The organism is Actinomyces acetigenes, assembly GCF_031296635.1.
Taxonomy (GTDB): Bacteria; Actinomycetota; Actinomycetes; order Actinomycetales; family Actinomycetaceae; genus Actinomyces; species Actinomyces acetigenes.
Window position 1 is genome coordinate 1 of record NZ_JASPFC010000009.1, and the last position, 57,671, is coordinate 57,671.

Consider the following 57,671-nt stretch of genomic DNA (forward strand, 5'->3'; position numbering starts at 1 on the left):
TTGCTCCGGGCGAGCCCGCTGCCAGCTATTTCGCGCGTCGGCAGCAAGTTGCCCTTATCCCATACATTCCACGAACACTCACATGTTACAAGGCTTCCCAATTCAGATTGCGAAGCGACGCGACACGCGCTGTTCTTGAGCCGTTTCTGTGGTGCCACCCCAGGAAACAAAATGGACACACGCGCCATTTAGTGGCCACGAAAGTCGGTGCTGTAGTTTTTGCAACAAGCGGGCGAAAACGATGCAGCATATGGATGAGGAATGGAGCCGAACGCTCACGGCTGCCGCACGTTCCAGACTCGTCAACGCGACCAGCCAGGGCGACCTGCGGACGTCTTGTCGTGCCGCGCACTCAGTCCGACGGGTGGGTAGTGCAGGCCGCCAGAGCCCGCTCAATCCCGACGCTCACGACTGCCGCTCGTCCGCCCGAGCCGGTCGCTGCTGCGTGCACCGCCTGGGACGCGGCCGCGGCGGGCGACGCGAGGGCGCGTGAGCCGGCCAGGTAGGACGGGCCATACCCTCTGCCGTGCCGTTGCTGTCACCACTGTCCGTCACGCCAGCTCTCGCATCAGGCGACACGCCGCCACCACTAGCGTTGTTGCCGCTGCTCTCGTCAGTGACACCGCCACCGCTGCTGGCACCACTCCCGCCATTGCTGGCGTCGCTCCCCCCACTGGCCCCGTCCCGCACCGCCTGCTCGTTGTCCTGCAGCACCTGGGCCATTGCTGCCTGCATGGCTCGGCCGGCCTCTTGACGCTGCTGGCTCAGCTCACTGCCCAAGGCCAGGGCGGCTGCCCAGGATGAGCTGGCCGGTGCGCCTGCTGCTCCAGCCGCTCTGGCCGCCTGGTGTGCGGAGCGCCAGCTGGCTGCGACCTCACCGGCCAGCTGACCAGCCTGGTAGCTGCTCGGCAGCGCGGCAGAGAGCGAGAGCGGCGGCTCGCCGACGGGCACCGGCTGGCTCGTCCCGCCAGGTAGTGCCTCCCGCCACACTGCCAATCCGTCACGCACCCCATGGCCGAACGCCCAGCCAATTGCGCCCACCACCGCCAGACCAATGAGGGCCAGGATCCCAACTATTACCGTCATGATGAAACCTCCGGAGATGAGAAGAAGAGAAAGAAATGAGAGAAGGAAAGAAGGTGCGAAGGTAGGAACTCACCACCGGGCGACCAGTGCGGGTATGTCTGCCGTCCGGTAGCTCAGGAGTGCTTCCGCACCACCTGTCACCTGCGGGCTCGCGCTATGAACGGCGCTCCTCATCGTGTTGACACGGCCCCAGTAGTGGCCTCACTGCACACAGAGCGAGCGCGCTCCACCGTCGTCCTTGGCTACAACTGCCCGATCCGTTGCCCAGCCCCCAGGGCATACCCCGTGATGATCGCTTCGTAGAACTGAGCACCGCCCGGGGCGATGCGGGTCTGGGCCTCGGCCTGGGTGACCAGCGTGGCGATATTGGTCAGTACCTGGGAGGTCAGGAAGGCCCGGGCCTGCTCGGCCTGGGCCGCTACTTCTGCCTGGGCGGCGACCTGCTCGATCTCCCGCCTGGTCACCCGGGCCTGGCCATTGCCCAGCACCACCCCCATCCGGGTGCGCTGGGGTGAGAAGAGACTGAGATTGGTAGAAGCCATGAGAGGAGTCCTTTCGAGAAGAGAAGAGAGAAGACGGCCAGCCGGGCTGGTCATCTCGTGCCGACGGCCCGTGCTACCGCTCTGGGGAGAGCGGGCCATACCACCTGCCACGAGCCGCGCCAGACCAGCGTTTTCTGCCGGTCTGGCCCTGGGCTCGTGGCGTTGGTGAGAACGGTAGGCAGGCCGCGCCGCAGTGCCGTCAAAGTTGGAAGAAAGTTGGAAAAGCGGGCTTCACGCGCCGCCACTGATACGGACAGGCCGCTACGAGCCAGCCCTACTGCGGTCGGTAGTGCGGCGACGGCGGCAAGGAGCCAGTCCGCCAAGCCAGGCACAGACACCTCGCCTCTGTTCTTCGGCTCCCCGGCTCTATCTCCTGGTTTGTTCTGGCCGCTCGGTCTAGGCTGGATTGCGGCCCGTCCCGTCTGCCGACGCCCAAGTCGCCGCTCTCGGCAGGCCCGTCGCAGCAGGCGTCTCAGCCAGCACCGGTACTGGCACCTCGGTCACCTCGTCGCTGCCCTGCCCCAGCGACGTCATCTCTGCCCATCCTCTCGCCACGTCCTGCCCCTACTCCCCCAGGAGGCTTGCTCATGTCCCGCGCTCGTCTCGATGCCGATGATGCAGCTTCATTGCTGCGTGAGCTGGCATGGTTGCGTAAGCGCGGTGGGTTTACGGCGGCGCGGCTGGTACGCGCCCCGATCGTCGATGAGGTGCTCCGGGGCAGTTTGGAGGACTCCTTTGAGCGGCTACGCCATCGCTTCGTCTCGGCCATCCACAGCCTGAGTGAGAGCGGGAGTGAGCAGGACGAGCCGCTGGTGGGTGTGCTGCTGGCGGCCTTTGCGCTTAGTCCTGAGACGGTGGGTAGTGGCAGCTTGCTGGAGCGGCGGCGGGCGATGGCGAGCCGCTTGGGGTGCAGCATGGAGACGATCGCCTCGCGGGAGGACGTCGGGCTGCGCCTGCTGCACAGTCGCCTGGTGGCCGGGCGCTATGCTCAGGCACCCTTGGTGCTGGATGTGCCGGAGATGCACGGTGGGATTGTCTATGAGGAGACCACCACGCTCATCGTGGTCGAGCACCGTCAGTGGCGCGGCACGGTGGAGCACTACCGGCTGGCCAACATGGCTGGCGAGCTGGACTTCGTCACCATCTCCCGCTCCTACCCAGCTCATGTCACGGCGCAGCCGGGCGGGGAGTTCAGCGTCAACAGCCGTCCCGTCGAAGGGGCTGGGTGGAATGACCACTTCTGGCACATCGATCCGGCCACCGGCAAGCGCACGCCGATGCACGACGCGACGCGCTACGACCTCGCCTTCCGAGCCGAGCCGGTGCCAGGAGAGGCGCCCACCACGCCGATCTCCTTGGCCAGCCGGGCCTTCCACGCCCGCTCACTGCTGGCCACCATCCAGGTGCGCTTCGTCGGGGAGGTGCCGTCCAGCATCTGGCAGTTCACCGGGGCAAGCCCCTTTGCCCGCCCCCAGGCAGCCAACCAGTACAACCGCACCAGCCTGGACGCCCAGCAGCGCGCTACCCTCACCCAGCGCGACGTGCACGGCGGGCTGTTTGGTGGGTTTGGGTGGGAGTGGTGAGGAGAGCATTCACGAGGTTGCGCCCCATCTTCATCGTTACCATTGCGTGACAATCGGTTGTGCACTCCTACAACGCGAAGTACCTCAAAACTGCCGATGACCTGCGAAGTTGCGACATCACCAGCCCCTTCCGCCTGATAATGTCACAGACTCAGTGTGGCCTACTGTTTCTACCGACCCACAGCGGTATATTGTCTGCATCACCCCCAAGGTTCACACATAGCCGCGGCAGAACGGCGTTGAACGCTACGCCGCATCGGGGCACCATCCATCAGCAGTAGCGCAAAGGCGGAAGGATATGGGCACCAAGGTCACCACACACCAGACAGGGGCACTGCTTGCCTACTGGAGGCTCTTGACCGCCATACTCCGCTTCCGCCGAATGCCTACTATAACCACGTCAGCCTGCACTACAAGGCCACAGTCGCTGCCATTTGATCATCGTCGCAAAAGCATCGATTGCAGAGTGATTTGGCAGGACGACATAAATACCGCTCCACGGCGTTGGGGGATGAAGGTGTTACCTATCCCTTAATTTATCGCCTGAGTTGATTAATCGTTCGGCAAACATAGCCAATCTATGGTATGATAGATGGGTTATGTGTGAACGATTTCCTCAACAATCAAGCCAGTTTGGCTCCACTGGCGAAACACATCCTTCGAGCCAAGAAGTAAGTACGTACACTTTGCGTGAACGTGTAAAACACACTATTGGAGCACTAGCTTCACGAATAACGGGATCAAAAGTTATGTCACTTTTTACCGAGGCTCGCGAGCGTAGAACAGCACAAAAGTTAGAGAAATATCGGAAAGCAACCGAACCTAATCGCTATTGGGCTATAGGACGAGTAGCCCACGATGTGGCATATGGGCTTTCAAATAGTAGCTCAGACTTGGTTGTCAACGTGCCATCCGTGTACCCCATATCACCAGCATTACTAGACGATCATCGTCAGGTGCTGAAGGAAATGAATGATCCGGGATACCATGACCGGATACAAAGAATGCTTGACGCGATTGACGACAACGATGAGTCTCAATCCGAAGAGGTGACTCCACTAGCAAGTTAGAACCATCGCCAAGGAAGCCTCTCCTTCATTAGCGCCCCTAAACTCGCATTCGAAGGGGCGCTATTGTTTTATCATTCTAAAACAACAAACAAAACGATTTCTGGATCCACGAGCAAGTTTGCGAGAATTGCAGCACAACCAATGGACTCTATTTCTTTGCAGATACTTACCTCCGACCTTCTAGGAGAAGGTAAGGATACCATAAAATCTTGCCTTTACTATCACTACCTCTACGAGCAAAGGTCGTGGATACGTCGCCAAATTGAGACCATCGAATTTGAAAGCGAAAGGACAGCGAAACGCTCTCTAGCTATGGATATTGATTACTCCACAGTTAATCAAATTCGCCTACGCTACGATCAAGTCGGTAGGATATGTTATCTCCCTTGCATAAAATTCTTCGCTAAAACGCCTACACTTAATGCCAGTGCATCTAGTACCGGAAGCCACCATATCACCATTGCTCGTCGGCATGAGAACAGTATCCTTGGCGCAGCAATCCTCGTCGGGCGCCTTCTGCATGGCATTTCGGAATACGAGGTAGACTTTAATGAAGCCAGACTATGGGTACCCAAGTTGCTTGACTGGCTCGTAGAATCTATGCAGAAACATGAGTTCGAAAGTAATATAGATCCAACCCGTCTCCAGTTATCTATAGCATTACAACTTCCGACCGAGATCCACAAAAAAATAGTTGCACAACCTGGTTCTAAATTACTTTCTAATCTTACTCAATCATATATCCGATCACTAAGCACGTTTCCCTTATTTGTGGCAATACCCTGTTGTGAGGATGAATCAAACTCTACTACCACTACTCGGTACAGAAAAACAGTTTGCAACACTGTCGAAACCATTACACTCACTCGACATGATCGCCTCAAAGGAGGAGACAACTCACATCGAAAGATCTGGCAAATGTCAAATCTGTTTACTGGGACAGAGTATATGCTCGCCCTGCCACAATTTGGCCTTGAGGACGAAGGAACTCACGCTCGAATTATCTGTCCCAAGGGTATGGTCGTGGATAGTATAGCAATATTCTCAGGCGAAAATAACTTTCCGATTTATCGGTCATCAATTGAAAATAATCCGTCAAAATACTGGTCAACACACTACGGTTACGTGAAACATGATGACAAGCTCAGGCAAAAGAGCGGTAAAGGATCACTGATCAATCTGAATGAAACAACTCCGAAATTGGAAGTCCTCTATAACCGGAGGAATGTTGATCTACGCGATTGTGGCTTACCCGCAACCTGGCCCGTTGGCAGTGAAGCCATGTCAGCAAGTGGAGACAAGGGAGCCTCAACCTCTTGGCAAGTACGCCTTAGTATGAGTAGTAGACGGTCACGATTTTTGGTGCCGACATTAGGTTTGCTAATATGTAGCATATATGCTCTCACTGTCAATATACTTAAGGCACAGGAATCCGACCACGGGATTAGTTTATCATCCGTCAGCACCCTCGGATTACCTCTGCTGCTTGGTTTCTTGGTGGTTGGTGAAGAGCACCTCGTTCTGTCTCAAGCACTATTTAGAGTACGCAAAGCGGTCGCCACAGCGACTATTATGTTTGTTATCACGGCGTGTACTCTGGCAGTAGCGGGAAGAAATCATTACTCGATTGTACTGTATATCGCCGCAATGCTTTTCGGGTTGAACGCAGTATTCCACACATTCATCCAAATTGTGAGAATCGGATACTTTAGAGCGGATGCATTCGAAGAAGCACGCATGCGACTAGCCGACAACTATCACGAGCTCATTGACGACGAACTAGCAAAAATAGATGAGACTGAACCTGACCCAAGCAAGCGAATCAAATTGAAAAAGCGAGTTATACGCCGAGCGAAATGGGGAACATTTGATGCCGCAATCTTTAACGGCAAGAATCGCACCTACATCCTTAAAGACATCCACTCAGAAATTCTGCCAAGATGGGCCCTCAAACTCTATCCTACGACACGACGGAAACTATTGTTGGAACTCCTGTTCTTGTTAGCGCTCGTTAAAGCCACTGCTATTACGTACCCGTTTGTTATTCAGTTCCTAGGCATAGTCGGTAAGGCGCTTTGGCCGATAGTTAGACAGGTACTTTCTTGGCTGTCATTAATCTAGGTGTACTGATCGGGGAGGTTGGTTAGGCGGGTGATGGGTGGGTTGCCTTGGGTGGCGGTGTGGGGTCGGTGGTGATTGTAGAGGTGCAGCCATGCGGGTAGGGCCTGGCGGCGTTGGGTCTCGCAGGTGTAGTGGCGGGCGTAGGCCCAGCCGTCGGCCAGGGTGCGGTGGAAGCGCTCGATCTTGCCGTTGGCCTGGGAGCGGTAGGCAGAACCGTTGTCGGACAGGACTCGCTCCACCTTGACTCCTCGGGCGCTGAACCATGACACCGCGCGCTGGAGCACTCCGACGGCGGTATCGGCCTTCTCATCGTCGTGGATCTCGCTGTAGACCACGCGGGAGTAGTCATCAATGACCGAGTGCACGCAGGCGTAGCCCATCACCGGTCTGCGGCTGGCCGGGCTACGGGCCTTGCCGGGGGTGGAGGCGCGGTTGCGCGCGCCCTGGCGCGCACCGACGTAGCGCCATCCACCACCGTCGGGGATGTTGCCGATCTTCTTGACGTCGACGTGGACAAGGGAGTGGACAAGGGATCCGGGGTAGGGGTGCTCGTAGCGGCGCACGACCTGACCGGTGGCCCGGTCGGTGTACGACAGGCGGTTGAGGTGGGCGGCCCGCAGGATGCGGTGGACGGTCGAGGCCGCGACCCCGGTGCGGGCAGCGAGCTGGACGGGGCCCTCACGCAGGCGCATGCGCAGCGAGACGATCCGTTTGACCACTGCCTTGGGTGTGCGGTGAGGGCACGAGCGTGGGCGGCTGGAGCGGGTCGGTCATGGGCTGGGCCGGCCCTGTACCTGTCGGCCCAGCGCTTGACGGTGGGCCATGAGCACTGGAACCGGGCAGCAACCTCGCTGACGGGCCAGCCCTCCTCAACCACCAGGCGGGCGACCTTCAGACGAGCACGCGGGGTCAGGGCTGCGTTAGCGTGGGACATGAGGAGAGCACCTTTCGTGTCTGGCTGACGGGGAACTGCAACACCCCCACTCAACCAGCCCAAGGCGCTCTCCTCACCTCAAAGACTCAGATCACACCCCCTCAACCAACCCTCCCGATCAGTACATCTAGGGGACATCGCTAGTCCTCGAATCGCAGTGACAGACCAACTGAGCAAACTGATAGGAACTCAACGTGATGACGAGTACAGTCATGATTGTGGGTTTCGATTCGGTGCGGAACTCCTTTAAAGATGAGACCTCGTCCGACAGGAGCATTCACTAGATTCACAAGAATAGTTCCGCCACAATGATAATGTCACCAAACACCCAGATTCCCGTTTCGTTGTTCATCTGATCAACGAGCTCATTTTAGAGTATTACATCAGAGGAGTAAACTGTGAACATCGATCTCCCAAAAATTTCTACGATTCCTGTAATAAACAGGGTCGTCTGGATTGCTATAATTGGAGTCATTTGTGTTCTGGTCTCATTTCTACTGCTCACAGTATTCTCTTATCTGTGGGGAAAAAGGCGAGAAAATCTAGGTAGGCTTCCAGACGATCTAAAGCGCAGCGTTCAGAGCGAACTAATTGAAGCCGTTTATATCGCGTCACAACAAAAGCATACCATAGTCAAACTATCCGGATTCTGGAAACCTAAAGACTACAATACTTCGCAAAGATACGTTATCCTCAAAGATTTGCTCGACAAGCAATTATTTTTCAAAGCTTACGATCCGGACAGAATAGGCTGGTTTCTCCAGTTCTTATCCTGGGATGTGTTCAAGCGTCCGCCAACAAAGGTTTATCTTAGCGAACAACAGTGGCAAAAACTGTCTTCTGGCGCTAGTATCATCAATGGAGATGTGCAGATAGTTAATAATCCAACTGGAACAATCCAGATAGCCGGACGTGGTGCTATGCAGACTCAGATGAATACGGGATTGAATAGTCAGGACATCTTTAGGCTCATCGATGCTCTTCGTCAGGATTGCCGATCATTGCAATCAGACCCCCGGTGGAAAGAGAAAGTGGAGGAAGCGCAGTCTCTAGCAGACCATCTGGAATCGGATGCAAATGCCGGCCGATGGAAGCAAGCACAGAAAACAGCCAAGACGGCACTGGAGTTCGCGGCCAATCTAACCACAGTCTTCGCAAATACTGCGCAATTCCTTAACTGACCACAGAAGCAGTAATGTCGGATGTTTCGCTATCTGCACTGGCACGCTCAAGTGCGACCCCAGTCCCCCGATGTCACATAGTTGCTGCCCATGGGCGCGCCTCTCGATGATCAGGGGTAGTAGTTAACACACAGCCGCAAACCGATACGTTCCACCATCTGGTAGGTATTGTGCGACACATGCAGTACCTGTGTGGAACCGTCAATCACTGTTCAGGTAACATTCAGCCATGGTGACGGTGAAGCTTGAGCAGCACGTTTGGGAAGTCGGCGACAAACTCGGCGCTGGTGGGTATGGATCGGTGCGAGAGGCGTGGAGGGACGGCGTCGAGCGCGCAGTGGCGAAGTTCGTCTCGATCAAGCCTGGCGCTCAGCGCGAGCTCCTGATCGGAGCCTCAACGAACTTGCCCCATGTGGTGCCCGTACTGGACAGTGGTGAGCATGAGGGCATGTACGTCCTGATCATGCCGCGCGCTGAGTATTCTCTCCGCCAGTACATTACGGACAATGTTCTGAGCCTCGAGGAGAAGATTGCCATCCTCTCTGATGTTGCGCACGGGCTGAAAGAGATTCAACAAGCAGACCTGGTTCATCGTGACCTGAAGCCAGATAATGTGCTCTACACGGACGGTGTCTGGCAACTATGCGACTTTGGCATCGCCCGCTATCGAGACGCCTCAACATCTGTTGCAACGCGTAAGTTTAGCTTCACCGCGCCGTACGCTTCCCCTGAGCAGTGGCGGAATGAACGGGCAACGCCATCCACCGACATATATGCCTTTGGGGTGATGGCCTACGAACTCCTAGAAGGCCACCTGCCGTTCCAGGGACAGACCGCCGAAGCGCTACGAGAGCAGCACCTTCACACCACTCCACCGGATATGAGCATCGAGGTGCCGCGACTACAGGTCATGGTCGAACAGTGCCTCTACAAAGCGGCCGAAGCACGCCCCACCGCCGATTGGGTTCTGCAGCAACTCGCCCACGCCGCAGACGCTCCTGCAAGTCCTGGCGTACAACAGCTACAGCAAGTCTCGCAACAGTATTCGGCACTGCGTTCGCAAGCGTTCGCCGAAGATGAGCAGCGCAAGACGTTGTTGGAACGGCGCAAAGAACTATTCCAATACGCATGCCAGTCATTCGAGCATCTCCGCGCGACGGTACAGAACACGATCGTCGATAACGCACCTCTCGCAAAGACTGAGCAACGGGACGAGCAGACGAATCTTGGTGACAAGATCACGATCTCAAGCGTGACGTTGGCCGCGGCGCGTCTCGAGTTTGTGGGCCCGCGAATAATCCAGCCGGAGCGATGGAACGGGCCATTTGAGGTGATCGCTTGTGCCAGTATCGAACTGCAGCAAATCTCGACTCACAATGACTATCCTGGCCGTTCACATTCCCTATGGTACTGCGATGCGCTGCAGGAGGGACGGTTTGAATGGTTTGAACTTGCGTTTATGAATTGGCGTAACCATCAACGAATGGTGCCATACGCCGCACAGCCAGAGGAGATCTCGATTGCGTTCGAGGGAATGTTTGGCAGCACGCAACTTGCTTGGCCCCTCGAGCAGCTTGACCGAGCAGACCCGCAAGAGTTTGTTGACCGCTGGATTGGCTGGTTTGCGGAGGCGAGTGACTCCAAGCTGTTTAGGCCATCGACCATGCCCGAGAAGCCTGTTAAGCGCAATTGGCGGGGAGCCTAAATCCTGGCAGGTTGGTGTCATAACCAACGAAGTTGCCAGCCCACGCTCTACACAACGCAAGGAGTTCCTTTAACCTCCCAGCGTCCAGTATACGTTAAAAAGTTGATCCTCTTGTTTCGAGTGTGATTAACCACGAACGACTGTTACAATGAGGCCAACAATCGTGATAGCAAGAGTCCACGCTCCGATACAGATTGTCCAAGCGGACGCCTTTCCTGCACTTTTGTTGCTCTCATCGATTCTCCGATCCACACTTTCCATTTTCTGGTTGAGTTGTTGTAGATTAGCGGCCATCGTCTGCAGTACATCCAACTGGGCAGCAGCCATTTCGACCTGCCTCTCGGCCCGCTCATCGCGCTCCTGAACAGCGTCTGCGATGCCATCTAGTGCCACCTCAAAGTTATGCCTATGTTGAAACTCAATAGGTGGTGAAACGATGGCCGACTTTGGGGACACTGATGCATCGTCTCTATAAATTTTTGGAATTATATCTGTCACCAGAGACGCTGATTCAACGATTTTCTTGAATGATTCGGTTTGTGTGGTTACTTTAGGATCAAAACTTACTGGCACTCTAATTCGTGAAATTTGCTCTGCCACACGTTTATTGAGTGCTTGCATAGCAGGCTTCAGGGCATCAGCAAGTTTCTTGCTTTGTCTCAACGCTTCTTCATGTTGAGGATGAGATTCGTCATTGATTGCTTCTTGCATCTCTCGCAATGCCATTCGAACACCATCACCCCTTTCCACTTCTATGGCATCCATCGTCGAATCGACGGATTCACCGTCTTCGCGAGAGGCTTCATTGTCCGTCTCGCCATCACCCAGTGGGGTTGTTTCTTTGCTCACGTCATTCATTTTTACTACTAATTTCTTAGTAACGATGCTTGTATTGCTCAGTTTACTACGTCCTGCGTCAACCTCAGTTCTGCGGTTTCTCTGTTCTCAAATACGCCAAAATAGCCGCATCACGACGTGCCTGCCGTTCTTTATCTTCAGATACCTCTAGGTCATGCTTTAGTTGCCCATGAAGTTGGTGCTCCGCCAAGCGCAACCGCTCCGGATAGTCACTGGGCGACGCATAGAACCTGCCGTTTCCAAGCAACTTCTCGGCCGAGCGAGCACTGACACCCATTGCTTCACCCACTTCGGCAACAGACATGCCTGATGATTGAAGCGACAACGCGGTGCGGCACCGCTCGACTATCTGAGAGGCGTTAGTAGCATTGCGGGTGCTTTTGATTCCATGTTTCTTTGCTATCTTCGAGACCGTTGGCGGGCTGACGCCCAAAGCTCTAGCCGTGGCCGTATAGCTCATGCCTGCACGAACTCTTTCCACAACATCCGCCTCGAACTGCTGTCGTTCCAAGGCTCGTTTTGCTGCCTTCTCTTCGTAGCGCATGCTGCGAATTTCGGCCAGCGCCCAGTCGACAACCAAGGGCGAAGGCCCCTCAGCTGCTCCCTCTAAGGGTACGTGTGGAATGAGATGATGGTTATCGACGAGATGACGATGAACCTTGTGAGACAGATGGAAGTAAGATTTTTCAAGGTCATCGCGTATATCTTGCGGGGCATTCTTCCACCATGAGACAAGTTCTTGGATAATGAGATCCACCGGAATGTGATTTTTAACCTCTTGAACCGTCGGAAGCGCTACCCAGGAGTTTAGATCAAATCCTCGACATCCTTTATATGCGTCTGTCCAAAATATTCCAGGAAGTAGACACTTCTTCCCTAGCATTTGCCAGTATCGTGCTATGGAATATACTTTTGGCGCAGCACCGGCGTTCACATATCCCGCCTTCCTACCATTAAGCTCTAGCCGCACCGCGCAGGGGTCAAACGGATTATCGGGTTCAGGTAGCGCCTCGAATGCGACAGGCCGTTTCCCAAATGTTTTAAGACTTCTTCGGGAACCAATTATTGGCGTGTATGCGGCTTTGCAGTAGCCTGCACCCGAGACGCGGCGCCAGTAGTAAGGAATCGAATTATAATCGGGAGGCCCTTCGGTCAATACAAAAGGAACGTTGAGATCAATCGGACAGTAGTATCCATCATCGTTCAACTGTTTTACAACTCCTCGTTTGACAGATAGATCGGCTATTGCCAACTGTGTTGGCGATTTACGTTAGCGCTTTGCTTGTAGGAGCGATGAGCATCTTCTCGACTTCAGAGCACCCTTCTCACGCTTCCAAGTCAGTATAACTTGTCCAGTATCCAGGAAGTCCAACCTAAAGGAAATTATGTTCCAGTATATTTTATCCGGATTATAAAAGTGCTAAAATTAATAATGTAATGTCCGATAGCATTCCTTCTCTCCACCACCGCCTCCGTCGGCTCAAAGCTGCCTTGCTGGCCGTCTCCCTGACGCTTGCCGGCATCCTCCTCATGATGCTCAACGCCTGGCTGTCCCCACTACAGTTGAGAAGTTGGCAGTGGCTGCATGCCCTGCCGCTGGGCGAGCTGGGTGGGACGCTGTTTGGTGCAGGGCTGCTGTCGACGTTCTTCGAGTACACCTTCCGGCGCGATCAAGAGGCGCATACGCTGGCCCGCTTCCGCCAGATCATCCGCGAGGAGGCTCCGGCAATGCGTGATGCGGTGGTGGAGGGCTTCGCCATCCACCCTGAGGACTTGAAGCGTGTGGCCACGCCGGAGCTGCTGGACGACATCGCAGCCAACGTGATGGCCCTACGCCTGGACGACGAGCAGTTCGCCCGCGAGATCTACCGCGACATCCGCGACCAAGCCATCCGCGCCGCCGAGCGGTGATACGACGTGGCAGTGCGCGTTCGGCTCTCTACTGCAGTAGAGAGGAGTACCGCAGGTACTCCTCTGCTGGACGTCACCGTGGAGTGGGAGTACACCACCGTGCCCAGCAGTGCTACCCGGCGCTTCGCGTGTGTGTCCGACCAGGCTGAGTACAACGAGCTGCGCCAGGACGTCCCAGCCACTTCCACGTGGTTCATGGCACCGCGCCCTGGCATGGACGCTCGCAGTCGGGAGGCATACGAACTGCTGGAGCTGACCGTCGATGGCCGGCCACAGCCGATCCGCCGCAGTACCCGTGCTACCGGCCAGACCTACAGCGTCGACCTGGACGAAGAAGCCAGGAGCGGTGAGCCAGTCCGTATCCGCCAGGTTTTCCGCACCATCACCCCGCAGTGGAGTCACCGGCTGTACTTCGCCGTCGCGCAGCCGACACGGGGCTGGTCACTGCGCCTGGACTACACAGACACCAATATTGCTGAAGTCCAGGTCAGTGACACCATCTCGCCGACACCACCCGCTCGTATCACTCGCTCACCTGAAGCAGTACCGGGCAAGGTCATCGCAGTCGAGGCCTCTAGCTGGCTCCTCCCCCGGTCTGGCGTGGCCTTCACTTGGGCAACCAACGACGAGCTGCCCCAGACCAAGCAGCCTGAGGCAGTCGCCTCCTCGAGAGAGGGATAGTTGCTAGGGATAGTCAGCTTCCACCGTCCATCAGGCTCACCTCCTTACCTACTCGACCGCCACGGACAGACACAGGATACATCGTCCTGAGATACATAGTCTCTGGATTGGGAGTCTTCGGCCGGTTGAGATGGAGCCGTGCCCACAGACCGCAAGCCGCCGCTCTCACCAGCCACTGGTGAGTTCGGTCGGCGTGTGCGCGCCCGCCGCGAGCAGTTGGGTCTGTCGCAGGAGAAGCTGGCCGAGCGCACCACCCTGCACTGGTCGTACATCGGCCAGGTCGAACGCGGCCAACGCAACCTCAGCCTCCACAACATCCTCCGCATCGCCACCGCCCTCGACACCGACGCCGGTGGGTTGGTGAGTGGGTTGGAGGTGTAGGGAGAAGGACGGGACGCTTCCCCCAAGGTACGGCGGATGACGATGGATGTGCCTCGCACCGTTACTAGAGTGCGACCTATGTCAGCCGCGGAGGCGCAGGGATGTCACCACCAGGCAACGTACGATGATGGGGTCGCCGTATGAGATCAGACAGACGCGATGACGCCAGGCTGGTCAGCGACGGCAACTCTTCCCACGCAGGCCACCAGCACCACCACTGGTCTGTGCTCCCCCAAAGCAGACAGGACGGTCATGCTGAATACAGCCGCCAACTGGGCCACGATTGTCAGCACGATCTTTGGACTATCATCCATCTACTATGGAATATGGAGAGCTGTAAAAGGATATTTCTCACCAAAAGGGCTACGTCTTCTCCTTGAACCAACGACGGACAATGAAGGCTTTTGTGTTCATGTCACCAACTTCGGGTCTATCGACCACCACATCGCCACAATCGGCTCCATGCCAGCAAGAATACGGCCGCTGCGATCTATACTTACTAAACGCTTTAGTTCAAAAAGAAATCTAAGAGAGTCACTATCTACCCGCACTGCATCGGCTGTAGTCAATAAAAACTGCGAACCTGGCCGAAATCTATACTTCGTCGTTCCACAGCCACTTCCATCGTGCAACAGACTTCCTGCCTACAAACTTGAAGGTCAAGATGCAATCAGGAAAAGATACTATGAATGGGTGGACAAGAGCAGGCCAGGCGGGCCATTACCGCTCGTACCATATGCTCTCCTCGGCGATGGGAGTGTCGTGCTCGGCAAGAAAACACGGATCAACCGCAGAAAACAGCTCTTGACCGTAGAGCCAGTTTGCAAATGCAGTCATAACATCACACAACACGTCGCACATCAACGCAAACGTCTCGCACCGACGATGACGACTTATCGGCACTGCGAAAAGTGCTGGTGCCTCTGGTTCAGGCAGTCAGACAAACAGTCGGACGCGAACAAGATCGTTTCCAGCACAACAGCCCTGAAGACCGCTACACTTCCTCACGAATCTCGCATAATAGAAGAATCAGTAATTGGCGAAGCAGTTGAAGATATTGCAAAGACAGACAGTCCTCCCGCACACAACGCGCCATCCGGGCAAAGCGCAACTGATTTAAAGGAATCACGATGACAAAGCACAGCGAACTGGACGACGACGAACGTGAACAGATACGGGATCGGCTCAAGCAAGAGCGGATGATCGAATCCGCTTTCATCAATGGCGATGGCCCGTGGACAGTCGTGTACGACTACTGGCACCTCGACAATGATAACAACGGCGGTCGCTACATGGCGTTTGCTCAGTCAAGAATGCGCAACAAAATTCTTTCAGACGCTGGCTGGGACTTCACGAGGGGCGACGGAATTCCTGGATTTTCAACTAGCGGAGATGAAATCTCGTATACGAGAAGCAATAAACTGCCAGACTTCGAACCATTGATTATCTTTCACCAATTTCACGGCGTTGTACCAGACGCTTGGATAGTGTCCGAAGAATTCAGACTCCTGATGAACCTGTGGCAGGATCCAAAGTCCGGCAATTACTACGAAGTCAAAAATGACGGATCAAAAAATCTTGCTATCAGATTTCAGGAAGAAAGAATAGAAGTACGGACACCCATACTAAAGCGCTACATGGCTGCGCGGCAACTCGACGCAGTTCTATTCGTCGATTCCGTTACTTTCATGCCATGCAACGAAAACTCAACTAAGTTCTCCGATCTCGAGTTTGAGCACTACAGCAACATCGACCTACTTTTTGCCTCGTTGAATGTTGGTCAGATGTCAGGAGAAGAGAGACGAGTCTTCTCTCGAGTGTTAGCAAAACGAATTATTCCCGCTCCGCCCCAAGACACCTGCGGAATCTGGCCCTGGGACAAGGCCGATCCGGCGGACTACCCAGAGTTCATCATTGGCGAAGACGAGTACGGCAAGCCAGTCAAGTACACATGCGATCCAGATTGTCTTGCCAACTACTTCGGCAAAAATCCAGACGCACCTCATTACCTCACGCCAGTGTTCTTCAAACCGGAGGTGCTCCAGCGATACTATGACGATTCCGAGCTGTACACGGTGAGTGACGGGTACCTATCGTGTTCCCAGCTGTGGGGCGTTAAAATAGACAACGAGTTATTTGACATCATATCGGTGTTTCTTGGAGACATTGGACGAGATATCCCATCAGAGCACTGGACTCATTGGCTTGCCTATAATGTTCCTCCGACACAGAAAATGAGTGAAGTAGCTATTCGTCGGGCATTCCTTAACCAGCCAACCAACAGCAAAAACCCAGAACACTGCTTTAAACTGGCGTACAACCAGCTACAGAGTTCTTGGGACGAGCACTGGGGATGGCGGCTCCATCGCAAAGCAGAGGGGCCGGACGCTGGCGTACTTCAGCGCCTGCGTATCCCCGTCAATGACACCGATGCAGAACTTCGCACGCAGTCGATAAACCTTGCACTCGTCTTGGTAGATTGTCTCAACGAGAAAAAGTTGGCCTCGTACCTTTCGGACACGAAGAACGATAAAGGGATCGCGAAACTCAGAAAATTCCTCGAGGCTCAGTCATACCAACATACCGAACGCGACGTCCGTCTTCTGCAAAGAATCCAGAGGATGCGTTCCCGCATTGCGGCACATTCGTCAGGCAGCAGTGGACAGGCCTATCTCGAGGAAGAACTCGGGAAGGACACTCCGCAGGAGTACATCGCACGCCTCATGACCGAAGGAACGCAAATGCTGGACGACCTCAGGGCGTTTGCGGAGAAGCGACCGTTGCAAGATTCAGACTCATAACCATCGAATTTATCTTCTTTGGAAAATGGTGTTGTTGGCGGCCTTCTCATAGGCATGTAATCATTGTATACTGATTGGAGTAATGCATGTATATAATACAAAATACCCACAACTCTCAGGATCGTCATACAACGAAGTGCTGAAGTGTGCTCGCCAGGAATACAACGTCATCGCGCACTCAACCAAACGACAGCCGTACATCAAGTCGAAGTACTTCAGCGGCGAGAAAGTATTTCTCTCCGTGTTTTGGACACATTTGATGGATAAGAACCAGAAGGATCGCACCAAGCGACTTCGCTTCTATAAGGCAGCGCTTGACCTGCTTCGTAATTCTCAGATCAATCCAGATACGATCGCTAGCACCGAAGATCAGCGGATGCTGCTCTATCGGTTCTATGGTGTAACGAAAGACGGCAGCTATTTCTGCGTTCAAGTCAAGGAAGACATACGAACAAAGCGCAAAGACTTCATGTCTGTCTTCGACAGAAAACCGCACTAAATCAGTCTAAAATAAAAATCTCCCGCGGTGTAGCCTAGAAACTACCTGCCGGAGATTTCTTGGTGACACGGCGATCAACTGTGTCTATCTATGATTATATGCTTTTCAGTCTAAATGTCAATAGTTTTAAGCAATTTTGGCACACTAGGAGGATAAAATAAATGGGCACGTGCTGCGTCGGCGTTCCAGCAACGAGTTCTCAAGCACTGTCCTGACAACCGGTATTGTTTTTCCGGCCGTGATGGGATGCCCACGACGGCACACCAGTCTTAAGCTGGTCGGTGGCAAAGACTATTCGGCGCCCCAGCTGGCTCTGGGCGCTCTTCGACGATGGCGGCACCACGCTCACCGCCGCTCTCGTCAGTCCTCGCGAGCAGCCGCCAGGTGACGCCCGATGGTCATGCTGCTGAAGCCCAGCCGCTTGGCAATCTCAGCGATGGTCAGGCCTTGCTGGCGAAGGTGGATCGCCTGGGCACGGTCGTCGTCGGTGAAGTGGTGGTTGCGTTCCAGTCCTGCCTGCCCACGCAGCCGGTAGACCGTTGAGCGGTTGACACCCGTCTGCCGGACGATCTCCTTGACGGGGACGCCGGCGCGGTACAGGTCGACCACCTGCTGGCGCTGCTCGGGCGTGAGCGGCCGGAACTTCGTCTGCTTGATGCGGCCAACCTTGCGCGGCGACCGTGACGCTGTGTCGGGCGCATCACTCTCACCGTTCGGCCGCTCCCCCACGCTAGTGGCCGGTGCGGTGCATCGTCGTTGCAGGGGCTCACCTTCTGACTCTGCCGCATCTAGCTCGGGAGAGGTTCCAGACTCGTCGGCATCGCCCACCGTGCCATCCGACCCGTCAGTAGCCGGCGGATGCGCTACATTGGGGCCGGTACACACCTGGCCGCCCTCACCGGCGGCCAGCTTCCTTCGGAAGTCCAGCAGCACCATCAGGTTGTTAGAGTCAATGGTGCGGAGTTGTACTGACGCCCCAGTTACTCAAACATCGGGGCACGTCTTGCCTCCGTGGTGGAATCGGTAGACACCGCGACCTTAAAAGTCGCTGCCTACGGGCGTGCGGGTTCGAGTCCCGCCGGAGGCACCACAGCATCGCTATACAAACCATCACCTCTGGTTCTCGAAACGTCGCCGTTCCCTCACGAAACCTTTGCCCTCCCGCTATGGGAAGGGGGACACTGGGCCTGTCCTGCCTCGAGTCAAGGAGCCGTCATGAAGATCGCCGCCCGGGCCAAAGCCGCTCAGCCCTTCTATGCGATGAGCATTGGTGAACGCGCTGGAGTCCTCCAGGCGGAAGGCCACTCGATCGCCAAGCTCAGCCTGGGTGAGCCCGACTTCGGCGCCCCTCCCGCGGTTCGCGAGGAGATGTGCCGCGTCATGGACGGCCGACCACTGCCCTACTCCCCCGCCCTGGGCCTGCTCGCACTGCGTGAGGCCATTGCCGGCTTCTACCGGGACAGGCACGGCGTCGAAGTCGATCCTGCCCGGATCGTCGTGACCACGGGTGCGTCGTCGGCGCTCCTGCTGGTGGCCGCCGCCACCACACAAGCCGGTGACGACGTCGTCATCGCCGATCCGTCCTATCCCTGCAACCGGCAGCTGGTGGAGACCTACGGTGGCCGGATCGTTCTGGCGCCCACCAGTCCTGCCAGCCGTTACCAGATGGACCGGGCCGCAGCCGAGGCGGCGTGGACTCCTCAGACGAGCGCGGTGATCCTGGCGACCCCGTCCAACCCCACGGGCACGTCCATCCCCTTCGAGGAGCTGGCGTCGATCTGCGCGCTGGCCCGTGAACGCAGCGCCTGGAGGATCGTCGACGAGATCTACCTGGGGTTGGCTGATCCAGGCGAGGACGGCACACCAGCGCGCACCGTCCTGGAGGCCGATCCTGAGGCGATCGTCATCAACTCCTTCTCCAAGTACTTCGGGATGACGGGATGGCGCCTGGGTTGGGCGATCCTTCCCGAGGAGCTGGTGACCCCCGCCGAGAACCTGGCGGTCAACTACTTCCTGTGCGCCTCGACGCCTATTCAGCAGGCCGCGCTGGCAGCGTTCTCCCCCGAATCCATCGCGGTGTGCGAGCAGCGCCGGCAAGAGCTCCTCGCCCGCAGGAGCATCGTGCTCGACGGGCTGCAACGCATCGGCCTCCCGGTTCCGGTCCTGCCTGACGGCGCCTTCTACGTCTACTTCGACGTCTCCTCCACGGGGCTTGATGCCCAGACCTTCTGCCACCGCGCCCTGGAGGAGGCTCATGTGGCACTCACTCCGGGGCAGGACTTCTCCACGACCACGGCCCACTCCCACGTGCGACTGTCCTACGCTGCCTCCCGCGACGAGCTGCACGAGGGAATGAAGCGTCTCGAAACTTTCATTAACAGTTTGTAAATAAACAGGCATTCAACTCAATAATCCGATATCGAGTCGCGTGCATCAATGTGGCACTCACCTGTTCACATGTTGCACAATTCTCGTCATGTCCCTGCAGACCCTGCTCCTCTCCGCCGCGCTGATAGCTTTTGGAGTGATCGCCGCCGTCGAGATCTCCAAATCAATCCATCAGAAAATACGCTTGCGCCGCGATACGGCATCCTCCGCCCCACACCGGGGTGAGGAATCCACATGGAATGAGCTCACTGAGCATCATCGGCCCGTCAGACACTCCGAGCCCCAGAAGTTCACCGCCGGTCCCCATGAGCGGCTCCTGGCGATCTGCGCGCCGTACTCCCTGTGCCGCCGGGACCCGTGGGACCGGCTCACCTGCTCCGATCTCGACGGCACGCGCACCATGCTCTCCCTCGACTGGGGAGTGTGCTCCCGCGCCGATCTCCTCTCCCGGGTCCATTGGCTCATCACCTCCGGCCACCGCAGCGGCTTCGATGCGGAGCGGGCTCGCTGGGTCGACACCTCCCTGGCGGAGGCTGAGCGCCACGAGCTGCGAGAGTCTGCCGAGTCATCCTCAGACGCGGCCGAGACATTGTGGCGTCTCGAGCGCATGCTCAACAACGATCGGGACATCCGAAACGTGGACTTCTCCGCCTGGGACCTGGTCCGTGCCGGCATGCTGACGCGTTGCGGGTTCGCGCTGGGCTGGCTGACCGAGGAGGAGACCTGGGACACGCTTGCGATCCTGGATCGGGGGCTGCGGGAGCGCTATCGGAGCTGGACGCAGGTGTCGGAGTCGTTCCGACTGGCACGCTGGTACTGGAGCTCCAAGAGCGGCAAGGACGAGCACTTCAACGATCTGCACGACCTCAACCGCTCGCTGGTTCTCCTCAGTCCCGAAGGACCGTGGGGGATCATCGGCTGGGACGTTGAGACTCCCGAGCCCTCGTTCCTGATCCTCGATGACCTCCTCAACACCGGCGCGGCCGCGCCACTGACTGCAGGCGAGAGGAAGCGTGCCACGCGCTGGGAGCGTTGGGTCGACGACCAGGTCATCGCCCGCGGCCAGCATCGTCCCCAGCACTTCGGCCCCCACGTCGAGCAGCACCACCGCTTCGCCAAGCGCGCCTGAGGAAGCGCGTCAACGGCGATCCGCGGATAACGCCGAGCCGGGCCTACCCGTGCTTATCCACCATCATCTCTGCTGCTTTGGTGGCCCGACGACGACGGGTCTCGGCGCGCTTCGCCTCACCGATCCATCGCAGGTACTCGTTGCGGTGCGATGCAGGCAGAGCCTCGAGTATCCTCCCCGCCGCCTCGTTCTCCGACAGCGCCTCGGACAGCTCCGCCGGGATACCTGTCTGCTCGTCACTCATTGCCTCTCCTCTGACCGATTGACAGAACTATCGCGCGGATAAGGAAGTCAAGGAAGGGAGATTGTGGTGGCCCTCATCAACGCCGACACGGAGGGTGTCAGATTGTTTGTGTGAGGGGTGTGATCTGAGCCTTGAGGAGATGAGACTGTGAGCATGGATGTGAGTAGTAGGGATGAGCGCGAGGAGGAGCGTGCTCGTCAGCGGCGGGTCGCTGAGGAGCTGAAGGCTTCAGGGGCCCTGGAGGGGATCTTCGCTCAGGTTGATGCCGGAGCGCCGTTGACCGGGTCTGATGGTGTGCTGGCCGGTGTGGTCAAGGCGGCTCTGGAGCGGGGGTTGGCTGCTGAGCTCACTGAGCACCTGGGTTATGACCGGGGGGATCCGGACGCGGCGGCGTTTCCCAACTCGCGTAACGGGACCAGTTCTAAGACGGTCTCCACCGAGGTTGGGGATGTGGATCTGGACGTTCCACGAGACCGGGCCGGGACGTTTACGCCGATGCTGGTGCCCAAGGGGCAGCGCCGGCTCGATGGGCTCGATGCGATGATCATCAGCCTGTACGCCGGGGGGGATGACGGTGCGGGACATCCAGCACCATCTGGCCTCTACGTTGGGCACTGATCTGAGTCATGAGACGATCAGCAAGATCACCGACCAGATCAGCCAGGAGGTACTGGCCTGGCAGCACCGGCCACTGGATGGCCTCTACCCGGTGATCTACCTCGACGCCATCATGATCAAGGTCCGCGACGGGGCTCACGTGACCAACAAGGCCGCGCATATCGCGGTAGGCGTGGACATGGACGGGATCAAGCACGTCCTGGGCATCTGGGTCCAGGCCAGCGAGGGGGCCAGGTTCTGGGCCCAGGTGTGCGCCGAGCTGGCCAACCGCGGCATCAAGGACGTGCTGATCGTAGAGGGGGCACCTCCCGCACGGGAGCGAAGCGCGCGGGGGGAATGTGACGGGCTGACGGGGCTGCCCGAGGCGATTGAGGCGACCTGGCCCCAGGCGACGGTCCAGACATGCGTAGTCCACCTGATCCGGGCCGCCACGAGGTTCGTGTCCTACAGCGACCGCAAGGCCGTGGCAGCGGCTCTCAGGCCGATCTACCAGGCCCCCAGCGAGGAGGCCGCGTGGGAGGCCCTGGAGACCTTCGAGGCCAGTGAGCTCGGACAGCGCTACCCGGCCGCGGTCAGGACCTTCACCGACTCCTGGGAGCGATTCGCGGGCCTGATGCTCCTACCTGCCGGGACTGTCGATGCGCCGCATCGCAGACTTGAGCCCAGGAAACGCCAAAACCGACGCCCGTGACGCAGCCGTGATCGCTCAAGCTGCCGCCACGATGCCTCACACCCTGCGCGATGTCACCGCGGCCGACGAAGAGGCCGTAGCACTGACCATGCTCACTGGTTTTGACCTGGACCTGGCACGTCAGGTCAACCAGACGGCTAACCGCATTCGAGGCTTGTACACCCAGACCCCGCCCCGTCTTCGAGGCCGTCCTGGGATCCCTCTTGGCCCGCGACGCCATCTTGGAGGCCATAGCGGCCCGACACCGCCCCCACCGCGCTGAAGAAGGCAGGCAAAGCACGCATCGATGCCAGGCTGAAGAAGCACGGAGCCCGCCGCCATGCCGCCTGGGCCCAGCAGATCTGCGATGCCCTGGACAAGCAGACCGTGACGGTGGCAGGCACCGAGGCCGCCGGGGCGGTCCTGCCCCACCTGGCCCACCCGGCTCATCGCCTTGCACTCCCAAAGGGCTGATATCGCCGGCCGTGTCGAGGCTCTGGCGAGTGTCCCACCCTCTCTTGCCCGGCCCCTGACCACCCGTGCCCGGCATCAGGGGTCCCGGCCGCCGCCGTCTTCCTGGCCGAGACCCTGGGCAAGACCTTCACCACCGGGGCCCAACCTGGCCTCCCACATTCGGCCTGGCACCGGTGACCAGGAGGTCGGGATCCTCGATCAGGGGCGAGAGGCGTCTCCCACGCCGGCAACAAGAGACTCAAACGCGCCATGTTCGGCTCCGCCTTCGCCTCCCTCAGATCCGACCCCATCAGCCGCGCCTACTACCAGCGCAAACGAGACCAAGGCAAACGCCCGGGCCGATGCCGTCCTCGCCCGGGCCCACCGCCGCATCCTGCCCCTGACTGAACGCCATGATCCCAGACGCAGCCCTCTACGACCCCCAACCAGCAGCACAGCTACCCACCGCCGCTTGACACACCACATAGGGGCACCCAATCGCCACTCACGCCGTTCCAACGAAAACCCCGCACCGATCACCGAGAACCCGAAAAGTGGCACGAGTCACGACATAGGGATCGCGGGAGTTACTGGCTGGCCCCAGCGGGCTGCTATTGTCGCGAGTGTTCGGGACGCCTCAGCAGGGGGACAGACCATGGCATCTACACCAAATGGGTTGCGCAAGGCCAGCTCGGCAATCACCTCGTATCGAGCGCAGAGCCCAGGGACGGAAGGTGTGGGTTTCCGGACCCATCAGTTCCGATGCGACAACACCGATGGACCGGGCCTGTCCAGCGTGGCAGCCGACTTCCTTCTGGCTTCCCGGATCGGTCGGGGCGACATGGAGTTCAACGTCTCGGTCAGTGACTACTTCGTTGATCCCATGATCGTCACGTACGGCGAAATGGATCGCGACTCACTGATCGATGATGGGATCGACCTTCCCAAGTCCAGCAGGCTGCGTGTCCCGCTGGAGCAAGTGATTGCTCGCCGCCGCAGTGGCCGTGACTACACCGGGGAACCTCTAGATCTGCGTGATGTGGCCACTTTCTTGCGGGGGGCTGCCGGTGTGACCGGTCATCTGAATGTCCCGCGGTCCAATGGTGACACCGTGCGGTACAATCTGCGCGCTGTTCCCTCGGGGGGTGGCCTGTACCCCGTGTCGGTGTTCATGTCCGCCCAGCATGTCTCCGGCCTGGACCGCGGCGTCTACCGGTACTCGCCGATCGTCGACAAGCTGGTTCCCGTGGTCGGCCCGGAAGGCTGTCTGGGGGTTCGCAACGCGTTGGCCGGTGAGCCTGCTATCGAACAGTCCGATGCGGCCGGGGTGCAGTTGATCTTCGTCATCTCCCCATGGCGGTCGATGCGCAAGTACGGGCCCAGAGGGCTCAGGTTCGCCTTTCAGGAAGCCGGGGCGATCGCCCAGCAGATCAACCTGATCTGCACCGCTCTCGGGCTAGCGTCGGTGGAATCGTCCAGTTTTTACGAGAACGAGCTCAACGAGGCGTTGAAGCTCGATGGGATCTTTGAAACCGCTACCCACACGATGACCGTGGGCGTCCAAGCCTAGGTTGGTACAGGAGCCAAAGTGAGCAACCAATTCTCTCCGGGCCTGATGATGGTTCCCTACTCGATGGACCGGGTGGAGCTACGTCGGGGAGTCTGGAACACAGAGAGCACCATTCTGGAAGACGACGAAGCCACGGGAACCCTGTGGCCCACTCTGGACCTGCTGAGTCAAGGAGCGGAGCACTCCGAGATCCTCTCCCGGGTTCCGGGGCTGACGCGGACGGCGCTGGAGGACGTGGTCACGCAGCTGACGGCGCTCGGCGCGCTGATCTCCCCCGACCAGGACACGAGCGATGGCTGGCAGCCACGGCCGGTGTGGGTCGTCAGTGACGACACCGACCTCGCGGACCTGACGCGACAGTTCCTGGTGGACGAGGGTCTCGACGTCACCGTGGTGAGCGACGATACCAAGCCGCCGGCATCCTTCTTCACCGGCCTGCGCCTTGACCAGTCGGCCGATGAGCTGCTGATGGAAGAACAGGCACTCGAGATTGTGTCAACGATGCACCCCGCCGCGCAGCCGCAGCCCGTGCTGGTCGTAGTGCTGGCGCAGAACAACCCTGCAATGCTTCGGGCGCTGGATCTCCTCGCGCGCCGCGCGGGTCTGGCCTGGCTCCACGCGGTCATCGATGGGCCCGCGTTGTACGTCGGGCCCTTCATCATTCCCGGACTGACGGCGTCCTACCGGACCTTCGAGCAGCGGGTCTCGATGAACCTGCGTGAACGGCAGGGTTACCTATCCTGGATGCGGTCCGCGGCTGACCAGGTGCAGGCCGGACGTCCCGAGGTGGCGGTGTCTACCAGAGCGCTGCTCGCCGCACACGTCGCCCATGAGACCACCAGCATCGCCCGGCGAGGCCTCAGCACCACGCGGAACAAGGTCCTGTCGATCTACCTCCCGACAATGGAGATCGCCTTCAACGATGTTCTGCCGATGGCCAAGTTCGATGGCACATCGCAGTTCGCTGCCGCGTCTGACCTCTACTACGACATTCGTGAGTGGATTTCGGAGGGCGGCCGATGAAGCTAAGCCAAGACAGTGATCCCGTCGAGAGCGCAGCACGTCTAAAGCGGCAGACCTACAGCCCACTGTGCGGTCTCGTGACTTCGGTGGGCTACTCCCTCCACCCTGCGCGGGGGCCTCACGTGCGGGTCAACGGAGGAGAACTCACGGGAATGCACGCGCTCCTCGACCGTCCAGACCCGAAGCCTGGCAGCTACCACATTGGCGGGGTTGGCCTAAACGAGTTCGAGGCCGAGATCAAGGTCTACGCCGAGGCGGCCGAGCGGTACTGCGCCGGAACCGGGATCCTCAACAGTTCCTTCGAGCGGCGCTGGGCCACCCGGCAGGACCTGGCTGCCCAAACAGGTGACGAGGTCCTCGACCTGAGCGCCTTTGGGTTCGCGGAACCAACCCTCGGCGGCCCGTTCGACTCCTACAGCGACACGGCGCCCCTGACCTGGGTCAAGGTGCCGCGCGTGGGAACGGCTGGACCGGAGTGGGTTCCGGCGCAGTTCTTCTACTTGGGCTACAACCCTCGCAGACACGACGGCGAACCGTGGCTGGGTACGGCCGTGACCACCGGCACAGCCGTCCACACCACCCGCATGGCCGCCACCCTGGCAGCATCCTTCGAACTCATCCAGGTCGATGCCGCCATGGGCCTTTGGCACGGCTCGTCGGCCCCGGTGCGCATTGCCTTGGACGGCCACCGGCTCGACCGCATCCGACGACTCCTCGAGCGGTCAGCTGGCAGTAGCCATGAGTTGCGCTTCTACTGGCTCCCCTCACCAAGCCTGCAGAACTTCACCATCGCATGCCTGATGGTGGGCAGGGGCAGCCAAGTCCCCCTCGTCGCGGTGGGCCTCGGCGCCGACGCCACCCTCGAGGGAGCCATGTACAAGGCCTTCCTGGAGTGCAGCGGAGTCCGGATGCTCGCTGTCTGGGCATCCTTCGACTCTGAGGATTCCTCCACCATGTCCACCGACGCCATGCTCGATCTCGACTCGAACGTCTCCTACTACGCACGCAACAGCCGGGCCGCCCAGTCCGTCGTGACCAGGTTTGAGACGGGGGCCTCCGCACACGCCGACGACCTCCCGCCCGACAACACCCATACCGGTGCTGATCTGATTCGTGATGTCGTCACGAGCATCACCTCCGTCTCCCCCCTATACGTCGAAGACTTCACCACACCGGAGATCCGGGGCTTGGGATTGTACTGTGTCAGACTCTGGGCGCCGGGCCTGCTCGCGCTGTCGCTGCCGAGCGCACCCATGCGGCAACACCCTCGCTACCGTGCCTACGGTGACTTCGGCAATCCCGCGCCCCATCCTTACCCCTAGCAGAAGCTAGACCGGGATGCCCTTTTTGTCCTGCTTCGCCCTCGTCGCGGTTGGTTTGGTTAGCTGGTCGCCAGCGACCCTGACGAAGATGGTCGGCAACCTCAACAGTAAGGCTCGCTACGCGACCATTTACGTCATCGTTCTGGGCCTTCTCGCGATCACATGCCTGGCGCTGAGCCCCATCCGGAACCTCCAAACGGCGCACGGATGGGGCATGGTCCTGTGCGGAATCGCCGTCTCCCTCCTCGCCCCCCCGGCAGCCGCGTGGCTTGACGCAAGAATTCTCCGGGACGTCACGGGACGCCTGGTAGCAGGCCGGGAACGGCCCCAGAACACCGCCCCCACCTATCGCAGCGGTGATGCGAGTGCTCAGCAACCGGTGTGGGTGACCCGGGCACAGGTGGCCCGATCAATCCAGAACATGCCCCTGTGGCAGCTACTGGTGATCGGGGCCGGGGAAGAGGTCGGATTCCGTCTTGGGGTGCCGATCGTGGCTCTGCGAGCGACCCCGCAGTGGCTGACGCTAACCCTTCTCGGAGCTGCCCTGTTCGCCTACGGCCATTCAGTCTTCGGCCGGGGACAGATCTTGGCCAAGGTGCCGCTGGCAGTGCTGGGAACGGTCCTGTTCATCTACTGGGGGATCTGGGCTTGTGTCGTTGCCCACCTTGTCTACAACGCCCAGTACTGGTGGAACAGGAACGCGACTCATCGGCGCAGGATACCGAACACATGATCATCACCGCCATAGCCTTGACTCTTTACGTCGGCTACTACTTCGTTTCCAAGCCGTTCCTCCGCAAGCTGTCGAATGCTGCAGCCCGGTCCGGTCTCCCAATCCTCGCAAACGCGACCATCGCCGAACGACAAGCAACAATCCAGATGTCCTTGGTGGTGGCTGCCCACCTCATCATGGTGTGTTTTCTGTCCCTCTTGGTCCTGCCCCGGCAATGGTGGCTCTATCAAGCCAGCCATCTGGGAATTCAGAGCATCGCCGTCCTGCTCGCCGTGCTCCTAGGGGTCGGGGAATCCGTTGCTTCGGGAGTCCTCGCGGAGATGCTCTACACCGTGCTCGGATGGATAGACCAGCGTCGTGAGCAACTAGGCCACCCGTCACATCTGGCAGTCGAGATGGTCGAAGCCAGTGCCGGTGGCTGGATGAAGACGATCCGGGTGTCCGTGGAGGCCAACCTGATCGTGGGGGCAGCGTTGCTGACGCTTCAGCTGGCTTGCGAAGAGATTATCTTCCGGTTCATCTTTCCGCGTTGTCTGCCGGGGCACATGTGGACTGCCGGGGCGCTATTCATCATCATGCAGTTCAGCGGTTTGAAACGGCGTATCGGAGGAGTTTTCGCAGCGGTCGGGGCCACAGTGATGGCAGTCAGCCAGGGATATCTCGCCACACGGGCGGACTTCCTAGCCCCACTGGTTGTGGCCCATCTCGTTATGTTCCTCAGCTCACGCACCCTGTCCAACAAGTGAGGGAGCGGCGCAAGCGCCACCCCCTCAGCGGGCCGATCGAAGAATCAGTCTTGTCAGCCGTGCGGTTGTGCCACCACGGCACAGGTCGAGCAGGAGCAGCACGACCCAGCGCTCGAACTGGTGGATCCGCCAGGAGCGAGCATGTCCACCTGGGCACCGAACCCCAGGGCGTTGCTCATGGCGGTCTGGACGGTGCGAACCCGATGGTCGCTGACGGTCTTGACAGTGACCTGCATGATCGCCATCCCTTCTTCGTTGGAAATCCGACGATGCCAGCGTAACAGTTGACAGTTGACTGCGTCTAGTCCCAGAGGCTGATCCGGCTCTTCCGGTTTGAGGGTGTAGGAGGGGGTGGTGGGCGCGCGGGAGTAGACAGGGGGCGTCGAGGTCCTGGCGGGCTTGATGGGTGTCGCTGAACTATCCATCGTCTGCCGGAGGATCCCGACGCTATGTTGAAGGCTACCGCGCGCACCCTTGCCAGGGCGCGCTTCGAGCCGATCGATCCCGACGCCCTGCTGGGCCTGGAGCCCCTGGGCCTTCGCGCCACAGGCCAGCGTGTCATCGAGCCTGCCGATGGCCGATGTGAGCTGGTTGTCGAGGCCCGCCCCGTCTTGGACATCGTTGACGAGCGCTTGTTCTGCGCCTCCTGCGGGGCGCAGGGCCGGCGGGCCGGCACGGTGGCGCGCCTACATTGGCCCACGCCCCGACCTGCGGGAGGATCACCCGCCTGCTGGTGCGAGTCCCCAGGATCGCCTGCCAGCACTGCCAGCGCGTGTGGCGCCTCGACATGGCCCAGGCGGCGCGGCCTCGGGGCGCGCTGAGCCGGGCCGCCGCCTGGTGGGCCCTTCAGGCGGTCGCGATCGACAATATGGCCGTCTCCAGGGTCCGGCCGCACCTGGGGGTCTCGTGGGACGCCGCCAACGACGCCGTACTGAAGGAGGGCAAGGAGGCCCTGGGCCTCTGAAGGACCGCCTCAAGGGGGCGCGCGTGATCGGGATCGATGAGCATGTGTGGCGCCATACCCGGCGCGGCGACAAGTACGTCACCGTCATCATCGACCTGACCCCCGTCAGGGAGGGCGCTGGTCCGGCCAGGCTGCTGGACATGATTCCCGGCAGGTCGAAGAAGGCCCTGGCGTCCTGGCTGACCGACCAAGACCCCACCTGGCGGGCGGGTGTGGAGATTGTGGCGATGGACGGGTTCACCGGCTACAAGACCGCCACCACCGAGCAGCTGCCAGGTGCGACCACGGTGATGGACCCCTTCCACGTCGTGAGCCTGGCCGGTGACGCCCTGGACGCCACCCGGCGTCGGGTCCAGCAGGAGATCGCTGGGCGGCGCGGCACCGCCAAGGACCTGCTCTACAAGGCGCGCCGCACCCTACTGACCGGGCTCGGCCTGATCACCGTGCATCAGGGATAGCGCCTCGACGCGCTGTTCGCTAACGAGCGCCATGCGCCCGTGGAGGTGGCCTGGTCGGTCTACCAGAAGATGATCAGCGCCTACCGCCACACCGACCTCGCCAAGGGCAAACGCCTGATGAGCCGCCTGATCGGCAAGATCGCCACCGGCGTGCCAGCCGGGATCGAGGAGATCGCCCGCCTGGGCAGGACCCTGAAGCGCAGGCGCGAGGACGTTCTGGCCTACTTCGACCACCCGGGCTCGTCCAACGGGCCCACCGAAGCCCTCAACGGTCGCTTGGAGCACCTACGCGGCATCGCCCAAGGCTCCCGCAACCTCACCCACTACACAGCCCGCAGCCTCATCCACACAGGAGGCCTCAGACACCAACTGGCCACCTGACTACACCCTCAAACCGGAAGAGGCGCGATGAGGTCGAGCGGGCGACCGCCGACTGGGTGTCCTGGTACAACACCGAGCGCCCCCACCGCTCCAACGCCAACGACATGCCCCCGGCCACCGCCGAGGCCCTCTACTATGACAACCACCGCGCCGACCAACCAGCCGCCGCATGACAACAACCCCTCCACAAAACCCGGGACGATCCAACCCCACCCAATGACCCACAAACCCATAGCCATGACATGGACAGCCCTCCCAACTCGACCCACGCGGGTGCTAGCATTACAACTGGATATATCCCTTCTACCACTTCCAAGGAGTCAGTCATGAAGCTCACCACCACCTCCTCGCTCGAGCACCGCGTCCGCACAACGCAGTTCGCCGTCACGTCCACCTTCGGCGGCGCCAGCGTCAACGTCGATCTGCTCGCCCCGGGCGGCTCGACCTGCAGCAGCGCCGGCAGTTCGAGCTCGTGCTCGACCTGCGCCGTCACCGCTCCGGTGCGCTGACCAGACCAACCACTCAATCGAATAAACACGCCTGTGCCGGGAACCTTCGGGTTCCCGGCACAGCTGCGTCAACGCCTCCGGTCGAACTCGCGGGTTGCCCATCCGAACGCGATACCTGACATCAACAATGTGATGACCCAGCTCCGCGCGCCTGCCGCCACCAGACCATTGCTGCTGAACTGTTCCCGGGCGCCCTGGACCAGGTGCCACAGCGGGTTGAAGTGGGCAGCGGCGACGATCCAGTGCGGGGCGAATGACATGGGCAGCATGATCCCGGACAGGAGGAGGATCGGCAGCAGGATGAGGTTGAAGATCGCGGACAGTGCTCCCTCGCTCTTGGTCTTGAGCGCCACGGCATAAGAGATTCCCGCAAACGTCGTCCCTGTTCCGAGAACCGTCACGAGGTAGGTCATCAGTCCCCATGCGCTGGGCCTGGCCCCAAGGACGAGGCCGACGAGAAAGACGACCAGTATGGGGGCAGACATCAACAAAACGTCACGTGTGATCCTGCCGGCCATCACGGTGCTTCCCTTGGCTGGAGTGCTCCAGATACGTTCGAGGATCCCGAGGCGGTATTCAAGGATGATGGTGAGCCCCACGAAGGCGCCGATGGTCATCGCCATCTGGATCGACAGACCTGTGACGTACATGGAATAGGCGGCAGCCCGAGTGGTTCCTTGGAGTCTCATCGTGGAGACGAACAGAGGACCAAAGAGGGCGAGGTAGACGATGGGTTGCACGAAGGTTAAGGCAAAATCGCGCCGAGCCCTCAGCGCCAACGTCATGTAGCGCGCAAGACACGCTTTCATGAGAGCTGCTCCTTCCCCGAGGTTACCGTGATGGCCAAGAACGCCTCTTCGAGGGACGCCTCACGAATGCTGATCGAGCTCATCTCGACGGCGTTGCGCGTAAGGGTCTGGCTGACCAGAGCTGCATCGGAGTTGGGATGCTTGGACGGGATGCGGATCCGGTTGCCATCTCGCGCCACGGCAGGGAATGTACCGGCCAAGACGCTGACGGCACGCTCGCTGCTGTCTCCAGCAACGGTGACGGTCGCTTCTCCCACCGCGTACTGCTCGCAAATCGTTGCGGGGGAACCGGTGGCGACTACCGAGCCGTGGTTCATCACGCTGACGTCGGAGAGATGGTCGGCGACCTCGTCGATGTAGTGGGTGGTGACCAGGAAAGCAGCGCCTGTTTCGCGGCGGGCGGACTGGACTGTCTGCCACAAGGACAGTCGTGTCGCAGGGTCGAGACCCAGGGTCGGCTCGTCGAGAAGAACGACGGATGGATGCCCCACCAGTGCAAGGCCGACCTCAACGACCCTCTTCTGGCCGCCTGACAGCCGCCCAACGTCCCAGTCCATGAGGTAGCCACAGTTCAGCATCGCCGCGACGGCGTCGACGCTCGACCGTGCCTGACGGGCTGACTGGCCGAAACACTGGGCATGGAAGGTCATCTCCTCCCGGCAGGTCAGGCCGTACTGGAGTCCGCCCTTTTGGGACACATATCCCAAACAGGAACGCCCTTCGGGTGATCCCCATGCGACGTCACCGGAGTCGGCGGACAAGAGACCCGCTACAATCCTGACGAGAGTGGTCTTCCCGGCGCCATTTGGTCCGAACAGGCCCACCATCTCGCCGGGGTAGAGATCCAAGGAAACCCCTCGTAGTGCCGGGACCTCGTACCCGCCATGGACGACGTACTTCTTCGTGAGCTGCGCGATCGACAGTGCAGGTCTTGGTAGAACGCGCTCTGGGATGGCCGATGGCATGTCAGATGTCCAGGACTTCGAAGGGGGGAATGGCGAGGGCTGATTCGACGCGTTCAGCCAAGGCGCCATCGACCTGGCCCAAGTGCTCAATGTCGGGGTACACGACCATCGTCTTGTCGCCCGCGACCCAGAAGTCACGATCCCACGTCTCGGGGTGGGACCACAGGTTCTCCTGGCCTGCGGCCCAGTCGGGCAGCTTCCGCTGGATCTTGGTGGCGACAGCCAGCTGGTTCTTGGCGGTCTGGTAGACGGTGTCGATGCGGGTCCCCTCGGGGGCTGGTTGACTGACGCGGACCAGGCGTCGCCCCATGAAGGTGACCCTGTGGTCTACGCCGTCAGTGCGCAGCGTGAGTTCGATCTCCTCGTAGCCCGCGCCCGCTCGTTGGTGCTTCTTCACGTAGTCGCGGAGCGCCTCCGCGACAGCTGCCGACACTCCACCAGCGATCTCGCTAGCTTCGGTGAACAGGCTCACGTCGTCTTTCGCGACATACACGTTTCTATTGGGCATGATCATAACTATACGCATATTTGTGACGCTCGTCAAGCCCACGACGAGACTCATGAAGGATGCCCGCGTAAGAGGCTCGGTGCCTCATGTAGGACTGCCCGCGAAGCTCGTGGACCGTGGTGGGCATGGGAAGTGGGTTGCCTGGTGCAGGCCAGGGCCGAGATCACGGGAAAGTACGCCAGGGTGTACACCAGGGCGTCGAAGAAGGACAAGGGACGGATCCTTGATGAGGTCTGCGCAGTCACTGGCTGGAGTCGGGACAACGCGCGCCGACGCCTGGTGGCCGCAGCCAAGCGCCCACCGGTCACCGAAAGTCGGCGGGGCGCAGGGCTAGTTGTACTTCCTTGGGAGGTTGTGAACGGGGCTGAGGTTGTGTGAAGGCCTCCGGCATGATGTGGGTTGACACACTCGCATCACTGACCGGAGGCCCTCATGACCCACGCTAACGCACCGCTGACCCCTGAGGGGCGCCGTCGTCTTGCTCATCTGGTGGTCGAAGAAGGCTGGCCCATGCGCCGGGCGGCCGAACGCTTCCAGGTCTCGCCAGCCACCGCCAGCCGGTGGGTGGGCCGCTACCGGGCCGGCCAGCCCCTGGAGGACCGCTCATCGCGCCCCCACCACAGCCCAGGACGGCTGGCAAGGCGCACGGAGCGGCGCATCATCTCCTTGAGGCTCAACCGCCGGTGGGGACCCCACCGCATCGCCTACCACCTGGGCCTGGCGCGCTCCACCGTGGGGCGCATCCTGACCCGCTACGACATGCCCCGCCTGAGGGAGGTGGATCAGGCCACCGGGCTGGCGATGCGCCGCCCGGCGCCGGTGCGCTATGAGAAGACCAGTCCCGGGGAGCTGGTCCATCTCGACATCAAGAAGCTCGGCCGCATCCCCGACGGCGGGGGCTGGCGCGCTCACGGACGGGGCTCAGCTCCCGCCCTGGCCGCGGACCGCACCAAGACCCGCACCCGCCGTCAGGGCGGCCCGGCCGGAGGCTATCGGTACATCCACCACGCGATAGACGACTACTCGCGCGTGGTCTACTCCGAGATCCTCGATGATGAGCGCAAGGACACCGCCGCCGGGTTCATTCAGCGCGCCAACACGTTCTTCAAGGACCTGGGCATCACCGTCCAGGCCGTCATTGGACTGCTGGGTGTTTTTCGGACACTGCTTGTTTTGTGTTTCAGGCTGCCTTCGTTAAGTTCAGGAGCTCGCGTTCGACCTCGTTCGGGGTGCGATATCCCAGGGCTGAGTGAAGGCGGACATGATTGTATCTCAGCTCGATCCATGAGGCAATATCCTTGATCGCCTTGTCCTTCGTGGGGTACACCATTCGGTGGACTCTTTCATTCTTGAGCGTGGCATTGAGTAACTGAAGCCCACTCGTTGTCCCAGCACACCCCCGTGCGCCCCACCGAGGGACGAATCCCATAACCCTTGAGGTGATCCAAGAACCTCTGCGACGTGTACTGACTACCTCGGTCTGAATGAAAGACTGTCACGCCCCTCTCAACCGGGCATCTCCTGACCGCCATGTCAATGGCCTGGCACACCAGGGAGGTGCGCATGCGGTCGGCCATCGCGTAACCCACGACCTTCTTAGTACAGCAGTCCAGAACGGTCGCCAGATAGACGAATCCGGTCCACGTCCTGACGTAGGAGGGGGCACCTCCCGCTTGCGGGGGAATGTCCCCGCACAGCTTCTTGCCGGGCTTGTCAGCGGTGAAGTCCCGCCGGAGCAGGTCCGGCCGTTCACCCAGGTCCTGGGCGGGCACCGTGGCTCGGACTCTTGCCCGTGGCCCGGCGGCCTGCAGCCCCAGGTCACGCATGATGGACCGGATCGTGGCCCCGTCGGCCCGCACACCACGCCGCTCCAGGACCACCTGGATGCGCCGGTACCCGTAGGTGCCCTCACGAGTCCTCAAAAACGTCCTTAATCAGGATGGCCAGCTCCTCCCTCCGGACGGCTGCCTGTGACTGGGGACGGTCGCGCCAGGAGTAGTACCCTGATTTTGATACCCTGGACCACCGGCACATTGAGGAGATGAGATAATGGCCTTCTTCACGGTTGATCAGCTCATAGCGCTCGGTCACGGTCGTTCCTTGGCGAAGAAGGCAGCTGCTTTTTTCAGGAACTCGTTCTCCTGACGCAGCTCCCTGTTCTCCGCTCTCAGTTTCGCTATCTCGGCCGACTCGGAGGCCTTCTTGCGGTCCCGGTCAGTGGCGTGCTCCTTTTTGTATCTTGCGACCCAGTTACCTACTGTTTGGGCAACAAGGTCATACGACGAGGCGACCGAGGAGATGGTGCGTTCCTTCTCGACGACTTCACGCACGACCTGCTCCTAGCAGCTCCTCCGAGTATTTCACTGCTGACATGGTCTCCATCCTATCGACTCACGGGAAGAAAAACTCCCCCAGTCCGAGAAACACCACGCACCCCACTCCGACCTGGGCAAAGGCAAGCAAGCTCTGCCTCTGTGAATAACCTTCAAAGTCCAGACCATCTTGACCTCACGGCGCAACGGCGAACGCCAACGCCTGCACAACCACTACCTCAAAAGCACCATCGTCTGCGGCCACTGCGGCTCACGCCTGCTGGTCCAGAACACCACCGCCCGGGGCGGCGACGTCTACCGCTACTTCGTCTGCGCCCGCCGCCACCGCCTGCACACCTGTGACTTTAGCGCCGTCCTGATTGACGAGGTCGAACAGCGCGTGGCCGACCTCTACCATTCCATCGCCCTCACCCCCGAAGACCGCCAGCAAATCGCCCGCTACCTGCAGGCCGAACTTGGCCGCATCCAAGCCAACTCCCACAAAGACATCCGCGCCCTGCGCATACGCCGCAGCCAACTGGAAACCGAGCGCCGCAGCCTGCTCCAGGCCCAATACGCCGGAGCCATCCCCCTGGAATTGCTCACAGAAGAACAGAACCGCCTGGCCCGCCAGCTGGCCGAGCTCGACCGTACCCTCACCGGCTATGCAGCAGACACCGCCCTGGTCCAGCGCCACCTCGACCAAGCCCTCGACCTGATGGAGGACTGCCACCGCCTGTACACCGCCGCCCCCGACCACCTGAAAAAGCTACTCAACCAAGTGTTTTTCAGCCGGGTACTGGTTAACCCGAAGCGGGACGAACAGGGACGCATCATCGTGCCGCCCGACGCCCTGATAACCCGCGCTGCCGAGAAGGAGAACCAGGGGACCGGGGCAGCTATCGAGACGGGTATAGCGACGGAACAGACAGCTCCGAACGGAGCCCGAGCAGCCGGGCGGACTGGTGCGGCCATGGCGATGGCGACGGAGAATCAGGTGGCCGGAGTGGCTAGAACCATGGAGACGGCCGGAACCGTCGGAACTGCGGCTGACGCTGCGCTCGATGCGCCCACCGACCCAGACATCACCGTCGAAGACCCCGCCAGCCGCACCAGCGCCGCCGCCTTCCTCATCCCACCCTTCAACCAGCTGGCCAGCCCCGCCTTGCACGCCGCCGCCAGTGCTGCGCAGCGTGCCGGGACGGCGGGGCGACCACCGCGGTCAAACCAAAAAAGCCCACCCCGCAGGATGGACAAGAAAATCAAGATACCTCGAAAAAACCTCTCACCACGCAGGGCACAGGTTCGTATACGGAGCTTGTGGTGGACCCGGCCGGACTCGAACCGACGACCGACGCGGTGTAAACGCGTTGCTCTACCAACTGAGCTACAGGTCCAGGTGCAGACGCTGCCGGGAGCACACTGCCTGAGCACCCGGCGCCTGCACACGCAACTGACGGCGCGAGCCGCCTCAGCCGGAGACTTTACCGCCTCCACCGGACGGGCCACCAACCATCTCCGCCTCTGAGGGCGCAGCACGCCGCGCAGCCATCGGGTCGCATCAGCGCCCCCGGCTGGAGACCCTGATGCCACTCCAGTGCTGCCCCATGGAGGCGGCAGAGGTCGCGTGCATGCCGGCTGTCGCGGCAGCCTCCTCCACCTCGGCTGCCTGGACGGCTCCGGTAGTACGCGCCTTGGGCGTCAGCACCCAGATGAGCCCTGCGCCGTCGAGGTTGGCCTGGGCGTCCACGAGGAGGTCGGTGAGGTCATCGACGTCGCCGTCGTCGTCACGCCACCACACGATGGCCGAGTCGGCCACGTCCTCGTAGTCCTCGTCCACCAGAGTGGTTCCGGTCTCCGCCTCAACGGCCTGACGCAAGGTCTCGTCGACGTCGACGTCGTAGCCGAACTCCTGAATGATGAGACCGGAGGCGAAGCCGAAAGCCCCACCCGCTGTGCTCGCCACGTCCTTACACCGTCCTTCTGGGCCTGGCCCGTCTACTGTTCGCCCGCTGCTGGGCGATGGGTACTAGCCCACCGCACCCGGCACCAGCCGCGCAAGTGAACACGCACGTCAGATTACCTTGGACTTTCCTTTGAAGATCGATTCTGACGCGACCACCCCCTTGAGGCTCCACACCCCTCAGTGCTCGACAGCGAAGCCAACCCGTCATTAAGTGATCTACATCATACGTGAGGTGGGACTTTCTTCCCGTTCGGTGCAGCGTTCGCCCCGTCGCAGGTCGTAGATTAGGGCCGTCATCCACAGCGGTCTGGCTTCAGGCGCACGCCGATGCCGCCATCGGCACCACGGCACGCAATGAGGCTCGGGCCGACCGCACAGACGCGAGGAAAGAGGATTCCGTGAGCCCCACCAGTGACTCCACGCCGCTCATTGACGGCCTCCTGACGAAGGTGACCGACAACGACCCAGAGGAGACCAAGGAGTGGCACGAGTCCCTCGATGCCCTCATCGCGGACAAGGGCGCCAAGCGAGCGCGCTACATCCTGCTGAGCATGCTGGCTCAGGCCCGGCAGAAGAACGTCACGGTTCCCACCGAGACGACGACGCCGTATATCAACACCATCGACGTCGCCAACGAGCCCTACTTCCCCGGTGACGAGAGCGCCGAGCGCACCTACCGGCGCTGGCTGCGCTGGAACGCCGTCGTCATGGTCACCCGCGCCCAGCGCCCCGGGGTCGGGGTCGGCGGTCACATCTCCTCCTACGCCTCGACCGCAACCCTCTACGAGGTCGGCTTCAACCACTTCTTCCGCGGCAAGGACCACCCCGGCGGCGGTGACCACGTCTTCTTCCAGGGCCACGCCTCACCGGGCAACTACGCCCGAGCCTTCATCGAGGGCCGCCTGAGCGAGGCGGACCTGGACGGCTTCCGTCAGGAGGAGTCCCGCCCGGCAGGTGGCCGCGGCCTGCCCTCCTACCCCCACCCGCGCCGCATGGAAGACTTCTGGGAGTACCCCACCGTCTCCATGGGCCTTGGCCCCTCCGAGGCGATCTACCAGGCCTGGTTCGACAAGTACCTCCAGGGCGCCGGCATCAAGGACACCTCTCAGCAGCACACCTGGGCCTTCCTGGGTGACGGCGAGATGGACGAGCCCGAGTCGCGCGGCATGCTGCAGCTGGCCGCCAACCAGCAGCTGGACAACCTCACCTTCGTCATCAACTGCAACCTGCAGCGCCTCGACGGCCCGGTGCGCGGAAACGGCAAGATCATCCAGGAGCTCGAGGCCTTCTTCAAGGGCGCGGGCTGGAACGTCATCAAGGTGATCTGGGGCCGTGGCTGGGACCAGCTCCTCGCCGCGGACAAGGACCACGCCCTCGAGCACCTCATGATGGAGACGCTCGACGGCGACTACCAGACCTTCAAGGCCAACGACGGCGCCTACATCCGCAAGCACTTCTTCGGCCGCGACCCGCGCACCGCCGAGCTCGTCAAGGACTGGACCGACGACGAGATCTGGGCCCTGCAGCGCGGCGGCAACGACTACCGCAAGATGTACGCCGCCTACAAGGCGGCCACGGAGCACAAGGGCCAGCCCACCGTCATCCTGGCGCACACGGTCAAGGGCTACCTCCTGGGCGGCCACTTCGCCGGCCGTAACGCCACCCACCAGATGAAGAAGCTGACGCTGGACGACCTCAAGGCCCTGCGCGACAGGCTCCACATCCCGATCACCGACGAGCAGCTCGAGGCCAACCCGAAGATGCCGCCGTGCTACCGGCCGGCCGACGACGACCCCTCGCTGCTCTACATGCTGGACCGGCGCCGCCAGCTCGGAGGCTTCATCCCCGAGCGCCGCGATGCCGGAGTCGAGCTCGAGCTGCCCGGCGACAAAACCTACGACATCCTCAAGAGCGGCTCGGGCAAGCAGGAGGTCGCCTCCACGATGGCCTTCGTGCGTCTGCTCAAGGAGCTCATCAAGGACAAGGGCATCGGCCGGCGCATCGTGCCGATCATTCCGGACGAGTCGCGCACCTTCGGGCTGGAGTCGCTCTTCCCCACCAAGAAGATCTTCAACACCCAGGGCCAGAACTACACGCCCGTCGACGCCGACATGATGCTGTCCTACCGGGAGTCCACCTCCGGTCAGCTCATGCACACGGGCATCAACGAGGCCGGTTCAGTCTCCCTGTTCCAGGTGGCCGGCACGAGCTACGCCACCCACGGCGAGCCCATGATCCCGGTCTACATCTTCTACTCGATGTTCGGATTCCAGCGCACCGGCGACCAGTTCTGGGCCGCCGGCGACCAGCTGACCCGCGGCTTCATCATCGGAGCCACCGCCGGGCGCACCACCCTGACCGGTGAGGGCACCCAGCACATGGACGGCCACTCCCCCGTCATCGCGGCCACCAACGACGCCGTCATCACCTACGACCCGGCCTACGCCTACGAGATCCGACACATTGTGCGCGACGCCCTGGAGCGCTGGTACGGCCCGGACTCAGGTCGCAACCGTGACGTCATGTACTACCTGACCGTCTACAACGAGCCGATCCACCAGCCCGCCGAGCCCGACGGCGTCGACGTCGAGGGAATCCTGCGCGGTATTCACCGCATCAGCACAGCTCCCGACGGCGAGGGCCCAGAGGTCCAGCTCCTGGCCTCCGGTGTCGCAGTGCCCTGGATCGAGGAGGCTCGCCGCATCCTGGCCGAGGACTGGGGCGTACGTGCCGCCACGTGGTCCGTCACTAGCTGGAACGAGCTGCGGCGCCAGGCACTGGAGATGGAGAAGGCCAACTTCCTGGCTCCCGACGCCCAGCAGCAGGTCCCCTACCTGACGCGGAAGCTCTCCGAGAGCACCGGCCCCTTCATCGCCACCAGCGACTACGACCACCTGGTCCCCGACCAGATCCGTGCCTGGGTACCCGGCGACTACTACACCCTGGGTGCCGACGGCTTCGGATTCTCCGACACCCGCGCCGCCGCCAGGCGCCACTACCTCATCGACGCCCAGTCGGTGGTGGTCCGCGCCCTCCAGGCGCTGGTGGAGCAGGGGCGCCTCGACCGCTCCGTCCTGGCCCAGGCCGTTGCCCGCTACGACTTGACCAATGTCAACGCAGGCACCTCCGGCTCCCAGGGAGGGGAGTCCTGATCCGCCCCGTGCGGCTATAGTTGGACACACTGACCAATTGTGGTGCCGGTGGAGCGGGATCTCCCGTATCCACCGGCACCATCATGTCTGCCGAATGAGGTCCTCCCTTGTCCCGCTCCCCGTTCCTGCGCTCCACCGCCTTCACGGCCGCGTGCCTGCTGACCCTGTCCGGTTGCTCAGTCGGCTGGACCGGCGCCAGGGGGACGTCCTCGACCCCGGCGGACCAGAACGATGCCGCCACTCAGGAGGCCGAGGAGGAGCCCACTGGGAAGCTGGAGGACACCAGCCCCATGGATCCGCTGGAGTACGGCAACTGCACGTCCTCCGACATCCGCGACTACGACGACGAGCTGACCGACAACGACGCGGAGGACACCCGGGCCCAGGCAGAGGCCCAGGTCACTAAGGTGATTCCGACCTCCAACCAGGTCAGTGTCACCTCCAACGAGCTCTCCACCGATCAGGTGGTCAAGGTCTCGGCAGGCGCACGAGACGTAACAATCACCGCACAAAGTCTCGTGGTCGTCATCGAAGGGGAGATCGAGTCACTGACCGTCAACGGCTTTGACAACACGGTCTGGATCGACGCCTCCAATAAAGTCACATTCGGTTCCAACGACGGGGACAGCCAGAACTACGTCTTCTGGCACTCCAGGCCCCCGCAGGCGAAGGTGGATCCACAAGGCCTCAACATCATCGGCAAGGACGTTCACGCCCCTGTCGTCCGCTCCTGTCGCTCCTTCTCATGAGGCCGTTCGCGACAGAGCTGGAAGCAGCCTTCCGACGTCGGCGAGGTGGTACAGCACGCCGCCGGCCACCCGCCGACCCTCGGAAGGCCGATTCCCCCTTACCTCGAGTTTTCATCGTTGGGGTGTTGAAAGTGGGGTGAAGGTGTCGCTTCGCCTGGGATAATGCGGGTTGCTGAGATCCGAGAACTCCAGGGGAAGGACACCTTCGTGGTGAAGAATAGCGGGTTGTACCCGGTTGTGGGTGTGGAGTCCGGGGATGTTCCTGCGGTGGGGCTGGCCGGGGCGAGGCTGCTGACCGAGACGAGCAGGGTCACGGGCCTGGGCAACGAGCTTTCACGGGCCCTGTCTACGTGGCGGCGGCCGGGGTCGGTGCACGACCCGGGCAAGATCATGGCGGATCTGGCGGTGTGCGTGGCCCTGGGAGGCCGGTGCCTGTCGGACCTTTCGCTGCTGCGGTGCGAGAAGGAGGTCTTCGGGCCTGTTGCCTCCGACCCGACGGTCTCGCGACTTGTGGGGACCCTGGCCGACCACGTCGAGGCTGCCGAGACCGCCGTCAACCGGGCCCGCAGGACAGTAAGACAGCGGGTGTGGGACCTGGCCGGCGAGCACTCACCAACGGCTGGAATCAGCGCTGAGCGTCCGTTGGTGATCGACATCGACGCCACCCTGGTGGGCGTCCACTCAGAGAAAGAGGGGGCGGCCCCGACCTTCAAGAAGGGGTTCGGCTACCACCCCCTGACCGCATGGTTCGACCACGGCCCCGATGGTGGGGGTGAGTGCGCGGTGATCATGCTGCGGCCTGGAAACGCGGGCTCGAATACCGCCGCCGACCATGTCGAGATCATCCGCCGGGCACTGGACCAGGCCGGGCTCGGCCCCAGACCCGGTAGAAAGGTGCTGGTGCGCATCGACGGGGCCGGAGGAACGAAGGAGACCATTGAGCTCCTGGCCCGCCGCCCGGGTGTCCTACAGCGTGGGGTTCACGCTTCCCGAGCACACGGCGCAGATCTACGGCACCATCCCTGAGGCCGCCTGGGCCCCGGCCTACAACGCTGACGGCCAGCCCAGGGATGGTGCGGACGTCGCTGAGACCCGCCGACCTGCTGGACCTGACCGCTTGGCCCAGGGGGATGCGGGTCAACCGTGCGCCGAGAGCGGCCCCATCAGGGCGCCCAGCTGCGCTTCGACGACGTGGGCGGCTACCGGCTGACCGCCTTCGCCACCAGCACGAGAGTGGGGCAGCTCGCCGATCTCGAGGTGCGCCACCGGCTGCGGGCCCGCTGCCAGGGGGCCGCATCCGCTGTGCCAAGGACACCGGGCTTGACCGCTTCCCCTTGCAGGGGTTTGCGGCCAACCGGGTCTGGTGCCTGATCGTGGCCCTGGCCTGCGACCTGCTGGCCTTCTCCCAGCTGCTCGCCATGGCCTCTACCCCCGCCCGCGCCTGGGAGCCCCGAACGATCCGGTTGCGGCTGATGGCCATCCCCGCCGTCATCGCCCACCACGCCCGCCGCACCGTCCTGCGCTACAAGGCCGACCACCCCTGGACCAGCCTTCTGCTTGACGGCCTGCGACACCTCCAGGCCCTACCGGCTCCGTAGACACACGGCTCCTGCCTCCTGTCCACCACACCCCTGAAGGAAGAACCCCCTGGCCCCGGAAAGGCCCGACCACCGCGAGACGACACGCGGCAAGCCGTCACACCCAACCGGCATAATCCCAGCCACGACACCGGCAACGACGCCACCAAACCCCACTCAACCAACCAATGAAAGATCGAGGCTTACTCCTGCGAGCCAGGAGCCGTGGACACAACCGGCGGAGTTGACGGATCGGATCCTGAGTAGACCTTCAGGTCACGGAAATGGGGACGCAGAAGGTTCTCGGGGCTGAGAATCTCGTCAAGAACAGGCTCCTCGAGCAGCCCCATCTCCAGAACCACCTCTCGCACGCTGCGTCCTGAACGGGCGCACTCACGGCCCACCAGGTCGCCGTTGTGATGACCGATCACCGGGTTGAGATAGGTAACGATTCCGATCGAGTCCAGCACGTTGCGGCGACACACCTCCTCATTGGCCTCGATCCCCACGATGCACAGCTCCCGCAGGGTCGACATCCCGCGGGTGAGCAGATTGATGGACTCGAAGATAGCCTGGGCGATCACCGGTTCCATGACATTGAGCTGGAGCTGTCCTGCCTCCGCGGCGAAGGTCAGCGCCACATCGTTTCCCATGACCTTGAAGCAGACCTGGTTCACCACCTCCGGGATCACCGGATTGACCTTGGCCGGCATGATGGAGGAACCTGCCTGACGCTCAGGTAGCCTGATCTCCCCCAGCCCCGCACGAGGCCCGGAGGACAGTAGTCGCAGGTCGTTGCAGATCTTGGACAGCTTCACCGCCAAGCGCTTGATCGCCGCGTGCATCGAGACATATGCGCCCGTGTCACTCGTGGCTTCCAGCAGGTCATGCGCTCCTCGAACCTCCAAACCAGTGATCTCCCGCAGATGCCCAACAACAGTGCTCTGATAGTCCGGCGGGGTGTTGAGCCCCGTGCCGATCGCCGTGGCCCCAAGGTTCACCTCCAGAAGCAGGGCGGCGTTGTTGTGAAGCCGACTGACCTCCTCCTCCAGCAGAACGGCGAAGGCCTCGAACTCCTTCCCCAGGCTCATAGGAACAGCATCCTGAAGCTGAGTACGCCCCATCTTCAGAACATTGACGAACTCCGCCCCCTTGGATCGCATCGACGCAATGAGCCGCTCGAGCTCCTCGATGAGCGAGCTGACAAGGGCGAACAGCCCCAAACGGAATCCAGTCGGGTAGGCATCGTTCGTCGACTGGGACTTGTTGACATGATCGTTGGGGTTGATGATGTCATAACGGCCCTTGGCGTATCCCAGGTACTCCAGCGCGAGGTTGGCGATCACCTCGTTGGTATTCATGTTAACGCTGGTCCCGGCACCCCCCTGGAACTGGTCGACCGGGAACTGATCAAGGCAGCGCTCGGCAAGCAGCACCTGGTCACAGGCCCACACAATCGCACCAGCAATCTCCGGGTCGATAGCCCCCAGATCACTGTTCGCTAACGCTGACGCCTTCTTCACCTGCACCATGCCGCGAACGAAGGCCTCTTCATCACCGACCACAGATCCAGAGATCTGGAAGTTCTCCATCGCACGTAGCGTATGGATTCCCCAATAGGCATCCAATGGAACTTCCCGTGCACCAAGAAGATCTTCCTCTGTGCGGGTTGCCTTCGTCATCCTGAGCCTCCGAGTTGTCTAGCTAGGCACCTGCCTGTGCGCATCCATGCTGACATACGACGCACACATTCGGGTCATTGCAGATTCACATACCATGGCTTCCACAATGGTTACGCTATTGTAACCTGCGCAATCCGCTCCGTCTCCGCGACACACCACCCTCAGTTATCCCCGTATTTTCAACACAAACTCGTGTCGGATCACACGCCGCGCCAATCGAGAACCTACTGTCCTCAGGATATTCCAGTCGGTAGCATCCACAGTATGGATGAGTTGAGCGCTCCGGGAGTGTCTGCACTGCGACAGGCGCAGGACACAATTATTGAACACTCACTGGACCGCATCAGTTCGGCCCATGATTTCTACCGAACCCTGCCGGAGGGATCGCGCGACCAGATCGCAGCGGTGGCCCGCCTGGGCGTCACCATGTTCGTCGACTCGGCGGAGAACCCCTCGACCCCGCTGACCCCCTCCCAGATCTTCTCCGTTGCCCCTGCGGCTCTGACCGGTGTCATTACGCTGGAGCAGACCCTGGCGTTGGTGCGTACGGTCCTCGACGTCGTCGTGGACGAGGCTCCTCGTGCCGTACCCGAGGAGGACCATGACACCGTCCGCATCCTCGTCCTGACCTTCGGGCGTGACGTCGGCTTCGCCGCGGCCGAGGTGTACGCCCGGGCGGCCGAGGCCCGCGGCGCCTGGGACGCCCGGTTGGAATCCGTAGCGGTCGACGCGATGCTTCACGACGACCCCGAGGACGCCGCAACCCGAGCCGGAACTGCCGGCTGGAACGGAACCGGACCTGTGGTGGCGATCGCCGCCAAGACCACTCTGGATGCGCTCGGCGTCTCCAGGTTGCGCCACGAGTGCCGCAACCTGGCCAGCGACTGCCTGGTATCGGTACGAGGCGACTCCGTCCTCATCATCCTGGGTGACAGCCCGGCGGCTCACGCCCCAGCGTCCAAGCACTCCGGCCGGGAGGCCACCGCTGAGCAGCTGGTGGATCAGGCCGCCATGCAGGTGGCCGGCGGTCTGGGCGGGTCGGCCGTCGTCGGTCCGGTGGTTCCAGGGATCTCGCACGCGGGTCGTTCGTTGCGCTCGGCCCTGGCCGGACTGCGAGCTCTGCCCGGCTGGGCCGAGGCACCAAACCCGGTTCACGCCGACGACCTCCTCCCCGAGCGGCTCCTGGCCGGCGACGAGCTCGCCTGTGAGCAGATCCTCAACCTGGTGCACGCGCCCCTGCACGAGATGGGTGATCCCTTCGAAAGCACGGTGGCCACCTACCTGGCGCTGGGTGGAAGCCTGGAGGCCACTGCCCGGAACCTGTTCGTGCACGCCAACACGGTGCGCTACCGCCTGGGCCGCGTCAGCGAGCAGGTCGGCTGGGACGCGACGAACGCCCGTGACGGCCTCATGCTGCACATGGCGATCATTGTGGGCCGACTGGCTGTCAGCCGAGAGGCCTGACGCACCGTGGGCGCGACGAGCGTCCGCATCCTCTTCTGCGCGACCGGACCGTCCGTCACCTTCGGGCTGGTCCGGTCGTGACGCTATTGACCGCGCCCCGGCCGTGAGCCGCCCCCGGTGGTACACCGGTTCCTAAGCACCCCTTCTCATCTGGGACAATGGTCCGACCTGCGGTACCTCCGCCGGCAAACCACAACCATCATCGAGTCACAGCGCCGTCACGGATCCTGGATGCTCCGTCACGGCGCCTGAAGGAGCCACCATGGCTGAGCAGAACAACGCCGACGTCCTGTCCGTCATCACCCAGATCGTCAGCGAGGAGTCCGGCGTCGCAGCCAAGGACATCACTCGGGACACCACCTTCGCCCAGGACCTCGACGTCGACTCCCTGGGTCTGCTGACCATCGCCACCCAGGTCGAGGAGCGCTTCGGTGTGGCCCTGGACGACTCCCTCATCCCGACTCTGCCCACCGTCGGAGCCCTGGTTGACCTGGTGACCTCCAAGAAGGCCTGACGACAGACATGAGCCCGGAAACCGAGTGCCGCCCGGATGACGTCGTCGTCACCGGACTGGGAACCGTCAATCCTCTGGGCGCAGACGTTGAGTCCACCTGGAGCGCCCTGCACGAGGGCGCCTGCGCGGTTCGTACCCTTGAGCACGAGTGGGTCGAGAGCCATGACCTACCCGTGCGGATCGGCGCTCCCCTGGCGGTCGATCCTGCCGAGATACTCCCGCCCCGCCAGCTGCGCCGCCTCGACCGTGCCAGTCAGTGCGCGCTGCTGGCCGCCCGCCAGGCCTGGGAGCAGGCAGGGGCCCCGCAGGTCGCCTCACAGCATCTGGCGGTGTCCGTCTCCCCGGGCATGGGGCCGGTCCTGTCGGTTATGGAGGCCTGGGACGTCCTGAGGGACAAGGGGCCCCGGCGGGTTCTGCCGACGGCGGTCCCGGCGCTCATGCCCAATGCCCCTGCGGCCGCAGTCGGGATCGAGCTGGGGGCGCGCGGTGGTATCCATGCTCCTGTCTCGGCCTGCGCCTCCGGGGCCGAGGCCATCGCCTACGGCGCGGACCTCATCGCTCTGGGGCGGGCCGACGTCGTCGTGGCCGGGGGCACGGATGCGGCCCTCCACCCGATGACCATGGCCGCCTTCGGCGCGATGCGGGCCCTGTCCACGCGCAACGCCGACCCTCAGACCGCCTCACGCCCCTTCGCCCCGGACCGTGACGGCTTCGTCCTGGGTGAGGGCGCCGGGATCCTCGTCCTGGAGCGCGCTGCGCACGCCTTGGCCCGTGGCGCGCGGGTCCTGGCCGTGCTGGCAGGCACTGGGGTCACTGCCGATGCCTATGACGTCGCACGACCGGAGCCGTCAGGCACGGAGCAGGAACGAGCCCTACGGATGGCTCTGGGGCGCGCGGGCCTTGACGCCGGTGCTGTTGGGCACGTCAACGCCCACGCCACCTCGACACCTGCCGGCGACGTCGTCGAGGCAGGTGTCCTGGCCAGGACGGTGCCGGACACGGCCGTCAGCGCCACGAAGTCCGCCACCGGTCACCTCCTGGGCGGAGCCGGGGGGCTGGAGGCGGTGCTGACCGTCATGGCGCTGCAGGAGCGCTGGGCCCCACCCACGCTGCTGCCGGCCGGAGTGGATCCGGAGCTGGCCCGGCTCGGGCTGGACGTCGTTGGACCACAGGGCCGGGACCTGCCCAACCTGACGGCGGCGGCCAGCACCTCCTTCGGCTTCGGAGGGCACAACGTCGCCCTGGTCTTCGCCCGCCAGTAGTCGTGCTCGGGAGGGAGTCGCCATGCGGTCCCGCCTGTGACCCACCACGCTGGACCCGGCCGGTGCGGTCAGGCACAATAGCCGTGCATGCCGCGTACGTCATGACATGAGCCCGGTTGCGGGTCGAGACCGTTGGGGAAGGCGAATCTCGAAACCAACCAGGAGGCGATACTCATGATCGGTGCCTACACCCGCGGTGTACTTTTCGTGCATTCAGCACCTCGGGCGCTCTGCCCCCACATCGAGTGGGCAGCGGCCGAGGTGCTCGGTTCGCGTGTCCACCTCGACTGGACCGAGCAGCCTGCGGCTCGGGGCATGATGCGAGCCGAGACCAGCTGGGTGGGGCCCGCTGGAACGGGAGCCAGCCTTGCCTCGGCCCTGCGCGGCTGGGCGAACCTGCGATACGAGGTGACCGAGGAGGCGAGCGTCGGCACCGACGGCGGCCGCTGGTCCCACACCCCGGACCTGGGTATCTTCCACGCACAGACGGATGTTCACGGTAACGTCGTCGTCCCCGAGGACCGGATCCGTGCCGCGCTCGTCTATGCCGCCGATCCTGAGAGGATGCGCCGCGAGCTCGATCTGGCTCTGGGGCAGGCCTGGGACGATGAGCTCGAGCCCTTCCGCTACGCCGGAGCCGGCGCGCCCGTGCGCTGGCTGCACCGCGTCGGCTAGGAGCACGCCGCGCACGGAAGGCCTCATCGCCTACTGCAAACCGGGTGGGGCAACAGGTCGCAAGATCTGCCGCCCCACCCGGTCTGTATCCCTGGGGACGTTACAGTCCCTGCGCTCGCAGCTCCTTCATCGCTTTGGCCCGGTTCTTCCGGTCGAGGCGATCGAGGTAGAGGTGGCCCTCCAGGTGATCGCACTCGTGCTGGATGCAACGAGCCATGAGCTCCTCCCCCTCGACGACGACTTCCTTGCCGTCCAGGTTCACTCCCTCCGCCCGGGCGTACCAGGCCCGCTCCGTGGGGAACCACAGACCCGGCACTGACAGACAGCCCTCCTCCCCGTCCTGGTACTCGTCCTTGGAGATCTCGACGATCTTGGGGTTGAGGACGTAGCCGATCTCGCCGTCGATGTTCCAGGAGAAGGCGCGCAGACCGATCCCGATCTGATTGGCAGCCAGGCCGGCCCGGCCCTCCTCATCGACCGTCTCGAGCAGGTCCTCGACCAGGGCCTTGACGGAGCCGTCGATGTCAGTGATCCAGTCGCACTCGGTGCGCAGGATCGGGTCGCCAATGATGCGGATGTCACGGTATGCCATGGCGGCATCCTCCCACGACCAGAGCGACGAGGTCATGTTCGGCCCCTGTCGCGATCTGGCGCTCGCCCGCCACCACTACATCCGGCGCAGGCCGGACGTCCCCGTCCCTGCGCGCTACCATCGCCGCCTCCGCGTAACAAAGCACGGAGAACATATGTGTCACAATAATCCTACGAGCAGCACAAGCCCGGTCAGAGTCCTGGTCCACTCTCGCGTGACCCGCAGGCACCCGGAGCTGACCGAGCGCGACGTCCTGGCCGCCTGGCAGCGCACCATCGAGTTCATCCACCGGGCCGACACGGGCCAGTGGGTCGTTATCGGCCCGGCGCCCGACGGGCGCATGGTCGAGATGGTCGCCGAGAGCCTCCCCCAGAGGTGGCTCATCTACCACGCTATGACTCCACCAACCAGGAAGACCACCACCGAGATCAGGTCAGCACGAAGGAGGACACGATGAGCCCCTACACCCCCAGCCAGATGAGCGAGGACGAGATCAACGCCCTCTTCGGCACCACCACCGAAGAACTCGACGCCAAGGCCGCCGAGTACGAGGACGGCTCCTGGGAAGGACCCGTCGACCACTACGGACGCGGACGACCGAGCCTGTACGACGAGACCATGACCGACCTCCACGTACGGGTGCCCCGCTCCACCCTGAAGGCACTCGACCAGCACGCGGCATCAGCCGGCAAGACACGGTCCCAGTACGTCCGCGACATCCTCGCGACCGCCTGAGCCCGCGGGCGTACCGCGCTCAGAGCCTGGCAACGCTGACAAGATTGGGCCCCCTCACACCTGATGGTGTGAGGGGGCCCAGTGCACCCGGCCTTAGTTGGAAGTCTCCTTATGTGGCCGAAAAGCTCCCGGAGGCAAGACCTGCAAGAGGAATTCGACAGCCGATTTGTTGCGGTACTTCCACCTCCCCACGACGCACCCCACGACAGTACGGGTGGCAGGGCAAACTCACCTGACCAACGGCCCATACAAGCTCCAAAACTGGGTACGAAACTGTGCACCACACCCCAACTACCCATCCTGGAGCAGATATGGAACCCCTTCTGCAGTTCAAGTCCCACATCGCCGGCAAAAACGCCACCGTGGCCATCTTCCCCGACCGGGTGGAGTGGTCACGCAAAGGTTGGATTGGCACCGGAACCAAGGCCGGCCTAGCAGTCATGACCATGGGCATGTCCCTAGCCGCCACGGGGATCCGCCGTCACGAGGACGGTGAGATCATTCCAATCAGCTCGATCTCTCATGTGGCCAAGCGCCGAGGCAAGGGTCTGAACACCGTGGTCGTCCTGACCACCAGCGGCGGCGATGTCGCGATGCGAGTCCACCACGGAGACGCCGACCGTGTCATCGATACCATCCTGCGCCTCCAACGCGGCGAAATGGTCGCTCCTGCCGCACCGGTACCAACCGCAGGCCCCGGCATCCTAGGCCAGATACAAGCGTCCGCGAACGAGCTGGCCGACGGCATTCGCCAAGCCACCAACGAACAGCCTGCTGCACCGGCCGTGAACACGGATGACGTCATGACTCAGCTGAAAAAGCTCGGCGAGCTGCGCGATGCGGGGATTCTGTCCGAAGAGGAATTCACCGCCAAGAAGACAGACCTGCTCGCTCGCCTGTGACATGACGATCCGGATTGAAAGACGCCCGTGACATAACCTACCTCCTCAAAGAGGCGCGCAGGCCTCATCCCGCCTTGAGCGGACGGTAAAACAAAACAGGGTCCCTCACACCAGCTGGTGTGAGGGACCCTACGCGCGCGAGCTCAGTAGATGGGGCCGTTCCGACCCACCGATGTGGCACCTTCCCGCACCTCTCTCAAACCAAGGACGGATAGAGCGACGCAACGCCGGAAACCATGCACCCCACGGCACCCTTCCCCAAGGCGGTGGTGTAGGCCGTCCCCGTGGAGCAGATATAGCCGCGGAGCCCCAGCCGGTGGGGCTGGGGCTCCGAGTGATGGGCTCCTGCGGCTGGACTCGAACCAGCAACCGTCCGATTAACAGTCGGATGCTCTGCCATTGAGCTACGCAGGAATGCGCTTGACGCGCAGTGAACTTTAGCAACATCCCGCGGCGACGTCGAATCCGGCGAGCCGGAGGAAACGTTGCTATTCCAACGACATCCTACCGTGTGGGCAGGCCCACACCCTCGCGGACGCGGTTCTCCAGCTCTTGAAGCGTCCGGCGATCCTCCCCCTCATTGACCTGTGAGATCAGGGGCCGGGTGACGGAATACAGCTCGCCATCCCCGCCTCGACGCACGCTCGCCGTGGCCGTGGCGCCGCTGGGAAGCGTTGTCACGGCGCTGTGGATGATGGCCGCCTCCACCCGCTGGCGCAGGGCCTTGGCGAAGGGGGCGACGTCTGCGGCGGCGTAGGCGTCGCCGTTACGGACTCCTGCCGGAACCTTCAAAACGAGATCCTCGCGATCCTGCTGCGACCACCTCAGGGTGAAGACGCGCTCCTGCCCGTCCCAGGTCCCCTGCTCCACCTCGTCCCAGGCATGGACCGCGGGTCCGCTTCGCCCGTTGAAGACCACGAGGGCGCCGGCCGTGGCCACCGCCCATGCTGAGCCGTCCGTGTCCAGGGGAACAGCCCCCAGGGCGGGTTCGCGCAGCTGTTCACGCATCTCCAGCGGAAGCGTGGCGGTGGAGCGGGTGGATGAGCCTTGACGACGTCGCAGGATCGGCATGACCGTCAGGCTACCCGCAGCTACTCGCCCAGTGGGGCGCCGGCCGGTCTCAGGTCCCCTGCCGGATCTGCATGCGGCGCTGCTCGAGGGTGGCGATCTGGGAGAACAGCTCGCGGTAGCCCTCCTCCTGCGGCGACATCCGCCGGTGGCGTGAGCGCATCTCGACGAGCCGGCGGTTGATGCCCATGACGGCCAGGGAGTCGAGCACGCCCTTGGCGTAGCGCTCCAGCCCGGAGGCGTCCACCTCGGTGCCGCGTCCCCGAATGGTGGGCAGTGGCAGGGGTGCCACGGCGAGCTCGGTGATGGCAGCCTCGACCAGGCCAATGGCGCCGTCGCGCACCTGCTGGAGCCAACGCAGCGTGGCCCGGCGCTGCGCCTCCTGCTCCCCCATGCCAGCGGCCACCGCCTGCTGAACCAACCCCGGCACCTCCGCAGTGCCTCCGGCGGCGGCGACGGCCTCGTAGACGGCCCGGTGGGTGAGCTGGCCGAAGGAGTCGGCCCCGAGCTCGTCGGCGCCGGCTTGGTGGGCCGCCACCGGGAACTGGATGATGACGGCCAGGGCCTCACGTTCGAGCTGCTCAACGGGGTCGGTTACCGGCGGCAGCCCCCGCACCGGGACGGCGGCATCGGGGCCGGCGGTCTCATCGGCGGGCCACTGGCCGCCCCGCGCCGCATTGGGCTGCGCCCCCCGCCTGCTGGCGGCCTGGACTGCGGCGTGGACCTCGGCGTCGGGCAGCCCCAGCCATCCGGCCAGTCTGCGGGTGTACTCGCGCTTGAGCGCCCGGTCCCGGATGCCAGCCACCACCGGCGCCGCCGAGCGCAGCCCCCGGACCCGACCTTCGGAGGTGTCCAGATCCAGATGGGACAGGGAGGTGCGGATGACGAACTCGAACAACGGCACCCGCCGGGACAGCAGGCGTGGGATGCCCGGGTCCCCCTCCTTCATGCGCAGATCACAGGGATCCAGGCCGCCGGGGTCGACGGCTACGAAGGTCTGGGTGGCGAAGCGCTGATCCTCGGCGTAGGCGCGCAGGGCGGCCTTCTGGCCGGCCGCGTCACCATCGAAGGTGAAGATGACCTCGCCTCCCCGGGCCTCGCGCCCCTGGCCGGTGACGACGCCCGCCGCGGGGTCGTCCACATCCCCCAGCAGGCGGCGCACCACCCGCACGTGGTCCGCGCCGAAGGCGGTCCCGCACGTGGCCACGGCCGTGGTCACCCCGGACAGGTGCGCGGCCATGACGTCGGTGTAGCCCTCGACGACGACGATCCGGTGGGAGCGGGCAACCTCCCGCTTGGCCAGGTCTAGCCCGTAAAGCACCTGGCTCTTGTGGAAGACGGGGGTCTCGGGGGTGTTGAGGTACTTGGGGCCCTGGTCCTCCTCCGAGAGCCTGCGCGCCCCGAAGCCGACAGTGGCTCCGGTGACGTCGCGGATGGGCCAGATGAGGCGACCACGGAAGCGGTCGTAGACGCGGCGCCCGTCCTGCCCGCCCCGGCTGCACAGACCGGAGTCGACCAGCTCGGCCTCGGTGTAGCCGGCCCCGCGCAGATACCGGGCGAGGTTGTCCCAACCGGCGGGCGCGTAGCCGACGCCGAAGTGCGCGGCGGCATGACGGTCGAAGCCGCGGGCCGTGAGGAAGTCCCGCCCCGGCTGGGCCTCCGGGGTGGCAAGCTGCTCGCGGAACCAGGCCTCGGCCAGGCGGTTGGCGTCCATGAGGCGCTGCCGAGTGCCCGGCTCCACCCCGCGCCGTACCGCGCCGCCCTCCTCGTAGCGAAGCTGGACCCCGGTGCGGTCGGCGAGGTACTCGACCGCCTCGGCGAATCCGAGGTGGTGGACCTTCTCGATGAAGGTGATGACGTCACCGCCCTCGCCGCAGCCGAAGCAGTGCCAGTAGCCGAGCTGAGGGCGGACGTGGAAGGAGGGGGTGCGTTCGTCGTGGAAGGGGCACAGGCCCTTGAGCGAGCCGACGCCGGCGCTCTTGAGGGTCACGTGCTCACCGACGACGTCCTCAAGCCTGGCGCGCTCACGCACCGCCTCGATGTCCTCACGCCTGATCAGTCCCGCCACAGGGTCATCGTAGGCGAGGGCACCGACATCCTGCGCCAGGGCTTGGACGAGCTGCCCGATCAGTACAGCTAGACCTCGGAGAACATGCCGCACAGTCGGGCGTGCCAGGCCCGCGCGGAGGTGTCCGTCAGGGAGGCGATCTGGTCGACGACCACCCGCAGGCGCTCGTCGTCGTTCTCGGCCCGGTGCCAGACGTCGAGCAGGACCGGGTCGATGCCCTTCCCGCCGCCGGTCATGAGGACGTCGGCCAGATCGAACACGAGGGTGCGCTGACGCAGGTAGACCGGCTCATGCTCCCTCGGCTCCATGACGTAGCGCACGGCAATGCCCTTGAGCAGGAGAATCTCCGCAGCCGTCTCCTCGGGGATGACGAGCTCGGCCTCGTAGCGGGTCAGAGGTCCGTTGCCGTATGTCTGGCGGGTGGCGGTGGCGACCGCTGAGACGAAGCGTCCGATGATCTCGCTGGTGAGGTTCTTCAGGTGCGCGGCGTCGGCCACGGAACCGTTGTAGGAGCGGATCCAGTAGGGCCGGCCGGCCAGCCTCTCGAAAGCCGCACCGAGGGCGTCGGCGCTTAAGTCGGTGCCGTACCAGGCCCGCGTGGCCTCGAGCAGCTCATCAACCTCCTTGGGGTCGGTCAGGCAGGCCGGATCCAGGCGCCCCAGGGCGATGGCGTCCTCGACGTCGTGGACGGAGTAGCCGACGTCGTCGGACAGGTCCATGATCTGCGCCTCGATGCAGCGCCTGCCCTCCGGGGCCCCCTGACGCATCCAGAAGAAGATCTCGGCGTCGTCGTCGTAGACGGAGTACTTGCGCGCACTGCGCCCGCTCGGACCGCCCGGTCCCCTGCCCTTGAGCCAGGGGTACTTGGCGACGGCGTCGAGGCTGGCCCGGGTGAGGTTGACACCGACCGGTCGACCGTTCCCGTCGAGGGTCTTGGGCTCCAGGCGGGTGAGGATCCGGAAGGTCTGGGCATTGCCCTCGAAGCCCCCGATCTGGCGGGCCACGACGTCGAGTGCCTTCTCCCCGTTGTGCCCGTAGGGAGGATGGCCCAGGTCGTGGGACAGGCAGGCGGTATCGACGACATCGGGGTCGCATCCCAGCGCCTGCCCCAGGGCGCGCCCCACCTGCGCCACTTCCAGGGAGTGGGTGAGCCGGGTGCGCACGAAGTCGTCGGCAGACGGCCCCAGCACCTGGGTCTTGGCCCCCAGGCGCCGCAGCGCCGAGGAGTGCAGGACCCGGGCCCTGTCGCGTTCAAAAGGGGTGCGCTGGGGATTCTTCGCCTGCTCGTGAACGAAGCGCTCAGCGTCCCGCAGCTGGTATCCGGATAGGCCGAAACCGCTGCTTCCGTCGATACGCACAGGCTCTGATCCAGATTTCTGCACTGACATGGTCACAAGGTAACGCAGAAGGGGGTTACGATGGACGTCACCATTCCGACACCGTCCCAGAGGAGCGCCGGTACCCGATCCCTCCAGCTTGTGGTCGCCACGCATCCTCCTCATATCGATGAATCACTTCTCGGACGTCAAGTCCCCGGGCATGCGCCCGGCGGAAGGGAGACACCTGCTGTGACCACCACCACGACTCTCGTTCACCGGCCCTACGACGGTCCGGAAGAGTGGTGGCGCCACGCACTGGTCTACGAGATCCCCTCACCGGACCTGGGGGCAGCCGACCTGGACCGCACCGACCCCATCATCGAGCACGCCCTCTACCTGGGCATGGATGCGGTACTCATCCGTCCCAGCCTGCTCGACGTCGACACCGAGCTGGACTCGATCCGCCGATTTATCGACAAGGCCAGTGGGCGGGGGCTGCGCACCATCGTGCGCATCTCCGGAGCGCTCGGTCCGATCACGGGCCCCTACGCCAAGCAGAACACCGGCTTCGTCACCGGTCTCGAACGAGCCGCTGACGATCTGCTGCGCCGTTCGGAGGCCTACCTGCAGGCCGGTGCGGCCGGGATCGACCTGGGTACGATCGTGCCTCCTCAGCTCACCAGCGAGATCCGGCTGGATCGACTCAGCACCTATTGCGCCATGCTGCACGGACAGCTGGCCGAGTACGTCGACGAGGGCATCCTCGGTGCCGACGTGACCGCCGACTACCCGGAGTCACTCCGTCATCACCTCCAGGACGACTGGGTGCACCACCTGCGCGATGACTGCCTGACGCTGACACGGTGGAACGCCGAGTCCCTCACGTCCCACCTGACCCGGTCACTGGACGAGCACGACCGCTTCGGAGCACCCCCCACCTGGCGATTCCTTCCGCCCCACATTCTCTCCGAGCACCTGGATCCGGGGGACGGACGGCGCTGGTACTCCGTTGACCACGAGGAACGGCTGCGTCGAGGGCTGGCCCTGCAGGCCATGATGCTGGCCCTGCCTGGCTCGCTCTACCTGCGTCAGGGCGACGAGATCTCCCTGACCGACTCCGACAAGCCGACCGCCCCCCTGGAGCTGGCCGACATGGTTGCTGAGCACACCCAGGTGCAGTCCTCCCAGTTCGGCTCTCCGGCTGCGACTGTGCGGCACGCGGCTCACGTGCGCCAGGAGTACAACCTGGCCTGCGCTCCCCTGGCCTTCGTCGTCGGCCTGGAGTGGTGCCCGCCCCAGACCCTCGCTTTCCTGGTGCGCGGCGTCCTGGTCGTCGTCAACACCTCCGACTCCCCCGTCACGTTGCCGGCTGAGGCCAAAGTTCTTCTGTCCTCTCAGCCCCTGCGTCAGGAGGAGGGGCGTCTACTCGTGCCCCCGACGACGACGACGTGGCTGGAGGCCACGACCGTCGCCTAGAGCACACGGGTGCAAGTTTCATTAGTCCCTTGCATTCATTGCATAGGCCAGTTAAATTATGGTGCTAGGCGAGGGACTCCTCGCTCCGGATCTGATTCGAAGGAGAATCCCTGTGGCACCCACCCGCCGATCCTTCCTGACGATGGCGGCCCTGGCCTCCACCGTGCCAACATTGGCAGCCTGCTCCGGCTCACGCAGCACTTCGGGTACGGCAGCCTCGGGCGGTGTTGCCTCGCAGGCATCTGACACCTCCGGAGACAGGTCCAACGCCGACCTGGTCATCTGGGCGGATCAGAAGAAGGCAGACTCTCTCAAGGAGATTGCCAAGACCTGGGGCAATCAGCAGGGCATCTCGGTAGCGGTCCAGACCGTCGCCAATGACTTGCAGCCCAACTTCGTCACCGCCAACCAGGCCGGTAACGGCCCCGATGTCGTCGTCGGTGCACACGACTGGATCGGCAACCTGGTGCAGAACAGCGCGATCCGGCCGGTCGTCCTGAGCCCCGAGGCCGAGTCCAACTACTCCGACATCGCGCTCAAGGCCGTCACCTACAACGGCCAGATCTACGCAACGCCCTACGCCGTCGAGTGCCTGGGCCTATTCGTCAACAAGGCACTGACCTCAGTGACCCAGCCGGCCAGCATTGAGGAGATGATCGAGGCGGGCAAGGCGGCCGGAACCGAGCTCGTCCTGTCTCAGGCCATTGACGAGAAGGGCGACGCCTACAACATGGAGCCGATCTATACCGCCGGCGGCGGCTACCTGTTCGGTAAGAACCAGGACGGCTCCTACAATCCCGAGGACCTCGGTATCGGCAAGGAGGGATCCATCAAGGCCGCGGAAAAGATCCGCCAGCTCGGCCAGCAGGGAGTCCTCAGAAAGTCAGTCACAGCCGCCAACCACATTTCCTTGTTCACAGACGGCAAGGCCCCCTACCTCATCTCGGGGCCATGGGCTCTGGCGGACATCAAGAAGGCCGGCATCGACTACCAGCTCACTAGGATTCCGGGATTCAAAGATATCAAGGACAGCCAGGCCTGTCCTTTCGTGGGAGTCAACTGCTTCTATGTGGCCTCCAACGGAAAGAACAAGGCGTTCGCCGAGACCTTCGTGGCCGACGCGGCTAAGGACATGACTTTTGCGGCGGCGATGTTCCCCTCCAACGAGCTGCCTCCGGCCCAGAAGGACCTCGCGGACAAGCTCAAGACGGAGCAACCCGACATGGTCACCTTCGCGGATCTCTCCGCCAAGGCTGAGCCCATGCCCGCGATCCCCGCCATGTCCTCAGTGTGGGAACCCTTTGGACGCGCTCAG

At 62.3% G+C, this 57,671-nt stretch carries 46 protein-coding genes, 3 tRNA genes and 8 pseudogenes (1 of these 57 running past the window's edge); 34 read left to right on the top strand and 23 right to left on the bottom strand.

Annotated elements, in window-relative coordinates:
- Window positions 1–1,328 precede the first annotated feature (1,328 nt).
- Window positions 1,329–1,628: a hypothetical protein gene (locus RIV14_RS04985; RefSeq protein WP_009233120.1), complete on the bottom strand. Its 300-nt coding sequence runs from the start codon at window positions 1,626–1,628 to the stop codon at window positions 1,329–1,331.
- 587 nt (window positions 1,629–2,215) lie between these two features.
- Here RIV14_RS04985 and RIV14_RS04990 point away from each other — a divergent pair.
- The gene (locus RIV14_RS04990) at window positions 2,216–3,211 is read left to right on the top strand and encodes a hypothetical protein (RefSeq protein WP_075371515.1); all 996 of its coding nucleotides are present in this window, start codon (window positions 2,216–2,218) and stop codon (window positions 3,209–3,211) included.
- Window positions 3,212–5,199: 1,988 nt separating this feature from the next.
- The gene (locus RIV14_RS04995; protein WP_309324965.1) at window positions 5,200–6,402 is read left to right on the top strand and encodes a hypothetical protein; all 1,203 of its coding nucleotides are present in this window, start codon (window positions 5,200–5,202) and stop codon (window positions 6,400–6,402) included.
- On the opposite strand, the pseudogene RIV14_RS05000 reads toward RIV14_RS04995, so the two are convergent.
- Window positions 6,399–7,336: pseudogene (locus RIV14_RS05000) on the bottom strand (integrase core domain-containing protein). The gene RIV14_RS04995 and the pseudogene RIV14_RS05000 sit on opposite strands and share 4 nt — an antisense overlap.
- Before the next feature lie 398 nt (window positions 7,337–7,734).
- On the opposite strand from RIV14_RS05000, the gene RIV14_RS05005 reads away from it, so the two are divergent.
- Window positions 7,735–8,517: a hypothetical protein gene (locus RIV14_RS05005; RefSeq protein ID WP_143224163.1), complete on the top strand. Its 783-nt coding sequence runs from the start codon at window positions 7,735–7,737 to the stop codon at window positions 8,515–8,517.
- Window positions 8,518–8,746: 229 nt separating this feature from the next.
- Window positions 8,747–10,222, top strand: a complete 1,476-nt coding sequence (locus RIV14_RS05010; protein WP_075371516.1) for a serine/threonine-protein kinase — start codon at window positions 8,747–8,749, stop codon at window positions 10,220–10,222.
- 126 nt (window positions 10,223–10,348) lie between these two features.
- Here the strand turns inward: RIV14_RS05010 and RIV14_RS05015 are convergent, their stop codons facing one another.
- Both RIV14_RS05015 and RIV14_RS05020 read right to left on the bottom strand, forming a co-directional pair.
- On the bottom strand, window positions 10,349–11,071 hold the full coding sequence (locus tag RIV14_RS05015; protein WP_143224164.1) for a hypothetical protein: 723 nt from the start codon (window positions 11,069–11,071) through the stop codon (window positions 10,349–10,351).
- A gap of 73 nt (window positions 11,072–11,144) precedes the next feature.
- Window positions 11,145–12,287 carry a helix-turn-helix transcriptional regulator gene (locus tag RIV14_RS05020; RefSeq protein ID WP_143224165.1) on the bottom strand — a complete coding sequence of 381 codons (1,143 nt, stop codon included), beginning with the start codon at window positions 12,285–12,287 and terminating at the stop codon, window positions 11,145–11,147.
- Window positions 12,288–12,517: 230 nt separating this feature from the next.
- On the opposite strand from RIV14_RS05020, the pseudogene RIV14_RS05025 reads away from it, so the two are divergent.
- From RIV14_RS05025 to RIV14_RS05035, 3 genes and pseudogenes are all read left to right on the top strand, one after another.
- Window positions 12,518–13,672 (top strand): annotated as a pseudogene (locus RIV14_RS05025) (hypothetical protein).
- A 138-nt stretch (window positions 13,673–13,810) separates the two neighbouring features.
- On the top strand, window positions 13,811–14,053 hold the full coding sequence (locus tag RIV14_RS05030) for a helix-turn-helix domain-containing protein (RefSeq protein ID WP_178387801.1): 243 nt from the start codon (window positions 13,811–13,813) through the stop codon (window positions 14,051–14,053).
- A 1,130-nt stretch (window positions 14,054–15,183) separates the two neighbouring features.
- A complete protein-coding gene (locus RIV14_RS05035; RefSeq protein WP_075371518.1) occupies window positions 15,184–16,854 on the top strand; it encodes a hypothetical protein in 1,671 nt (556 codons plus the stop codon).
- 178 nt (window positions 16,855–17,032) lie between these two features.
- Here the strand turns inward: RIV14_RS05035 and RIV14_RS05040 are convergent, their stop codons facing one another.
- Together RIV14_RS05040 and RIV14_RS05045 are read right to left on the bottom strand one after the other, a co-directional pair.
- Complete coding sequence (locus tag RIV14_RS05040) at window positions 17,033–17,350, bottom strand: hypothetical protein (protein WP_178387802.1); 318 nt, start codon at window positions 17,348–17,350, stop codon at window positions 17,033–17,035.
- A gap of 363 nt (window positions 17,351–17,713) precedes the next feature.
- Window positions 17,714–18,289, bottom strand: coding sequence for a helix-turn-helix domain-containing protein (locus tag RIV14_RS05045; protein WP_256698894.1), 576 nt, complete (start codon window positions 18,287–18,289; stop codon window positions 17,714–17,716).
- A 69-nt stretch (window positions 18,290–18,358) separates the two neighbouring features.
- On the opposite strand from RIV14_RS05045, the gene RIV14_RS05050 reads away from it, so the two are divergent.
- The 3 genes from RIV14_RS05050 to RIV14_RS05060 all read left to right on the top strand — a co-directional run bounded on the left by RIV14_RS05050 (window position 18,359) and on the right by RIV14_RS05060 (window position 20,870).
- Window positions 18,359–18,443 (top strand) — tRNA-Leu (locus tag RIV14_RS05050).
- Window positions 18,444–18,568: 125 nt separating this feature from the next.
- Window positions 18,569–19,741 (top strand): aminotransferase class I/II-fold pyridoxal phosphate-dependent enzyme, encoded by a 1,173-nt coding sequence (locus RIV14_RS05055; protein ID WP_075371521.1) that lies wholly within the window; start codon window positions 18,569–18,571, stop codon window positions 19,739–19,741.
- Window positions 19,742–19,829: 88 nt separating this feature from the next.
- Window positions 19,830–20,870 (top strand): DUF1266 domain-containing protein, encoded by a 1,041-nt coding sequence (locus RIV14_RS05060; RefSeq protein ID WP_075371522.1) that lies wholly within the window; start codon window positions 19,830–19,832, stop codon window positions 20,868–20,870.
- A 43-nt stretch (window positions 20,871–20,913) separates the two neighbouring features.
- Here RIV14_RS05060 and RIV14_RS05065 read toward each other — a convergent pair whose 3' ends face one another.
- Window positions 20,914–21,114, bottom strand: a complete 201-nt coding sequence (locus RIV14_RS05065; RefSeq protein WP_075371523.1) for a YdeI/OmpD-associated family protein — start codon at window positions 21,112–21,114, stop codon at window positions 20,914–20,916.
- 153 nt (window positions 21,115–21,267) lie between these two features.
- Between RIV14_RS05065 and RIV14_RS05070 the strand changes: the two are divergent.
- The 10 genes and pseudogenes from RIV14_RS05070 to RIV14_RS05115 all read left to right on the top strand — a co-directional run.
- Window positions 21,268–22,357: pseudogene (locus tag RIV14_RS05070) on the top strand (IS256 family transposase); the annotation flags it as partial.
- Window positions 22,350–23,331, top strand: a pseudogene (locus RIV14_RS05075) (IS110 family transposase); the annotation flags it as partial. The pseudogenes RIV14_RS05070 and RIV14_RS05075, both read left to right, overlap by 8 nt.
- Before the next feature lie 320 nt (window positions 23,332–23,651).
- A complete protein-coding gene (locus RIV14_RS05080; RefSeq protein ID WP_218638177.1) occupies window positions 23,652–24,425 on the top strand; it encodes a SagB/ThcOx family dehydrogenase in 774 nt (257 codons plus the stop codon).
- 18 nt (window positions 24,426–24,443) lie between these two features.
- Window positions 24,444–25,448 (top strand): hypothetical protein, encoded by a 1,005-nt coding sequence (locus RIV14_RS05085; protein WP_218638176.1) that lies wholly within the window; start codon window positions 24,444–24,446, stop codon window positions 25,446–25,448.
- A gap of 152 nt (window positions 25,449–25,600) precedes the next feature.
- Window positions 25,601–26,770, top strand: a complete 1,170-nt coding sequence (locus RIV14_RS05090; protein WP_218638175.1) for a YcaO-like family protein — start codon at window positions 25,601–25,603, stop codon at window positions 26,768–26,770.
- Between the two features lie 88 nt (window positions 26,771–26,858).
- On the top strand, window positions 26,859–27,503 hold the full coding sequence (locus RIV14_RS05095; protein WP_218638174.1) for a CPBP family glutamic-type intramembrane protease: 645 nt from the start codon (window positions 26,859–26,861) through the stop codon (window positions 27,501–27,503).
- A complete protein-coding gene (locus RIV14_RS05100; RefSeq protein WP_075371530.1) occupies window positions 27,500–28,249 on the top strand; it encodes a CAAX protease in 750 nt (249 codons plus the stop codon). Before RIV14_RS05095 ends, RIV14_RS05100 begins: the two co-directional genes overlap by 4 nt.
- 449 nt (window positions 28,250–28,698) lie before the next feature.
- Window positions 28,699–30,052: pseudogene (locus RIV14_RS05105) on the top strand (ISL3 family transposase).
- Window positions 30,049–30,225 (top strand): integrase core domain-containing protein, encoded by a 177-nt coding sequence (locus RIV14_RS05110; RefSeq protein ID WP_081381770.1) that lies wholly within the window; start codon window positions 30,049–30,051, stop codon window positions 30,223–30,225. Before RIV14_RS05105 ends, RIV14_RS05110 begins: the two are co-directional and overlap by 4 nt.
- Before the next feature lie 153 nt (window positions 30,226–30,378).
- Window positions 30,379–30,561 (top strand): hypothetical protein, encoded by a 183-nt coding sequence (locus RIV14_RS05115; protein WP_075371531.1) that lies wholly within the window; start codon window positions 30,379–30,381, stop codon window positions 30,559–30,561.
- A gap of 68 nt (window positions 30,562–30,629) precedes the next feature.
- Here RIV14_RS05115 and RIV14_RS05120 read toward each other — a convergent pair whose 3' ends face one another.
- Genes RIV14_RS05120 through RIV14_RS05130 form a run of 3 tightly spaced genes read right to left on the bottom strand, consistent with a single transcriptional unit; the run spans window position 30,630 to window position 32,843 of the window.
- The gene (locus tag RIV14_RS05120) at window positions 30,630–31,370 is read right to left on the bottom strand and encodes an ABC transporter permease (protein ID WP_075371532.1); all 741 of its coding nucleotides are present in this window, start codon (window positions 31,368–31,370) and stop codon (window positions 30,630–30,632) included.
- Window positions 31,367–32,404, bottom strand: coding sequence for an ABC transporter ATP-binding protein (locus RIV14_RS05125; protein ID WP_309324972.1), 1,038 nt, complete (start codon window positions 32,402–32,404; stop codon window positions 31,367–31,369). Before RIV14_RS05125 ends, RIV14_RS05120 begins: the two co-directional genes overlap by 4 nt.
- Window positions 32,337–32,843 carry an EXLDI protein gene (locus tag RIV14_RS05130; protein ID WP_256698897.1) on the bottom strand — a complete coding sequence of 169 codons (507 nt, stop codon included), beginning with the start codon at window positions 32,841–32,843 and terminating at the stop codon, window positions 32,337–32,339. The genes RIV14_RS05125 and RIV14_RS05130 overlap by 68 nt, the downstream gene beginning before the upstream one ends.
- Window positions 32,844–33,275: 432 nt before the next feature.
- Here RIV14_RS05130 and RIV14_RS05135 point away from each other — a divergent pair.
- Window positions 33,276–33,983, top strand: a pseudogene (locus RIV14_RS05135) (helix-turn-helix domain-containing protein); the annotation flags it as partial.
- Window positions 33,984–34,023: 40 nt separating this feature from the next.
- Here the strand turns inward: RIV14_RS05135 and RIV14_RS05140 are convergent.
- From RIV14_RS05140 to RIV14_RS05155, 4 genes are read right to left on the bottom strand one after another with little or no spacing between them, the layout of a single operon-like run.
- The gene (locus RIV14_RS05140; protein ID WP_081385604.1) at window positions 34,024–34,272 is read right to left on the bottom strand and encodes an integrase core domain-containing protein; all 249 of its coding nucleotides are present in this window, start codon (window positions 34,270–34,272) and stop codon (window positions 34,024–34,026) included.
- A complete protein-coding gene (locus RIV14_RS05145) occupies window positions 34,187–34,765 on the bottom strand; it encodes an IS3 family transposase (protein ID WP_309324974.1) in 579 nt (192 codons plus the stop codon). Before RIV14_RS05145 ends, RIV14_RS05140 begins: the two co-directional genes overlap by 86 nt.
- Window positions 34,752–34,934: a hypothetical protein gene (locus tag RIV14_RS05150; protein WP_309324976.1), complete on the bottom strand. Its 183-nt coding sequence runs from the start codon at window positions 34,932–34,934 to the stop codon at window positions 34,752–34,754. The genes RIV14_RS05145 and RIV14_RS05150 overlap by 14 nt, the downstream gene beginning before the upstream one ends.
- A complete protein-coding gene (locus RIV14_RS05155) occupies window positions 34,931–35,173 on the bottom strand; it encodes a transposase (RefSeq protein WP_075372439.1) in 243 nt (80 codons plus the stop codon). The genes RIV14_RS05150 and RIV14_RS05155 overlap by 4 nt, the downstream gene beginning before the upstream one ends.
- Before the next feature lie 172 nt (window positions 35,174–35,345).
- Here RIV14_RS05155 and RIV14_RS13715 point away from each other — a divergent pair.
- Window positions 35,346–35,507 (top strand): annotated as a pseudogene (locus RIV14_RS13715) (recombinase zinc beta ribbon domain-containing protein); the annotation flags it as partial.
- On the opposite strand, the gene RIV14_RS05160 reads toward RIV14_RS13715, so the two are convergent.
- The 3 genes from RIV14_RS05160 to RIV14_RS05170 all read right to left on the bottom strand — a co-directional run bounded on the left by RIV14_RS05160 (window position 35,427) and on the right by RIV14_RS05170 (window position 37,121).
- The gene (locus RIV14_RS05160) at window positions 35,427–35,888 is read right to left on the bottom strand and encodes a hypothetical protein (protein ID WP_256697582.1); all 462 of its coding nucleotides are present in this window, start codon (window positions 35,886–35,888) and stop codon (window positions 35,427–35,429) included. The pseudogene RIV14_RS13715 and the gene RIV14_RS05160 sit on opposite strands and share 81 nt — an antisense overlap.
- Before the next feature lie 588 nt (window positions 35,889–36,476).
- Window positions 36,477–36,552: transfer RNA gene (locus tag RIV14_RS05165), tRNA-Val, on the bottom strand.
- Window positions 36,553–36,716: 164 nt separating this feature from the next.
- A complete protein-coding gene (locus RIV14_RS05170) occupies window positions 36,717–37,121 on the bottom strand; it encodes a DUF3052 family protein (protein ID WP_070661914.1) in 405 nt (134 codons plus the stop codon).
- Window positions 37,122–37,519: 398 nt separating this feature from the next.
- Here RIV14_RS05170 and aceE point away from each other — a divergent pair, with 398 nt between their 5' ends.
- From aceE to RIV14_RS05185, 3 genes and pseudogenes are all read left to right on the top strand, one after another.
- Window positions 37,520–40,273 carry a pyruvate dehydrogenase (acetyl-transferring), homodimeric type gene (aceE, locus tag RIV14_RS05175; protein ID WP_075372440.1) on the top strand — a complete coding sequence of 918 codons (2,754 nt, stop codon included), beginning with the start codon at window positions 37,520–37,522 and terminating at the stop codon, window positions 40,271–40,273.
- A gap of 107 nt (window positions 40,274–40,380) precedes the next feature.
- The gene (locus RIV14_RS05180; RefSeq protein WP_075372441.1) at window positions 40,381–41,022 is read left to right on the top strand and encodes a DUF3060 domain-containing protein; all 642 of its coding nucleotides are present in this window, start codon (window positions 40,381–40,383) and stop codon (window positions 41,020–41,022) included.
- Between the two features lie 207 nt (window positions 41,023–41,229).
- Window positions 41,230–42,620: pseudogene (locus RIV14_RS05185) on the top strand (IS1380 family transposase).
- Window positions 42,621–42,802: 182 nt separating this feature from the next.
- Here the strand turns inward: RIV14_RS05185 and aspA are convergent.
- A complete protein-coding gene (gene aspA / locus RIV14_RS05190; RefSeq protein ID WP_070661905.1) occupies window positions 42,803–44,281 on the bottom strand; it encodes an aspartate ammonia-lyase in 1,479 nt (492 codons plus the stop codon).
- 264 nt (window positions 44,282–44,545) lie between these two features.
- On the opposite strand from aspA, the gene RIV14_RS05195 reads away from it, so the two are divergent.
- The 4 genes from RIV14_RS05195 (at window position 44,546) to RIV14_RS05210 (ending at window position 48,196) form a co-directional block, all read left to right on the top strand.
- Window positions 44,546–45,745, top strand: a complete 1,200-nt coding sequence (locus RIV14_RS05195) for a PucR family transcriptional regulator (RefSeq protein WP_178387901.1) — start codon at window positions 44,546–44,548, stop codon at window positions 45,743–45,745.
- 262 nt (window positions 45,746–46,007) lie between these two features.
- The gene (locus RIV14_RS05200; RefSeq protein ID WP_075373161.1) at window positions 46,008–46,259 is read left to right on the top strand and encodes an acyl carrier protein; all 252 of its coding nucleotides are present in this window, start codon (window positions 46,008–46,010) and stop codon (window positions 46,257–46,259) included.
- A gap of 8 nt (window positions 46,260–46,267) precedes the next feature.
- Complete coding sequence (locus RIV14_RS05205) at window positions 46,268–47,521, top strand: beta-ketoacyl-[acyl-carrier-protein] synthase family protein (protein ID WP_075373162.1); 1,254 nt, start codon at window positions 46,268–46,270, stop codon at window positions 47,519–47,521.
- A 174-nt stretch (window positions 47,522–47,695) separates the two neighbouring features.
- Window positions 47,696–48,196 carry a DUF3145 domain-containing protein gene (locus tag RIV14_RS05210; RefSeq protein WP_003783893.1) on the top strand — a complete coding sequence of 167 codons (501 nt, stop codon included), beginning with the start codon at window positions 47,696–47,698 and terminating at the stop codon, window positions 48,194–48,196.
- A gap of 100 nt (window positions 48,197–48,296) precedes the next feature.
- Here RIV14_RS05210 and def read toward each other — a convergent pair whose 3' ends face one another.
- Window positions 48,297–48,788 carry a peptide deformylase gene (gene def, locus RIV14_RS05215; protein WP_075373163.1) on the bottom strand — a complete coding sequence of 164 codons (492 nt, stop codon included), beginning with the start codon at window positions 48,786–48,788 and terminating at the stop codon, window positions 48,297–48,299.
- Between the two features lie 214 nt (window positions 48,789–49,002).
- Here def and RIV14_RS05220 point away from each other — a divergent pair, with 214 nt between their 5' ends.
- The 3 genes from RIV14_RS05220 (at window position 49,003) to RIV14_RS05230 (ending at window position 50,425) form a co-directional block, all read left to right on the top strand.
- The gene (locus tag RIV14_RS05220) at window positions 49,003–49,245 is read left to right on the top strand and encodes a hypothetical protein (protein ID WP_143224238.1); all 243 of its coding nucleotides are present in this window, start codon (window positions 49,003–49,005) and stop codon (window positions 49,243–49,245) included.
- On the top strand, window positions 49,242–49,523 hold the full coding sequence (locus RIV14_RS05225) for a type II toxin-antitoxin system HicB family antitoxin (RefSeq protein ID WP_081381880.1): 282 nt from the start codon (window positions 49,242–49,244) through the stop codon (window positions 49,521–49,523). Before RIV14_RS05220 ends, RIV14_RS05225 begins: the two co-directional genes overlap by 4 nt.
- Before the next feature lie 311 nt (window positions 49,524–49,834).
- The gene (locus RIV14_RS05230; RefSeq protein WP_075373164.1) at window positions 49,835–50,425 is read left to right on the top strand and encodes an SHOCT domain-containing protein; all 591 of its coding nucleotides are present in this window, start codon (window positions 49,835–49,837) and stop codon (window positions 50,423–50,425) included.
- Window positions 50,426–50,767: 342 nt separating this feature from the next.
- On the opposite strand, the gene RIV14_RS05235 is transcribed toward RIV14_RS05230, so the two are convergent.
- The 4 genes from RIV14_RS05235 to RIV14_RS05250 form a co-directional block, all read right to left on the bottom strand.
- Window positions 50,768–50,839, bottom strand: a tRNA-Asn gene (locus RIV14_RS05235).
- A gap of 90 nt (window positions 50,840–50,929) precedes the next feature.
- Complete coding sequence (locus RIV14_RS05240) at window positions 50,930–51,496, bottom strand: hypothetical protein (RefSeq protein WP_075373165.1); 567 nt, start codon at window positions 51,494–51,496, stop codon at window positions 50,930–50,932.
- A gap of 49 nt (window positions 51,497–51,545) precedes the next feature.
- Window positions 51,546–53,561 (bottom strand): DNA primase, encoded by a 2,016-nt coding sequence (gene dnaG / locus RIV14_RS05245; RefSeq protein WP_075373166.1) that lies wholly within the window; start codon window positions 53,559–53,561, stop codon window positions 51,546–51,548.
- Between the two features lie 68 nt (window positions 53,562–53,629).
- On the bottom strand, window positions 53,630–54,949 hold the full coding sequence (locus tag RIV14_RS05250; protein WP_075373209.1) for a deoxyguanosinetriphosphate triphosphohydrolase: 1,320 nt from the start codon (window positions 54,947–54,949) through the stop codon (window positions 53,630–53,632).
- 180 nt (window positions 54,950–55,129) lie between these two features.
- Here RIV14_RS05250 and RIV14_RS05255 point away from each other — a divergent pair, with 180 nt between their 5' ends.
- Together RIV14_RS05255 and RIV14_RS05260 are read left to right on the top strand one after the other, a co-directional pair.
- The gene (locus RIV14_RS05255) at window positions 55,130–56,356 is read left to right on the top strand and encodes an alpha-amylase family protein (protein ID WP_075373167.1); all 1,227 of its coding nucleotides are present in this window, start codon (window positions 55,130–55,132) and stop codon (window positions 56,354–56,356) included.
- A 112-nt stretch (window positions 56,357–56,468) separates the two neighbouring features.
- Window positions 56,469–57,671, top strand: partial view of a sugar ABC transporter substrate-binding protein gene (locus tag RIV14_RS05260; protein WP_081381881.1) — the 5' portion only. It continues 84 nt past the right edge of the window; only the first 1,203 of its 1,287 coding nucleotides appear in the window; the start codon lies at window positions 56,469–56,471; its stop codon lies beyond the right edge, outside the window.

What these genes read in the sequence shown, in the direction of transcription:
- RIV14_RS05045 (WP_256698894.1), bottom strand. Translation starts at nt 18,289, where the DNA reads ATGGTGCTGCTGGACTTCCGAAGGAAGCTGGCCGCCGGTGAGGGCGGC.
- RIV14_RS05210 (WP_003783893.1), top strand. Translation starts at nt 47,696, where the DNA reads ATGATCGGTGCCTACACCCGCGGTGTACTTTTCGTGCATTCAGCACCT.
- aspA (WP_070661905.1), bottom strand. Translation starts at nt 44,281, where the DNA reads ATGACGAAGGCAACCCGCACAGAGGAAGATCTTCTTGGTGCACGGGAA.
- RIV14_RS05065 (WP_075371523.1), bottom strand. Translation starts at nt 21,114, where the DNA reads ATGAGTGACGAGCAGACAGGTATCCCGGCGGAGCTGTCCGAGGCGCTG.
- RIV14_RS05130 (WP_256698897.1), bottom strand. Translation starts at nt 32,843, where the DNA reads ATGCCCAATAGAAACGTGTATGTCGCGAAAGACGACGTGAGCCTGTTC.
- RIV14_RS05115 (WP_075371531.1), top strand. Translation starts at nt 30,379, where the DNA reads ATGAAGCTCACCACCACCTCCTCGCTCGAGCACCGCGTCCGCACAACG.
- RIV14_RS05100 (WP_075371530.1), top strand. Translation starts at nt 27,500, where the DNA reads ATGATCATCACCGCCATAGCCTTGACTCTTTACGTCGGCTACTACTTC.
- RIV14_RS05010 (WP_075371516.1), top strand. Translation starts at nt 8,747, where the DNA reads ATGGTGACGGTGAAGCTTGAGCAGCACGTTTGGGAAGTCGGCGACAAA.
- RIV14_RS05225 (WP_081381880.1), top strand. Translation starts at nt 49,242, where the DNA reads ATGAGCCCCTACACCCCCAGCCAGATGAGCGAGGACGAGATCAACGCC.
- RIV14_RS05140 (WP_081385604.1), bottom strand. Translation starts at nt 34,272, where the DNA reads ATGGGATTCGTCCCTCGGTGGGGCGCACGGGGGTGTGCTGGGACAACG.
- RIV14_RS05200 (WP_075373161.1), top strand. Translation starts at nt 46,008, where the DNA reads ATGGCTGAGCAGAACAACGCCGACGTCCTGTCCGTCATCACCCAGATC.
- RIV14_RS05055 (WP_075371521.1), top strand. Translation starts at nt 18,569, where the DNA reads ATGAAGATCGCCGCCCGGGCCAAAGCCGCTCAGCCCTTCTATGCGATG.
- RIV14_RS05095 (WP_218638174.1), top strand. Translation starts at nt 26,859, where the DNA reads ATGGTCGGCAACCTCAACAGTAAGGCTCGCTACGCGACCATTTACGTC.
- RIV14_RS04990 (WP_075371515.1), top strand. Translation starts at nt 2,216, where the DNA reads ATGTCCCGCGCTCGTCTCGATGCCGATGATGCAGCTTCATTGCTGCGT.
- RIV14_RS05240 (WP_075373165.1), bottom strand. Translation starts at nt 51,496, where the DNA reads ATGCCGATCCTGCGACGTCGTCAAGGCTCATCCACCCGCTCCACCGCC.
- RIV14_RS05125 (WP_309324972.1), bottom strand. Translation starts at nt 32,404, where the DNA reads ATGGCGCCTTGGCTGAACGCGTCGAATCAGCCCTCGCCATTCCCCCCT.
- def (WP_075373163.1), bottom strand. Translation starts at nt 48,788, where the DNA reads ATGGCATACCGTGACATCCGCATCATTGGCGACCCGATCCTGCGCACC.
- RIV14_RS05230 (WP_075373164.1), top strand. Translation starts at nt 49,835, where the DNA reads ATGGAACCCCTTCTGCAGTTCAAGTCCCACATCGCCGGCAAAAACGCC.
- RIV14_RS05250 (WP_075373209.1), bottom strand. Translation starts at nt 54,949, where the DNA reads ATGTCAGTGCAGAAATCTGGATCAGAGCCTGTGCGTATCGACGGAAGC.
- RIV14_RS05035 (WP_075371518.1), top strand. Translation starts at nt 15,184, where the DNA reads ATGACAAAGCACAGCGAACTGGACGACGACGAACGTGAACAGATACGG.
- RIV14_RS04995 (WP_309324965.1), top strand. Translation starts at nt 5,200, where the DNA reads ATGTCAAATCTGTTTACTGGGACAGAGTATATGCTCGCCCTGCCACAA.
- RIV14_RS04985 (WP_009233120.1), bottom strand. Translation starts at nt 1,628, where the DNA reads ATGGCTTCTACCAATCTCAGTCTCTTCTCACCCCAGCGCACCCGGATG.
- RIV14_RS05060 (WP_075371522.1), top strand. Translation starts at nt 19,830, where the DNA reads ATGTCCCTGCAGACCCTGCTCCTCTCCGCCGCGCTGATAGCTTTTGGA.
- RIV14_RS05090 (WP_218638175.1), top strand. Translation starts at nt 25,601, where the DNA reads ATGCACGCGCTCCTCGACCGTCCAGACCCGAAGCCTGGCAGCTACCAC.
- RIV14_RS05205 (WP_075373162.1), top strand. Translation starts at nt 46,268, where the DNA reads ATGAGCCCGGAAACCGAGTGCCGCCCGGATGACGTCGTCGTCACCGGA.
- RIV14_RS05120 (WP_075371532.1), bottom strand. Translation starts at nt 31,370, where the DNA reads ATGAAAGCGTGTCTTGCGCGCTACATGACGTTGGCGCTGAGGGCTCGG.
- RIV14_RS05195 (WP_178387901.1), top strand. Translation starts at nt 44,546, where the DNA reads ATGGATGAGTTGAGCGCTCCGGGAGTGTCTGCACTGCGACAGGCGCAG.